40 protein-coding genes (1 of these 40 running past the window's edge) are annotated in these 57,671 nt (G+C 70.4%); 24 read left to right on the top strand and 16 right to left on the bottom strand.

The genetic code is table 11. From position 1 onward, the window contains the following. Nucleotides 1-175 carry the 3' portion of an HPF/RaiA family ribosome-associated protein gene (locus AB0E94_RS21040; protein ID WP_360328539.1) on the top strand. It extends 203 nt beyond the left edge of the window, so 175 of the gene's 378 nt are visible here — the last part of the coding sequence; its start codon lies off the left edge, out of view; its stop codon occupies nt 173-175. Nucleotides 176-525: 350 nt separating this feature from the next. Here AB0E94_RS21040 and AB0E94_RS21035 read toward each other — a convergent pair whose 3' ends face one another. The 6 genes from AB0E94_RS21035 to AB0E94_RS21010 all read right to left on the bottom strand — a co-directional run bounded on the left by AB0E94_RS21035 (nt 526) and on the right by AB0E94_RS21010 (nt 6,284). Further along, nucleotides 526-1,752, bottom strand: coding sequence for an AI-2E family transporter (locus AB0E94_RS21035; protein ID WP_360328535.1), 1,227 nt, complete (start codon nt 1,750-1,752; stop codon nt 526-528). Between the two features lie 63 nt (nt 1,753-1,815). Further along, nucleotides 1,816-2,088, bottom strand: coding sequence for a hypothetical protein (locus tag AB0E94_RS21030; protein WP_360328533.1), 273 nt, complete (start codon nt 2,086-2,088; stop codon nt 1,816-1,818). Beyond that, nucleotides 2,085-3,308 carry a polysaccharide biosynthesis protein gene (locus AB0E94_RS21025; RefSeq protein ID WP_360328531.1) on the bottom strand — a complete coding sequence of 408 codons (1,224 nt, stop codon included), beginning with the start codon at nt 3,306-3,308 and terminating at the stop codon, nt 2,085-2,087. The genes AB0E94_RS21030 and AB0E94_RS21025 overlap by 4 nt, the downstream gene beginning before the upstream one ends. Then, the gene (locus AB0E94_RS21020; protein ID WP_360328530.1) at nt 3,272-4,294 is read right to left on the bottom strand and encodes an NAD(P)-dependent oxidoreductase; all 1,023 of its coding nucleotides are present in this window, start codon (nt 4,292-4,294) and stop codon (nt 3,272-3,274) included. Before AB0E94_RS21020 ends, AB0E94_RS21025 begins: the two co-directional genes overlap by 37 nt. Further along, nucleotides 4,291-5,082: a glycosyltransferase family 2 protein gene (locus AB0E94_RS21015; protein ID WP_360328528.1), complete on the bottom strand. Its 792-nt coding sequence runs from the start codon at nt 5,080-5,082 to the stop codon at nt 4,291-4,293. The genes AB0E94_RS21020 and AB0E94_RS21015 overlap by 4 nt, the downstream gene beginning before the upstream one ends. Next, a complete protein-coding gene (locus tag AB0E94_RS21010) occupies nt 5,079-6,284 on the bottom strand; it encodes a nucleotide sugar dehydrogenase (protein WP_360328526.1) in 1,206 nt (401 codons plus the stop codon). Before AB0E94_RS21010 ends, AB0E94_RS21015 begins: the two co-directional genes overlap by 4 nt. Nucleotides 6,285-6,566: 282 nt before the next feature. Here AB0E94_RS21010 and AB0E94_RS21005 point away from each other — a divergent pair, with 282 nt between their 5' ends. Next, nucleotides 6,567-8,357, top strand: a complete 1,791-nt coding sequence (locus AB0E94_RS21005; protein WP_360328524.1) for a hypothetical protein — start codon at nt 6,567-6,569, stop codon at nt 8,355-8,357. After that, nucleotides 8,357-10,144: a hypothetical protein gene (locus tag AB0E94_RS21000; RefSeq protein WP_360328522.1), complete on the top strand. Its 1,788-nt coding sequence runs from the start codon at nt 8,357-8,359 to the stop codon at nt 10,142-10,144. Before AB0E94_RS21005 ends, AB0E94_RS21000 begins: the two co-directional genes overlap by 1 nt. Before the next feature lie 671 nt (nt 10,145-10,815). Here the strand turns inward: AB0E94_RS21000 and AB0E94_RS20995 are convergent. Next, nucleotides 10,816-12,000 (bottom strand): glycosyltransferase family 4 protein, encoded by a 1,185-nt coding sequence (locus AB0E94_RS20995; protein ID WP_360328520.1) that lies wholly within the window; start codon nt 11,998-12,000, stop codon nt 10,816-10,818. A gap of 104 nt (nt 12,001-12,104) precedes the next feature. Here AB0E94_RS20995 and AB0E94_RS20990 point away from each other — a divergent pair, with 104 nt between their 5' ends. The 5 genes from AB0E94_RS20990 to AB0E94_RS20970 all read left to right on the top strand — a co-directional run bounded on the left by AB0E94_RS20990 (nt 12,105) and on the right by AB0E94_RS20970 (nt 26,188). Then, nucleotides 12,105-13,841: a substrate-binding and VWA domain-containing protein gene (locus tag AB0E94_RS20990; RefSeq protein ID WP_360328518.1), complete on the top strand. Its 1,737-nt coding sequence runs from the start codon at nt 12,105-12,107 to the stop codon at nt 13,839-13,841. Further along, a complete protein-coding gene (locus AB0E94_RS20985) occupies nt 13,838-18,775 on the top strand; it encodes an alpha-(1->3)-arabinofuranosyltransferase family protein (protein WP_360328516.1) in 4,938 nt (1,645 codons plus the stop codon). The genes AB0E94_RS20990 and AB0E94_RS20985 overlap by 4 nt, the downstream gene beginning before the upstream one ends. A 67-nt stretch (nt 18,776-18,842) precedes the next feature. Next, the gene (locus tag AB0E94_RS20980; RefSeq protein ID WP_360328514.1) at nt 18,843-19,901 is read left to right on the top strand and encodes a DUF3068 domain-containing protein; all 1,059 of its coding nucleotides are present in this window, start codon (nt 18,843-18,845) and stop codon (nt 19,899-19,901) included. Nucleotides 19,902-20,080: 179 nt separating this feature from the next. Continuing rightward, nucleotides 20,081-24,256, top strand: a complete 4,176-nt coding sequence (locus tag AB0E94_RS20975) for a bifunctional nitrate reductase/sulfite reductase flavoprotein subunit alpha (protein ID WP_360328512.1) — start codon at nt 20,081-20,083, stop codon at nt 24,254-24,256. A 405-nt stretch (nt 24,257-24,661) separates the two neighbouring features. Further along, nucleotides 24,662-26,188 carry a transposase gene (locus AB0E94_RS20970; protein WP_360328511.1) on the top strand — a complete coding sequence of 509 codons (1,527 nt, stop codon included), beginning with the start codon at nt 24,662-24,664 and terminating at the stop codon, nt 26,186-26,188. A gap of 453 nt (nt 26,189-26,641) precedes the next feature. Here AB0E94_RS20970 and AB0E94_RS20965 read toward each other — a convergent pair whose 3' ends face one another. Continuing rightward, nucleotides 26,642-30,517, bottom strand: coding sequence for a hypothetical protein (locus AB0E94_RS20965; protein ID WP_360328509.1), 3,876 nt, complete (start codon nt 30,515-30,517; stop codon nt 26,642-26,644). 179 nt (nt 30,518-30,696) lie between these two features. Here AB0E94_RS20965 and AB0E94_RS20960 point away from each other — a divergent pair, with 179 nt between their 5' ends. The 7 genes from AB0E94_RS20960 to AB0E94_RS20930 all read left to right on the top strand — a co-directional run bounded on the left by AB0E94_RS20960 (nt 30,697) and on the right by AB0E94_RS20930 (nt 37,351). After that, nucleotides 30,697-31,089, top strand: coding sequence for a hypothetical protein (locus AB0E94_RS20960; RefSeq protein ID WP_360328507.1), 393 nt, complete (start codon nt 30,697-30,699; stop codon nt 31,087-31,089). Further along, the gene (locus tag AB0E94_RS20955; RefSeq protein ID WP_360328505.1) at nt 31,086-32,687 is read left to right on the top strand and encodes an amidohydrolase; all 1,602 of its coding nucleotides are present in this window, start codon (nt 31,086-31,088) and stop codon (nt 32,685-32,687) included. Before AB0E94_RS20960 ends, AB0E94_RS20955 begins: the two co-directional genes overlap by 4 nt. Before the next feature lie 90 nt (nt 32,688-32,777). Continuing rightward, nucleotides 32,778-33,383 carry a TetR/AcrR family transcriptional regulator gene (locus AB0E94_RS20950; RefSeq protein WP_360328504.1) on the top strand — a complete coding sequence of 202 codons (606 nt, stop codon included), beginning with the start codon at nt 32,778-32,780 and terminating at the stop codon, nt 33,381-33,383. An 81-nt stretch (nt 33,384-33,464) separates the two neighbouring features. After that, nucleotides 33,465-34,325 (top strand): hypothetical protein, encoded by an 861-nt coding sequence (locus AB0E94_RS20945; RefSeq protein WP_360328502.1) that lies wholly within the window; start codon nt 33,465-33,467, stop codon nt 34,323-34,325. Nucleotides 34,326-34,954: 629 nt separating this feature from the next. Further along, a complete protein-coding gene (locus AB0E94_RS20940) occupies nt 34,955-35,629 on the top strand; it encodes a discoidin domain-containing protein (protein WP_360328500.1) in 675 nt (224 codons plus the stop codon). 283 nt (nt 35,630-35,912) lie between these two features. Further along, complete coding sequence (locus AB0E94_RS20935) at nt 35,913-36,731, top strand: hypothetical protein (RefSeq protein WP_360328498.1); 819 nt, start codon at nt 35,913-35,915, stop codon at nt 36,729-36,731. Between the two features lie 104 nt (nt 36,732-36,835). Continuing rightward, complete coding sequence (locus AB0E94_RS20930; protein WP_360328496.1) at nt 36,836-37,351, top strand: GNAT family N-acetyltransferase; 516 nt, start codon at nt 36,836-36,838, stop codon at nt 37,349-37,351. 16 nt (nt 37,352-37,367) lie between these two features. Here AB0E94_RS20930 and AB0E94_RS20925 read toward each other — a convergent pair whose 3' ends face one another. Continuing rightward, the gene (locus tag AB0E94_RS20925) at nt 37,368-38,183 is read right to left on the bottom strand and encodes an SAM-dependent methyltransferase (protein WP_360328495.1); all 816 of its coding nucleotides are present in this window, start codon (nt 38,181-38,183) and stop codon (nt 37,368-37,370) included. A 183-nt stretch (nt 38,184-38,366) separates the two neighbouring features. On the opposite strand from AB0E94_RS20925, the gene AB0E94_RS20920 reads away from it, so the two are divergent. Then, complete coding sequence (locus AB0E94_RS20920; RefSeq protein ID WP_360328494.1) at nt 38,367-39,059, top strand: hypothetical protein; 693 nt, start codon at nt 38,367-38,369, stop codon at nt 39,057-39,059. Nucleotides 39,060-39,132: 73 nt separating this feature from the next. Beyond that, a complete protein-coding gene (locus AB0E94_RS20915) occupies nt 39,133-40,158 on the top strand; it encodes an intradiol ring-cleavage dioxygenase (RefSeq protein WP_360328492.1) in 1,026 nt (341 codons plus the stop codon). A gap of 303 nt (nt 40,159-40,461) precedes the next feature. On the opposite strand, the gene AB0E94_RS20910 is transcribed toward AB0E94_RS20915, so the two are convergent. After that, on the bottom strand, nt 40,462-41,340 hold the full coding sequence (locus AB0E94_RS20910; protein ID WP_360328490.1) for an alpha/beta hydrolase: 879 nt from the start codon (nt 41,338-41,340) through the stop codon (nt 40,462-40,464). A 237-nt stretch (nt 41,341-41,577) separates the two neighbouring features. On the opposite strand from AB0E94_RS20910, the gene AB0E94_RS20905 reads away from it, so the two are divergent. Continuing rightward, complete coding sequence (locus tag AB0E94_RS20905) at nt 41,578-41,940, top strand: PadR family transcriptional regulator (protein ID WP_360328489.1); 363 nt, start codon at nt 41,578-41,580, stop codon at nt 41,938-41,940. Then, on the top strand, nt 41,937-42,956 hold the full coding sequence (locus AB0E94_RS20900) for a hypothetical protein (RefSeq protein WP_360328487.1): 1,020 nt from the start codon (nt 41,937-41,939) through the stop codon (nt 42,954-42,956). The genes AB0E94_RS20905 and AB0E94_RS20900 overlap by 4 nt, the downstream gene beginning before the upstream one ends. Before the next feature lie 147 nt (nt 42,957-43,103). Here AB0E94_RS20900 and AB0E94_RS20895 read toward each other — a convergent pair whose 3' ends face one another. Then, nucleotides 43,104-43,607 (bottom strand): VOC family protein, encoded by a 504-nt coding sequence (locus AB0E94_RS20895; RefSeq protein WP_360328485.1) that lies wholly within the window; start codon nt 43,605-43,607, stop codon nt 43,104-43,106. A 293-nt stretch (nt 43,608-43,900) separates the two neighbouring features. Between AB0E94_RS20895 and AB0E94_RS20890 the strand changes: the two genes are divergently transcribed. The 5 genes from AB0E94_RS20890 (at nt 43,901) to AB0E94_RS20870 (ending at nt 53,045) form a co-directional block, all read left to right on the top strand. Next, nucleotides 43,901-46,687: an AbfB domain-containing protein gene (locus AB0E94_RS20890; protein ID WP_360328484.1), complete on the top strand. Its 2,787-nt coding sequence runs from the start codon at nt 43,901-43,903 to the stop codon at nt 46,685-46,687. A 485-nt stretch (nt 46,688-47,172) separates the two neighbouring features. Then, entirely contained in the window at nt 47,173-49,611 is a 2,439-nt protein-coding gene (locus tag AB0E94_RS20885) for a glycosyl transferase (protein ID WP_360328483.1), read from the top strand. Between the two features lie 134 nt (nt 49,612-49,745). Next, a complete protein-coding gene (locus AB0E94_RS20880; RefSeq protein ID WP_360328482.1) occupies nt 49,746-50,462 on the top strand; it encodes a hypothetical protein in 717 nt (238 codons plus the stop codon). A gap of 31 nt (nt 50,463-50,493) precedes the next feature. Then, the gene (locus AB0E94_RS20875) at nt 50,494-51,291 is read left to right on the top strand and encodes an NADPH-dependent oxidoreductase (RefSeq protein ID WP_360328481.1); all 798 of its coding nucleotides are present in this window, start codon (nt 50,494-50,496) and stop codon (nt 51,289-51,291) included. A 269-nt stretch (nt 51,292-51,560) separates the two neighbouring features. After that, nucleotides 51,561-53,045 (top strand): GGDEF domain-containing protein, encoded by a 1,485-nt coding sequence (locus AB0E94_RS20870; RefSeq protein WP_360328479.1) that lies wholly within the window; start codon nt 51,561-51,563, stop codon nt 53,043-53,045. Here the strand turns inward: AB0E94_RS20870 and AB0E94_RS20865 are convergent. From AB0E94_RS20865 to AB0E94_RS20845, 5 genes are all read right to left on the bottom strand, one after another. Then, the gene (locus AB0E94_RS20865; RefSeq protein WP_360328477.1) at nt 52,932-53,888 is read right to left on the bottom strand and encodes a TIGR03885 family FMN-dependent LLM class oxidoreductase; all 957 of its coding nucleotides are present in this window, start codon (nt 53,886-53,888) and stop codon (nt 52,932-52,934) included. The genes AB0E94_RS20870 and AB0E94_RS20865 overlap by 114 nt on opposite strands. Nucleotides 53,889-53,906: 18 nt before the next feature. Beyond that, nucleotides 53,907-55,070, bottom strand: coding sequence for a monooxygenase (locus tag AB0E94_RS20860; protein ID WP_360328476.1), 1,164 nt, complete (start codon nt 55,068-55,070; stop codon nt 53,907-53,909). A gap of 115 nt (nt 55,071-55,185) precedes the next feature. Then, nucleotides 55,186-55,644, bottom strand: coding sequence for a hypothetical protein (locus AB0E94_RS20855; RefSeq protein ID WP_360328474.1), 459 nt, complete (start codon nt 55,642-55,644; stop codon nt 55,186-55,188). A gap of 1 nt (nt 55,645) precedes the next feature. Beyond that, nucleotides 55,646-55,984, bottom strand: a complete 339-nt coding sequence (locus tag AB0E94_RS20850; protein ID WP_360328472.1) for a PadR family transcriptional regulator — start codon at nt 55,982-55,984, stop codon at nt 55,646-55,648. A gap of 71 nt (nt 55,985-56,055) precedes the next feature. Next, nucleotides 56,056-57,501 (bottom strand): glycoside hydrolase family 43 protein, encoded by a 1,446-nt coding sequence (locus tag AB0E94_RS20845; protein WP_360328470.1) that lies wholly within the window; start codon nt 57,499-57,501, stop codon nt 56,056-56,058. Between the last annotated feature and the right edge of the window lie 170 nt (nt 57,502-57,671).

Below are 57,671 nucleotides of genomic sequence, written 5' to 3'. Positions count from 1 at the left end.
GGTCAACGGGGGTGACAAGGTCGTCACCACGTCATCGGAGGAGGACCTGCACGCCGCGATCATGGACGTCCGGGACGACCTGCGCCGGCGGCTCAACGACGCCAAGACCAAGCAGGAGCCGCGCCACAACCGTCACCTGCGCGAGGTTCCGCAGCCGGCCGACATCGAGCTCTGACCCCGGACGGAGGAATGGTGGGCGAACGCGCCGCCCCGAATCGGCCGTGCGCCCACCATTCTGTTTCCCGCGAAATAGTTGAGCGGGAAAACAAATGGCACCCCGTCGATATCGGCCGCGGTGCGCGAAGGCGAATATAAGCGCTGTGCACCCCGAGCGAACTCCTCGGTGAGCAAGGCCACCTGCTTCGACGTTTCTTTACTTTCGCGAAGTGGTAGGCGATTCGCGCCACGGGACGAATCGGGCGCAAACGGTAAAGAAAACAAAATTTGCGGTACGCGCCGGGCGTACCGCATGAGGTTGAAAAATGATCTGCCCCCGCTCTCGGAAAGGCGGGGGCAGACCCGGTGTCACGGAGAAACCGGCGGCGGGGAAACCGGAGGCGGAGATGTGGGCGCGGCAGAAGAAGGCGCGGGGGCGGACGCCGCGGGAGAGGCGGAAGCAGGGGAAGGCGCGGGCGAAGCGGGCGCAGGAGAAGCGGGCGCGGGTGAATCGGGCGCGGGTGAAGGCGTGGGTGGTTCGGTGAGCTGTTCCCGCAGATAGATCCAGATCACCGCGACCATCGCCGCCACCGGCACCGCCAGCAACGCGCCCACGATCCCGTAGAGGCTGCTGCCGAGCGTCACCGCGAGCAGCACCACCCCGGCATGCAGCCCGAGCCCTCGGCTCTGGACCATGGGCTGGAAGACGTTCCCCTCCAGCTGCTGCACCACGATGATGATGGCCAGCACGATCAGCGCGTCGGTCCACCCGTCGGTGACGAACGTGATGACGACCGCGACGAAACCGGCGAAGAGCGCGCCCACGATCGGGATGAACGCGGTCACGAAGGTGAGCACCGCCAGCGGAAGCGCCAGGTCGACCCCGAGAATCACCAGACCGATCCCGATGAGTACGGCGTCCAGCAGCCCGACCAGTGCCTGCGACCGGACGAACGACCCGAGCACGTCCCAGCACCGGGTCGCGACGGCGGGGAGGTCGCCGGCGAGCCGCCCGGGAAGCTGACGGCCGAGCCAGGGCAGGAACCGCGGCCCGTCCTTGAGGAAGAAGAACATCAGGAACAGCGCGAGGATCGCGTTGACCAGCCCGTTGAACACCGAACTGACCCCGCTGAGGGTGGCCGTCGCGATACTGCCGACGCTGGCCTGGAGTTTGTCGATCGCGGTGTCGAGGTAGCCGGTGATGTCCTCGTTGCTGATGTTCAGCGGCGGGCCGGCGGCCCACGTCTGCAGCTCCTTGATCCCGGCGGTGACCTGGGCGGCCAGTTCCGGGCCCTTGGCGGCGACCGGCGCCACGATGCCGATCAGCGTGCCGATCGCGACCACCAGGAAGAGCAGGGTGACCAGGCCGGCGGCGAGGGCCGGCGGCCAGCTGTGCCGGCGCAGGAACCGGACCGGCGGCCAGGTCAGCGTGGTGAGCAGCAACGCGATGACGACCGGCCAGATCACCGACCAGGCGCCGCCGAGCATCCGCCACGCCACCCAGCCGGCCAGCAGGACCAGCAGCAGTTGAAGCGACACGCTCGCCGAGGTGCGCAGCGCGGTCCGCGTCTTTCTCGAATTCAAGCCGGTGCCCATGTGATCACCCTAGGGAACCGGGTCACGGGCCGCGCGCCGGGCCGCGCGGCCCGGGAATGCGACCTACCGCACGAACTTGATCAGGTCGCCGGTCCGGAACTGGCCGGGGAGCGGAGCGATCGGGACGGTCGGCCGCCAGAACGGGTTGACGCTGAGGTAGCTGGTCCGGTCCAGGTCGAGCAGGCTCAGGATGACCTCGGCGACGATCCGGCCGCCGACCGGGCCGAGACGCTGGCCGGCGTACGTGAGCTCGGCCTCCTTGAGGACAGGGCGCGCAGCAGGTTCTCCGGCGGCTGGAGGGCGGGGGCGTTCTTGAACATGACGCCGAGGGTTCAATCCGTCGCGGGAGCCACCCGAGTCCGGCGGTGCCGGGCGACGTTGGGAACGGCGGTGGCCACCAGAATGAGGAGGGCGGTGCCGGTGGCGCACCACATGATCGCCTCGAGGGTGTGCGGGACGACGAACTCGGCGACCACGACGAGCAGCCCGGTCCCGGCCCACAGCGGCGCCGACGGCCACTTCGCGCCGGCCGCGACCTGGGCGTTGATCAGCACGAACACCAGGGCGTAGAGGGCCCCGGTGGCGGCGAACACCGGCGCGTACCGGCCCAGCGCCACGTAGTTCTCGCCGCCGGCGAACCGGAACGCCAGCCCGCCGGCCACCGCGGACGCCGTCACCAGGATCGTCCCGGAGGCGGTGACCAGGCCCAGCGCGACGATCAGGGCGCGCCGGCTGCCCTTCGCGAGGCGGGGCAGCAGCAGCACGGTGACCACCTGCGGCGCCCAGATCGCGCCCTTGGTGAGAACGGTGCCGACCGCGTACGCCCCCGACTCGTGACCCGGCAGCAGGTGCCGGGCCAGCAGGAAGTCGGCGTAGGAGACGACCAGCATGGCGAGGGTGGCCGAGCAGGCGGTGAAGACCTGCCGGGCGGTGATGGTCATCCCGGCCCGGACCCCGCGGACGGCGCGGGCCAGCACCGGCAGCACCGCCGGGATGAGCAGGGCGGTGGCCGTGCCGATCAGCATCGACCCGGTCAGCCCGGCGTCCAGCAGCAGCCCGGCGCTGAGCCCGCCGTACCGGCCGGCGGCCAGCACCGACATGCCCAGCGCGAGGCGCAGGAACCGTTCGTCGCCCTGCAACTCGCCGAGCCAGCGCCCGGCCAGCACGATCGCCCCGGTGTAGACGGCCAGCAGCAGGATCACCGTGGCCGGCACGTCGAGCAGCGCGTCGGCCACCGGCGCGAGCATCGCGACCAGGGCGGCGCACGCGGCCGCGGTGAGCCAGCCGGCCCGCCGCGCCGTGGCGCCGGGCTGCCTGGCCCGGTGCACGGCGACGGCGATCTGGAGGCCCATGCTGGGCACGGCCACGATGCCGGCGATGGCCAGCACGGTGGCCAGGGCGCCGAGATCGGAGGGCCCGAGAGTACGGGCTCCGAGCACCGGCACCAGGTAACCGAAGGCGCTGGTCACCGCGCTGGCGACGGCGACCGCGGCGGCGCCGATCCCGAGGCGCGAGGTGGCTACAGCCGTCCCTCTTCCACCGCCTGCGTGATCCACGGGATCACCTCGTCCAGCATCGTGTCGAGGCTGGTCTCGGCGGTGAAGCCGAGCACCTCACGGGCCTTGGTCACGTCCGGCACGCGCATGGCGACGTCGTGCGCGAACGGTTCGTCACTGACCACCCGGAACGGCACGTCCGGGCCCTTGATCTTGCGCCAGATCACCTCGGCCAGCTGGAGCACCGTGGTGGACTCGGCGGTCGACAGGTTGAAGTCGTCGTTCAGGGCGGCGTCGTGCTCGATCGCGGTCGCGATGCCCCGCGCGAGATCCCCGCCGTACGTGTAGTGGCGCACCTGGTCGCCGGAGCCCAGCACGTGCAGCGGGTCCTGGCCCTTGAGCACCTTCTGCACCAGGTCCGGGACGACGTGCGACATGGCGAGCTTGACGTTGCCGGACATCACCTCGGCCGAACCGAGCGCCCGGCCCTCGCCGATGCCGACGCAGTTGAACGGCCGCACGATGGTGTACGGCAGCTTGTACTGGTCCCAGGCGGCGCGCGCGTAGTACTCCACGGCCAGCTTCTGGAAGCCGTACGACGAGATCGGCGGCGGCACCTCGAGCTGGTCGCCCTCCTTGCTGGGCCACCTGTCGGTCGACTCGAACACCATCGACGACGAGACGTAGGTGACCTTCTTCAGCGTCCCGTCCCGGTGCGCCGCGATCGCCGCGTCACACGACGACCCCATGATCCGCTCGTTGGTGGCGAGCAGGTCGTACGCGTACGCGTGGAAGTAGGAGATGCCACCGATCATCGCGGCGCCGGCGACGAAGTGGTCGCAGCCCGCCAGCAGCTTGGTGACCAGCTCGGTGTCCCGGGCGTCGCCCTCGGTGAACGAGTAGTTCGGGTGGTCGTCGTAGCTGTGCGACACCGGCCCGTACTTGGAGAAGTTGTCCAGGCCGACGACCTCGTGCCCGCGACCCAGCAGTTCCTCGACCAGATATCCGCCGATGAAACCGGCCGAGCCGGTGACCAGCACCTTCATGCGGGCGTGTCCTCCCTGTGTCGCCCACCGACAACCGGTGCCGGTGCGGGCCGTTTCTCCGCCCAGCGGGCGGCCATCTGAGCGTCCGACATCCGCCGGCCGAACGCGAAAAAGTACCAGCGCAGGTAACTCGGCATGAACCGGCCCACGTCGAAGTGTGACTCGCCGAGCTGCCGGTCGAGCCAGATCGTCGGGATCTCGGCCACCGGGCGGCGCAGCCGGGTCGCTTTCGCGGTCAGCTCGATGCCGATCTCGAAACCGGTGTCCGACTCGATGCCCACCTCACGGACGAACTCGGTGTCGTACGCCTTGAAGCTGTTCGTGGCGTCGCGGGTGCCGACCCGGGCGAACGTCTTGAGCGTCTTGCCCGCCCACCGCGACGCGATCCGCTTGAACCGGGGCCCGCCGACCTGCTGCCCGCCGGGCATGTAGCGGGACGCCGCCGCGACCACCACGCCCCGGTCGACGAGCCGGGCCAGCTCGTCGATCTGCTGCGGGTCGTCGCAGCCGTCGGCCATCGTCACGACCGCCACCGGGGCGCGCGCCGCGTCGATGCCGAACCGGATCGCGTTGGCCGGCCCGCGCCCGTAGGTGTTGAGCACCGCCCGCACCCGCGGATCGGTGCGCGCCAGCTCGTTCACGAACGGCACCGTGGTGTCCTCGGGCATGTCGTGCACGACCAGTATCTCGGCCGGCAGCAGCACCTCCCGCAGGATCCGCTCCAGGTGGCGGACCACCTCCGGTCCCTCGTTGTAGACCGGGATGACGACGGAGACCCGTGGCGTCATACCAGCACCCCCTGTCCGGTGAGGCCCCACATGTCGATGACCGGTTTCTCGGTGTCCAGCGTCCGGTAGTCCGGGTGCGGCGACGCGATGACCAGCAGGTCGGCGCGTTTGAGCACGTCATCGAGCGGCAGGAACCGGTCGTCCCGGACATACGGATCGGTGCAGAGCGTTTCCCGCGCCTTCAAGGTCAAGATCTTGCGCAGCTTGTACGCGAGACTGTCGCGTGAGTCGTCGGAGCCACCCTTGAACGCCATCCCGAGGATGCCCACGCTCAGTTCGCCCAGGTCGAACCGGTCCTCCAGCCGCGACACCAGGTAGAGCGGCAGGCCCTCGTTGATCAGCATCGCGGAGTGGCCGAGCACGAAGTTGTTCCGGTTGAACGCGGCCAGCTGCATGGTGTCCTTGAGCAGGCACGGCCCGGCCGCGAACCCGGGCATCGGCAGGTCGGCGGCACGCGGGTAGTCGTAGGAGACGGCGTGCCGGATCCGCGCGAAGTCGAGGCCGAAGTCGTTGGCCATCATCCAGAACTGGTTGGCCGCGGCGAACTTCAGATAACGCCAGGTGTTGGTGAACAGCTTCGCCAGCTCGGCCTCCTCGGGCTCGAGCGTGACGATCGAGTCGGTCAGGTGCCGGAACAGCTTCTCGGCCCGGTCGAGCGCCTGCGGGGTACGCGCGGCGACGATCTGCGGCAGCGTGAACAGCTCGGTCATCGCCTTGCCTTCGGCGATCCGTTCCGGGCAGAACGCCACGTCCACATGCAGGCCACGGCTGTTCAGCAGCTTCTCGGTCAGCGCCGTGACACCCGGGTAGACGGTGCTGCGCAGCACGATCAGCTGGCCGTCGTGCAGGTACTCGACGCAGCGCTCGATCGCCCGCGGCACCGCGCCCAGATCCGGGTTGAGGTGCTCGTCGACCGGGGTGCCGACCACCACGACCAGCGCCTCGGCCCGCCCGACGCTCTCCGGGGCGGTGCTGGCCCGCAGCCGGCCGGCGGCGAGCGCCTCGGCCAGCGGGGCGGCCGCGCCCTCCTCGTCGAACGGCATGACACCCGAGTTGACCCGGTCCACCGCGGCCGCGTCGATGTCGTACAGCAGCACGGACAAGCCGCGTGAGGCGAGGGCGATGCCCAGCGGCAGGCCCACCCGGCCACATCCTCCGACCACGCAGACGTCCACGCCGGGAACGTCCAGGGAATCGGTCATCTCGCCTCGCAATCGCCTCGGTGCCACCGATCTGTGTCGGCTCTGTATCGGCTTGGTGTCGGCTCGTGCAGGTTACTGGTGAGTCAATCTCGGGTCTAGTGGCTACTTTGAACGCTGATTCAGCGGGTCGGACCAGGCCGGTTCGACCTGTTGATCGGCCCCGACCTGTCCAAAGGAGGGAGCCTGTGGCAACCTGCTGACGTGTCCTTGGCTCCGCAACCCGAGCGCAGTTCACCGCCTTCACTACCGAGCGGTAACCCGATTCCCGGGATCACTCTGTCCGTGACCGCCGTCGCCGCCGTGCTGATCACGATCAGCGTGGCCGCGCGAGCGATGATCGCGCACCGGGGATACCTGACATACGACGACTTCCCGCTCGTCTCGATGGCGGAGAAGAACGGGCTGAGCCCCGACTACCTCTTCGGTCTCTTCAACAACCACCTGATGCCGGCCGGTCAGTTGGTCACCTGGATGACGAACCAGGTCGGCGGGTTCAGCTACACGCCGTACCTGACCCTGCTGGTGGCCGCACAGTTCGCGGTGAGCATCGCGCTCTACCGGCTGCTGCACCTGATGCTGGAGCCCGGCTGGGCGGTGCTGGTGCCGCTGTCGATCTTCCTCTTCAGCCCGCTGACGCTGGAGGCCACCTCGTGGTGGGCGGTCGGGATCAACATGCTGCCGATGCAGCTGGCGATGATCCTGGCCGTCGGCGCACAGGTGAAATACATCCGGACCCGCCGGCCGAAACACCTGGTCACGCTGGGCCTGTCGATCGTGCTCGGGCTGGTCTTCTTCGAGAAGGCGCTGCTCGCGGTCGCCCTGGTCTTCCTGACCACGCTCTGCCTCTACACCCGGGGCGGGCCGTTCCGGTCGCTGTGGACCACGATCCGCCGCTGGTGGCCGTCCTGGGCGGTGCTGACCAACATCTCGGTGCTGTTCCTCCTCTTCTACCTGCTCCGGTCGACCTCCTCGCTGCGCCGGCCCTCCTCGGTGCAGGAGGTGATCACGTTCGTCACCCAGATGTTCGGCAACACGCTCTTCCCGGGCATGGTGGGCGGGCCGTGGCAGTGGATGGCGGCCGGCGACGGCGCCCCGGTCACCGCGCCGGTGGAGAGCATCCGCTGGGCCGCGACCGCGGTGGTGGTGCTGCTCATGGTGTTCACCGTGTGGCTGCGCGGCGCCGAGGCGGGGCGGGCGTGGCTGCTGATGTTCCTGTACACGGCGCTGGTGGCGGGCCTGCTCGGGGCCACCCGGCTCGGCTCGATCTACAGCGGGGTGGCCGGCGCGGTGCCCCGCTACATCGCCGACGTGATGGTGGTGGTGGCGATTGCGGCCGGCGCCGCGTTCTGCGGGGTGCGGCGCGAGGGGATCGAGGAGGCGGCCGCTCCGGCCCGGCCACGGGCCCGGTTGCTCACCGGCCCGCGGGCGCTGCCGGTGCTCGCCGTCGTGGTCGTGCTGCTGGGGGCCAGCGCCGGCCTGACGTCGATCCGGTTCGGCGACGAGTGGGCGATCAAGAAGGGCCGCGACTACCTGCTCACCGCGAAAGCGGAGCTGGCCGCCGCGCCGGCCGGCACCGTCTTCATGGACGGGACGGTCCCCGAGGACGTGGTGGGGCGGCTGTCCGCGCCGTACAACAAGCAGTCGGAGTTCTTCTCGCCGCTCGGCAAGGACGGCCCGATCTTCGTGATCCAGTCCCGTCAGCTGTCCGCCTTCGACGAGAGCGGGCACATCCGCCGGGCCTGGGTGAACGGGGTCTCCGCGCAACCCGGGCCGGTGCAGGGCTGCGGTTACCGGCTCACCGGGCCGCCGGTCACCATCCCGCTGAAGTCGAGCGTCTTCGACTACTGGTGGGTGGTCCGGATCGCCTACCTGAGCGACAAGAACGCCTCGGCGACGCTGCGGATCGGTTCCGGCGAGCTCATCCCGTTCGACGTGCACCAGGGCCTGAACGAGGTGTTCGCGCTGGCCTCCGGCGGCGGGAACACGATCGAGGTCGACCTGCTCGGCGACGGGGCCGGGGTGTGCACCGACGAGATCACCGTGGGCCAGGTCGTACCGGCCCCGGCGGGGTAGTGCGCGCGGGGCCGGTCCTCCACACGATCGCGGGCGCCGTCACGGCGGTCGTGCTCGCGCCGCTCGCTCTGCCCGGGTACGTGCTGCGCTACGACATGACGTTCGTGCCACGGCAGCCGATGACCTGGGAGATGGTGGCCCCGGCGGACGCGCTGCCGCGGGCCGTGCCCCTGGACGCCGTGGTGTCGGCCGCGAACGTGGTCGTGCCGGGCTGGCTGCTCCAGCGGATCGCGCTGGTGGCGATCGTCTACCTGGCGGCGCTCGGCGCGGCCCGGCTGCTGCCGACCGGACGGCTGCTGCCCCGGGTGGTGGCGGCGCTGGCCTTCGCGTGGACCCCGTTCCTGGCCGAGCGCCTCCTGCTCGGCCAGTGGGCGCTGCTTCTCGCGTACGCCTGCCTGCCCTGGCTGATCATCGCGGCGCGGGACGTGCGGGACGGCCGCAAGGGTGGCCTGCCCCGCCTGATCGTCGCGGCCGGGCCGGCCGCGCTGACTCCGACCGGCGGCCTGATCGCGCTGGTGACCGTGGCCGTGCTGCTGCCGCTGCGCCGGCGGGTGACCGCCGCCGCGCTGGCCGCGGTGACCGCCCTGAACGCGCCCTGGCTGGTGGCCGCGCTGACCAGCCCGGCCGGGGGAGCGTCCGACCCGGAGGGGGTGGCCCAGTTCGCGGCCCGCGCCGAGAACTGGGCGGGCACCCTCGTGGCCCTGCTCGGGACCGGCGGCATCTGGAACGCGCAGACCGTCCCGGCCAGCCGCGAGTCGGTGCTGGCCCCGCTGGTGACCCTGGTGCTGCTGGCGGTCGCGCTACCGGGCCTGCGGGAGCTGCGCCGCCGCCTGCCGGACGTCGCGGACCGGCTGTTCGTGCTGGCCGCCGGCGGGTTCGTGCTGGCGCTGGCCGGGATCACGCCGGCCGCCGGGCTGCTGGAGTGGGCGGTCGTGCACGTGCCGGGCGGCGGGCTGCTGCGCGACGGGCAGAAGTTCCTCATCCCGTACACCCTGGTCCTGGCCCTTGGGTTTGCTCTCGGCGCCGAGCTGATCGCCGCACGTCTCGCCCGCCGGTGGGATCCGGCCTCCGGCCGGGCCCTGCTCGCCGCGGCCGCGCTGCTGCCCGTCATGCTGCTGCCGGACCTCGCGTTCGGTGCGATGGGACAGCTCAAGCCGGTGCGGTATCCGGCCGATTGGGAGGCGGTGGCCAGACTGGTGTCGGCGGGTCCGGGCGAGGTGCTGTCCCTGCCGTTCGAGGGCTATCAGCGGTACGGCTGGGCCGGCGGCGTGGTGATCAGGGATCCGGCGCCCCGTTTCCTGGACGTGCCGGTGCTGATGAACGACGCCCTGCGGGTCGGTCCGGTGACCGTCGACGGCGAGAGCCCACGGGCCGGGGCGGTCGGCGCGCTGCTCGCCTCCGGCCGTCCCGCCAGCGCCGCCGGAACCCGCTGGGTGCTGGTGGCCGAGGGTGGCCAGAAGCTGGACAATTCCGTACTTTCGGGTCTGCGCCTGGTTTACGACGGTCGCTATCTTCAACTGTGGGAGAACCCGTCGGCGCCCGCAGTCCTCAAGGTGGCCGATTCCGGTCGCCGTGCTGCGGCCCTGGTCGCGCACCTGCTGGCGGCTTCGGTCGTGATCAGCGGGATTCTCTCCCTACTGCTACTGGGCAGTAGATCGTGGTACCGTCCGCGCACCTACCGAACCGGGGAGGAAAGATCATGGCCAAACTGGCCACGTTCATTGTTGCGACGTTCGCCGGGGGCATCCTCGGGGTCGTCGGAGTGTTCGCGGCGGCCAGCGCCCTGAACCCCTCCGCCGACCACGTCGCCAGCGTGAGCAAAGTCGACCCGCAGCAGGGTGCGGCGGCCTACGGCTCTCGCTGAGTAACAGAAAACAGCCGGTCAGCGCGTTGCGCTGGCCGGCTGTTTCCATTTCCGTCGTTCGAGCCGTCGAGCCGTCGAGCCGTCGAGCCGTCGAGCCGTCGAGCCGTCGAGCCGTCGAGCCGTCGAGCCGTCGAGCCGTCGAGCCGTCGAGCCGATCTTGCACGATTGTCCCCGCTTTGGGCGATCTTGCACGGTTTTTCACGTGGGGGCATGTATTTCCGTGCAAGAACCACTTTGCGGTGCGGACCTTGCACGCTTTTCCGCGCTGGGGGCGGTATTCGCGTGCAAGATCGGCTCTGGGGTGGACTTTCGTGCAAGATCCGCGCGGGTCCGAGTGGTCGGCGAGTGGAAGGCGCCCCGTGGCTGAGGGACTGCTGCTGCGGCGGGGCACCTAGGGTGGTGACCACCGCATTCAGCCCGGCGGGCGCGTTTCGGCCTGGAGCCGAACGGGGCTTGCGTGGGCAGCCACGGTTCTGGAGTAGCCGTACCAAAGCGGGTTTGTGAAAGACGCGGTCCTGCGGCTCGCTGGGCTCGTCTTGGGCGGCTGAGCGGGAGGGGCTGAGCGGGGGAGGGCTGAGCGGGAGGGGCGGGAGGCTAGTTGCGGACCGGTTCGTCGGCCGGGATCTGCTGGCCGCCGCCCAGCTGGCGGGCCACCACCTCGGAGAAGCCCTGGCCGGCCTTCTCCCAGGTGAAAGCGCTCGCGTGCACGGCCGCGGCCAGGCCCATCCCGGTCCGCCGGGAGGCGTCCAGGAGCAGCGCCCGCACCTGGAGGTAGAAGTCGTACTCGTTCTCCACGAGCACGCCGGTCTCCCCGTCGGCCATCGCGTCGGCCACCCCGCCCGCCGAGCGGAACGCCACCGACGGCGTGCCGCGGACGCCCGCCTCGACGATGGTCAGGCCCCAGCCCTCCTTGAGCGACGGCATCAGCAGCAGCCACGACCGGCACAGCAGCTCGTGCTTGTGCTCCTCGGTGACGAAGCCGGTGAACCGCACCCGGTCCTCGATCCCCAGGTCGGCGGTGAGCTGGAGCAGCGGCTCGTCCCACCAGCCCTGCCCGGCCACCACGAGTTCGATGCCGGGCAGTTCGGCGGCGAGCAGCGCGGTGGCTCGCAGAGCGAACTCGACCCGCTTGTGCGGCACCAGCCGGCCCAGCACCATCAGGCTCGGGTTGGCGCTGCGCGGATGCGGGGGACCGGTCACCTCGGGCGTCCCGTTGTGCACCACCGAGATCCGGTGCCGGTCCACTCCCAGCCCGACCAGCTCCTCGCGGGTCGACTCGGAGACCGTCACGTAGGCGCAGCGCCGGTAGACCCGGACCGCCAGCACCGACTCGATCCACCAGCCGATCCGGGCGATCCGCGGCCCGAACACCACCGGCCACTGCTCCCGGTGCACGTGGTGGACCAGCACGATCACCGGTTTACGAACATAGAGGCGGCTGAGGAACGGCATGCCGTTGCCCACGTCTATGATCAGGTCCGGTCGGCCGAGGCGACGTCGGGACAGTGGTCCGATGCCGAGGAAGCCGAGCAGGTAGGTGATGGCGGCCAGCAGGTAGACGGTGTGCCGTCCACCTCGGCGGACGATCCGCACCCCCTCCGGGGTGCTCTCCTCCGCCGGGGCGGTCCCGTGTGCCTGACAGAGCAGGGTCACGCGGTAACCGTGGCGCACCAGCTCGGTGGCCACCCGGTCCAGGTAGAGCTCTGAGCCCCCGCCCTCGGGGTGCTTGGTGTCGCGCCAGTTCATGAACAGGACGTGACCGCCGCAGGCATCCGTCATGGTCTACTCTGCCACCCCTACTAGCGAGTACGATTCGCGGTCGCGTCACACTAGGTCAGCTCTGGGAACGTACGCAACGGGCGCGTTACATCGGAAGGAGCCGCGTGAGCGAAGGGAGCCTCCGCTCGCGACCGGAGTTCTGGCCGGTCACGATGCTGAGCATCACGCTGATCGCGGTTCTCGCGGGATGGTCTGGATATACGTATATCGATCGAACCCGGAGCGATCCGCCGTGCTCGCAGCGGACCACGCTGCGGGTCGCCGCCGCACCGAGCATCGCCCCGCCGATCCGGGAGATCGCCTCCCGGCTCACCGCGCGCGACGAATGCCTCGACCTGATCGTCGAGGAGCGCGAGTCGGCGGATGTGCTGCGCGCGGTCGCGCGTACCGCCCCGGATTCGGCTGTCACGGTCTCCGGATCGGCTTCCGCGAGCCCGGCTGGAGGAAAGTCGGCCAGCGCGAGTGCCAGCGCGCCGACCGAATCGGCCGAACCGGCCCCCGACGTGTGGGTGCCCGAGTCGACCCTGTGGCTGCGCCGGGCCCGGTCGGCCGGCGCCTTCGGGGTGCCGGCCGAGGGCATCTCGGTGGCCACCTCCCCGGTCGTGCTGGCGCTCGACCAGACCACCGCCACCCGTCTGGCCGCCAAGAAACAGCTCACCTGGCCGAAACTGGTCGGCGCCGCGAAACTCCCGGTCCCGGTCGCCCTGCCCGACCCGGCGACCAGCCCGCTCGGCTTCGGCGCCCTGGTCGGCATCCGCAACATCGCCAAGGGCGACGCCCCCGGCACGGCGGGGATCATGCGGCGGCTCTCGCCGTACACCGTCTCCGTCGCCGGTGAGGCCGCCCCCGACCCGGTCGGGCCCGGCAAGGCCGAGACCGCGGTGATCAGCACCGAGCAGCAGGTCCTGTTCGCCGCCGACGGCGGGAAGAAGCAGGTCGCCGTCTACCCGGGGACCGCGGTGCCCGGGCCGGACTACCCGTACGCGGTGATCACCGCCGAGGACGAGCCGCGCGAGTACGCGGCCACCCTGCTGCGCGCCATGCTCGCCGGCAACGGGGCCTCGGTGATGACCGCCTACGGCCTGCGCACCCCGTCCGGCGCCGCGCCGGACGGCGTCGTCAGCGCCACGAAGATCCGCACCGGGACGTACGCGCCGGCCGCCCTGCCCTCCGAGACCGACGCCGAGGCGCTGCTCAACGCCTGGGGCGGGGTGCACATCAGCGCCCGCATGCTGGCCGTCTTCGACATCTCCGGCTCGATGGCCGCGGTGGTCCCCGGCTCGTCCGAGACCCGCATGCAGGCCACCGTCAAAGCCGCCCAGGACGGCGTGAAACTGCTGCTGCCCACCACCGAGCTGGGCATCTGGGAGTTCTCCACCGACCTGGACGGCAAACGCGACTACCGCGAGGTGGTCCCGGTCGGCCCGATCGGCCCGCGCCGCGAGGAGCTGATCCGCAAGGTCGGCCGGATGGAGGTCGAGCCGAACGGGCACACCGGCCTCTACGACACCGCGCTCGCCGCGTACCGGGACGCCACCCGCAACTGGACACCCGGCCGGATCAACATGGTGCTGATCCTGACCGACGGCACCGACGACAACGCGAGCGGCATCAAGCGCCCCGAACTCCTCCGTGAGCTGGGCGAACTCGTCGACCGCAAGCGCCCGCTGCCGATCCTGTTCATCGGTGTCGGCCCGGAGATCGACGCCGGCGAGCTCAACCAGATCGCCAAGGCGACCGGCGGTCAGGTCGCCCTCACCGAGAAGCCCTCGGGTATCCGACAGATCTTCTACACTGCGCTGGCCGAGTTCAGCTGCCTGCCTCCGAGGTGCCGCCGATGACCGCGACCCTGGAGCGGCCGACCCCTGTGACCAGCACACGGCCCCCGGTTCCGCCGGCCGGTCCCAGCCGGCACGTCCTCGCCGGCCTCGGCGCCGTGGTCCTGATCGTTCTCGCGTTCATCCAGCGGCCCGGCCGGATCACCTTCGACACCAAGCTCGACATGGCCGAGAACCCGATCGGCTTCATGGAACGGGCCCTGCACCTGTGGAACCCCTGGTCCGCCTCCGGCGAACTGCAGCAGCAGGCGTACGGCTACCTGTTCCCGATGGGCCCGTTCTTCGCCGCCGGTGACCTGCTCGGCGTGCCGCCCTGGATCACCCAGCGGGTCTGGTGCGCGCTGCTGCTCTGCGCCGCCTACTTCGGCACCCTGCTGCTGGCCCGCGCCCTGCGGATCGGCAACGACGCCGGCCGGATCGTCGGCGCGCTGGCGTACGCGCTGGCCCCGCGCATGCTCACCGAGATCGGCCCGCTCTCCTCGGAGATGCTGCCGGTCGTCTTTCTGCCCTGGGTGATGCTGCCGCTGGTCCGGGCCCGTCAGTTCGGTTCGCCGCGCCGGGCCGCCGCGCTGTCCGCGCTGGCCGCGCTCTTCATGGGCGGCATCAACGCGGCCGCCGTGGTGATGGCCCTGGTGCTGCCGGGCCTGTGGCTGATCACCCGCCGCTGGGACCGGCGCCTGTTCGCGCTGATGTTCTGGTGGGTGGTGTGCATCGTCGGGACCACCCTGTGGTGGATCGTCCCGCTGCTGCTCTTCGGCCAGTACAGCCTGCCGTTCCTGGACTTCATCGAGTCGTCCGGCACCACCACCGCGGTCACCTCGCAGTACCAGGCGCTGCGTGGCACCAACCAGTGGGTCGGCTACATCGTGCAGGGCGACCCGTGGTGGCCGGCCGGCTGGACGCTCGTCGACAACCCGGCCCTGATGGCCGCGACCGCCCTGGTCGCCGTGCTCGGACTGTGCGGCCTGGCGATGCGCGGCATGCCGGAGCGCCGCTTCCTGATCATCGCGGCGCTCACCGGCCTCGGCCTGCTGACCGTCGGCTACGTCGGCACCCTGGACAGCCCGTTCGCCCCGCTCGTGCGGGAGCTGCTGGACGGCCCGCTCGCCCCGCTGCGCAACGTGCACAAGTGGGAGCCGGTGCTGCGCCTGCCCGTCGTGCTCGGCCTCGCCTACCTGGCGAGCAAGGCGCTGCGCTGGCGCCGGGTGCCGCTGCGGGTGCCGGCCAGTCCGCTGGTCGCGCTGCTACTGGTCGTGGCGGCCGCCCCGGCCGGGATGATGCTGCTGCGCCCCGGGCCGGGCTGGTCCGAGATGCCGTCCTACTGGCGCGAGGCCACCGGCTGGCTCACCGACCAGAACGCACAGGCCCGCACCCTTGTGGTGCCCGGCTCCGGGTTCGCCCAGCACACCTGGGGCCGGACCGTCGACGAGCCGATCCAGCCGCTGGCCGGGGCGCCCTGGTCGACCCGTAACCAGATCCCGCTCAGCTCCGAGGGCAACATCCGGGTGATGGACACCGTCGAGGCGGTGCTCGAACAGGGCCGCGGCTCACCGGCGCTGGCCGAGTTCCTGGCCCGCTCCGGCTACAAGTACCTGCTGGTCCGCAACGACCTGGACCGGGCCGCGTCCGGGGCGCCACCGATCACCGTGGTGCGCGCCGCGATCGCCGGCTCACCCGGCCTCGACCTGGCCGCCGGCTTCGGCCCGCAGGTGGGCGCCGGTGGCGCCGGCCCGAGCCCGGTCGACGCCGGGGTGTCCGTTCCGGCCATCGAGATCTACCAGGTCACCACGGACGTCCCGCAGGTGTCGGCGACCACGCTGGCCGACGTCCCGGTGGTCAGCGGCGGCCCCGAGTCGCTGCTCGGCGTTCTCGAACAGGGCCTGATCGACGGGAGCCAGCCGGCCGTGCTGGCCGGCGACTCCACCGGCAAGCTCGGCCTGACCACGGGCGAGTCGTCGGCCCGCCCGATCGTCTCGGACGGCCTGCGCCGCCGCGAGGTCAACATCGGCCGGGTCCGGGACAACATCAGCCAGACCCTGACCCGCTCGGAGAAGACCAGGCAGGGCCGCCTGCGCGCGGACTTCCTGCCGTTCCAGGGCAAGGTGCACCAGACCGTCGCCGAATACCAGGGCATCCGCTCGGTGCAGGCGTCCAGCAGCGTCGGGTACGCCGACTCGATCAGCGCCACCGACCCGTCCGGGATGCCGTTCGCGGCCCTCGACGGCGATCCGGGAACGGCGTGGCGCTCCGACCCGTTCCAGTCCGGCGCCGGCCAGTGGATCGACGTCGAGCTGGGCACCGCCAAGCGGGTCACCGCGGTCACCGTCGACTTCTCCGAGGACCTGCGGGTCGCCGCCCCGGTCGCGGTGGTCCGGCTCACCACCGACCAGGGCATCGTGGACCGGCTCGTGCCGGAGACCCCGGGGCCGCACACGCTCTCCACGCTGCCCGGCCTCACCACCGCCGTACGCGTCACGGTCCTCGCCCTGCGCAGCGGCTACCAGGGCGCGGTCGCGCTGCGCGAGCTGGGCATCCCCGGGCTGGACGCGGAACGTGGCCTGCGCGCCCCGGACGACCTGGAGAGCACCGCCACCCCGTCGTACGTCTTCGCCCGTGACTCCCAGGAGCGCGGCGCGTGCTGGAACTCCCGCTGTGACCAGTTCCTGGCCCGCAACGGCGAGGAGCCGCTCGGGCTGGACCGCTACTTCACCACCCCGGCCGACGCCGCGTACGACCTGCGCCTCACCGCGCAGATCCGGCCGGGCGCGACCGTCCCGCTGAAGCTGCCGGTCCGTGCCTCCGCGTCGTCGACGCTGGCCGGTGACGTGAACGCCGGCGCCCAGGCGGCCGTCGACGGCGACCCGGCCACCGCGTGGCTGGCCGAGCCCACCGACGACGACGCCACGCTCACCCTGGCCTGGACCGGGAAACGCCGGATCGACCGGATCACGGTGACCGCGCCGGAGGCGCCGGCCGCGGCCCGGCCCACGAAGGTGTCGGTCCGGGTCAACGACAAGGTCACGGTCGCCGACATCGGGCCGGGTGGGCTCGTCACGTTCCCGGCGGCGAACACCGAGCGGATCGACGTCACCGTCGTCAACGCCGACCGGGTCATCTCCGACCCGCGCGGGCAGGGCTGGCCGGCCCCGGACGGGATCGCCGAGCTGACCGTCCCCGGTCTGACCGGGCTGCTCACCCCGGCCTCCGGCAGCACCCCGCTGGCCGCCGCGTGCGGCACCGGGCCGGCCGTGGAGATCGGCGGGGTCACCTACCCGACGTCGGTCTCCGGCACGCTCGGCGACGTCCGGTCCGGCCGGGATCTGCCGGTGACGATCTGCGACGACTTCGCGGTGGACGCGGTCCAGCTCCCGGCCGGTGACCAGCACCTGCGGACCAGGGCGTCGGCGGCGTTCGTGATCGACACGGCCACGATCGTCCCGGACGGCTCACCCGTCGCGGCGGCCCCGGCGGCCACCCACCGGGCGGTCACGGTCGAGAAGTGGGACGCCACCGCGCGGACCGTCACGGTCGCCGCCGGCGAGGCGTCGCTGCTGGTCGTGCCGGAGAACCACAACGCCGGCTGGGCCGCCACGCTGAACGGGCAGGAGCTGCGCCCGGTCCGGGTGGACGGCTGGCAGCAGGCGTTCGTCGTCCCGGCCGGCGAGGGCGGCTCGGTGATCTTGCGCTTCACCCCGGACGAGCCGTACCGTACCGGCCTTGCGGCTGGTGCGGGATGCATCCTGCTGGTCGTGATCCTGGCGTTGCTTCCGGTCCGCCGGCGTGCCGTCGCGGCGGGTCCGCCGCCGGCCCGCGGCTCCGGCCGGGCCTGGTGGATGTTCGTGCCGCTGATGATCCTCGCGGTCGTCCTCGGCGGCCCGGCGGGCGCGGCGCTGCTGCTGGCGGCGCTCATCGTGCGGCAGGTGCGGCCACGCTGGCTGCCACCGCTCGCCTTCACGGCCGCCGCGGCGGGCATCGGGATTGCGGTCGGTGGACGGCTGCTGGGACACGGTCAGGAATGGGCGTACGGCGCCGCGGTGCAGCTGGCGATGCTGGCGGCCGCGTGCGCGGTCGCGGCCGCCGCGGCACCGTCCGCGGGTAGGCCGGAGAGGGAGATATCCGTGGACGACCAGCCGATCGTCGAGCACCGGGCCACACTGGGCCGGTCGGTGCGGCTGTTCCGCACGTTCCTGGTCGAGCAGAGCGACCCGGACCGGTTCTACTCGCTGCTCGCCGAGGACTCGGTACGCCAACTCGGCGCCTATGTCGACCTGAACCGGGCCCGGGTGCTCGACGTCGGCGGGGGGCCCGGATATTTCGCCTCCGAGTTCGAGAAGGCCGGCGCTTCGTACCACGGTCTCGACCCGGCTGTCGGTGACTTCGCCGACGCCGGGGCCAAGGTCGCCGGTATGGTCCGGGGCAGTGGCACCAATCTGCCGATCCGGACCGGCTCGCTGGACGTCTGCTACTCGTCGAACGTCCTGGAGCACGTCTCCGAACCGGAGAAGATGCTCGACGAGATGGTCCGGGTGACCCGCCCGGGCGGCACCGTCTTCGTGTCTTTCACACCGTGGTGGTCACCGCACGGCGGACACGAGACGGGACCCTGGCACCTGCTCGGCGGAGAGCGCGCTCGACGCCGTTACCTGCGGAAATTCGGTCGCGAGCCGAAGAACCGTTACATGGAGACGCTCTTCCCGGTCAGCGCGGCGCGAATGATGCGCTGGGCCCGGGCTGCCCGCCGTGCCGGCGCTGTCACGGTGGTCGATGTGATTCCGCGGTACCACCCCTGGTGGGCCCAGTGGGTGGCCTCGGTGCCGGTGCTCCGGGAGGTCGCGACGTGGAATTTCACGGTCGTGTTCCGGCGCGAAGGCGAGTCGGTTTCAACAATCGTTCAGGAAGATGTGGCAAGGGTCTCGCTTCCTGATGTGACTCAGTAGTAACCTCCTGCAAGCTCGGCATACATCTCACCTGCCGCAATTTCGTTTCCATCCTCGTGGAGGACATATGAAGTCCCGCGTCATCGGCACCGTGCTGTTCGGTTTCGGCGTCTTGGCGCTGGTGTTCGCCGGCGGCCTTGCTTTCGTCGTGGCGCCGTCAGCAGCTCAGCTCCCGTACGACATGGAGCTGACCCAGTCGGTGGCCGAGGCGTCGAACGCCCGGTTCATGCAGATCACCAATGGCCAGGTCGTCGTCAACAGCGGCACCCTGCGCTCGACGGTCACCGTTCAGCCCGACGCCGGCTCGACCGCCAAGCTCAGCGGTGACCTGGACGGCACCGCGCTGGTCTGGGTGGCCGGCCAGCAGGTCCAGCGCACCGACACCTCCGACCTGGTCAGCGCGTACAGCACGTCGCTCGCGGTGGACCGGAAGTCGGGCGCCGCGCAGGACTGGACCGGCCAGTGGCTGGACACCGGCGGCGAGCGCGAGGCCGTCAAGTACTCGGGCCAGGTCTACAAGTTCCCGTTCGGCACCGAGAAGAAGACCTACCAGATCTTCGACCGGGACATCCTCGCCGCCAAGGACGCGGTCTTCGTGAAGACCGAGGAGATCCAGGGCCTGGAGACCTACCAGTTCCAGCAGACCCTCACCGACGAGACCCAGAACGTTCCGGCCGACCGCCTCTCGGTGATCCTCGGCGCGCTGCTGCCCGGCGCCACCGACGGCTCGGTCAAGTACAGCAACGTCCGTACCGTCTGGGTGGAGCCGAAGACCGGCGCCTACATCAAGGTGCAGGAGCAGCAGAAGAAGCAGCTCGTCTCCACCGACGGCCGCTCGGTCGACATCCTCGACGCGAACTTCGCCTACACCGACGAGACCGTCAAGAAGTCCGCTGACACGGCCAAGGCGAACGTCAGCAAGCTGAACCTGGCCGGCGTCTGGGGCCCGATCGGCCTCGCCGTGCTCGGCCTGGTGCTGGCGATCATCGGCGGCATCCTGGTGACGCGCTCCGGCAAGCCGGAGACCGTCGCGGTTCCGGGCCAGTGGGCCGGCACCCCGCGGCACGCCGCCAAGGAGGACGACGACGAGGCGGAGACCACCCAGGTCACCTCGGACAAGGCCTGACCCTTCGACGAAAGCCCGCACCGTCGTCGCTCCTGACGACGGTGCGGGCTTCTTCGTGTCTCACAACGCCCGGCCCGGTGACGTGACCTTCGGGTAATCGGCGACGCACTTTCAAGTGACCACATGGAAACCGGGGCTTTCTAGGTTGGTGAGTAGGTCAAACGTCTGAAGGGGTGTCCGTGGCTGCCGATGTCACCCAGGTGCGAACCGTGTGCGGGTACTGCGGCGTCGGCTGTGGGATGGTGCTCGACGTAGCGCGCCAGGACGACGGCCCGCTGAAGGTGATCAAGGCGAGCGGCGACCGGAACCACCCGGCGAACGCGGGACGCCTCTGCACCAAGGGCGCGACCAGCGCCGACCTGCTCGCCGCGACCGGCCGGCTGGACACCGCCCTGGTCCGCGCCGACCGGGGCGCCACCCCGGCGCCGCTCGGCGTGGACGCCGCGATCAGCGAGACCGCCCGCCGGCTGCGCGCCATCGTCGACGAGCACGGCCCGGACGCCTTCGCCATGTACGTCTCCGGCCAGATGACCCTGGAGGCCCAGTACCTGGCGAACAAGCTGGTCAAGGGCTACCTCGGGACGAACAACATCGAGTCCAACTCGCGGCTGTGCATGGCCAGCGCGGGCACCGGCTACAAGCTGTCGCTCGGCGCGGACGGGCCGCCCGGCTCGTACGACGACCTCGACCACGCCGACGTGTTCCTGGTGATCGGCTCGAACATGGCCGACTGCCACCCGATCCTCTTCCTGCGGATGATGGAGCGGGTCAAGGCCGGCGCCAAGCTGATCGTCGTCGACCCGCGGCGTACCGCCACCGCCGAGAAGGCCGACCTGTTCCTCCAGATCCGGCCCGGCGCCGACCTGGCGCTGCTCAACGGCCTGCTGGCGCTGATCACACCGGACCTGGACTTCATCGAGGCGTGGACCGAGGGCTGGGCGGCGATGCCCGAGTTCCTGGCCGACTACCCGCCGGACCGGGTCGCCGAGCTGACCGGGCTCGCCGAGGACGACCTCCGGACCGCCGCGCGGTGGATCGGCACCGCCGGGAACTGGGTCAGCCTGTGGACCATGGGCCTCAACCAGAGCACCCACGGGACCTGGAACACCAACGCCCTGATCAACCTGCACCTGGCGACCGGCGCGATCTGCCGTACCGGCAGCGGCCCGTTCTCGCTCACCGGCCAGCCCAACGCGATGGGCGGCCGCGAGATGGGCTACATGGGCCCGGGGCTGCCCGGCCAGCGGTCGGTGCTGGTGCCGGCCGACCGCGAGTTCACCGAGACGGTCTGGGGCGTGCCGGCCGGCACCCTGCGCACCGAGGTCGGCAAGGGCACCGTCGACATGTTCGAGCAGATGGCCGCCGGAAAGATCAAGGCCTGCTGGGTCGTCTGCACCAACCCGGTCGCCTCGGTCGGCAACCGGAAGACGGTCATCGCCGGGCTCGAGGCCGCCGAACTGGTGATCACCCAGGACGCGTTCGCCGAGACCGAGACGAACGCCTACGCCGACATCGCGCTGCCCGCGGCCATGTGGTCCGAGGCCGACGGCATCATGATCAATTCGGAGCGGTGTCTCACCCTCGTGCATCCGGTGGTCCCGGCGCCGGGCGAGGCGCTGCCCGACTGGCAGATCATCGCCCGCGTCGCGGCCGAGATGGGCTACCGCGAGGCCTTCACCTACGGTTCAGCCGCCGAGATCCTCGAGGAGATCAAAAGCTTCGCAAACCCGCAGACTGGGTACGATCTCCGCGGCGTCACCTACGAACGTCTGGCACAGGGCCCGGTCCAGTGGCCCGCTGCCCCCGGTGGCCCGGACCGGAACCCGATCCGCTACCGCACCGCCGACGGTGGCCTGCGTTTCGCCACCCCCAGTGGTAAGGCGGTATTCCACGCCCGCCCGCACACCGACCCGGCCGAGCTGCCCGACGACGACTACCCGTTCGTCCTCAACACCGGCCGCCTCCAGCACCAGTGGCACACCATGACCAAGACCGGAAAGATCGCGAAGCTGAACCGGCTCAACCCGAAGCCGTTCCTGGAGATCAACGCGGTCGACGCCGAGTGGTACGAGATCGCCGCCGGCGACCTGGTGGAGATCGCGTCCCGCCGCGGACGGGCCGTGCTGCCGGCCGTGGTCACCGACCGGGTGCTGCCCGGCGCCGTCTTCGCGCCCATCCACTGGAACGACCTGTTCGGTGAGTACGTCAGCGTCAACGCCGTCACCAGCGACGCCGTCGACCCGATCTCGTTCCAGCCGGAGCTCAAGGTGTGCGCGGTCTCGCTGACCCGGGTCGCCGCCGCCCCGCCGCCCGATCCGGCTGGTTCTGGTGCTCCGGCCGGGTTCGCTCAGCCCACCGGGCACTCCATCGCCGAGGCGGCGCTGTCCGTGGAGGCCAACGCGGTGCTCGCCCGGCTCGGGCTCGACCCGGCCCCGCCCGTGCTCGACGAAGGGCAGCGACGGTACCTCGCCGGGTTCCTGGCCGGAGCCACGTCACGGCCGGTCCCGGCGGCGCTGCCGGCCAACGCTCCGTTCGATCCGGCCACCGCCATGTGGGTCAACGGGCTGCTCGCGGGGGTGCTGTCAGCCGTACCGCAGCCGGGTGTTGATCTTGCCGTTGATGGGCCGGCCACGGCTCGTCTGCAGGTGCTGTGGGCCTCGCAGACCGGCAACGCCGAGGATTTCGCGCGGACCGTGGCCGGGCGTCTCGCCGAGACCGGGCGGCAGGTGAGCGTGATCGGCATGGACGGGCCGGCCGCCGACCTGCTCGATCCCGGCGCTGACGTGCTCGTGGTGACCAGCACGTTCGGCGACGGCGACGCGCCCGACAACGGGAGCACCTTCTGGGATTCGCTCGCCGGTGACGGGGCGCCGCGGCTCGACGGGCAGCGTTACGCGGTGCTGGCCTTCGGCGACTCCAACTACGACGACTTCTGCGGACACGGGCGGCGTCTCGACGAACGGCTCGCCGAACTCGGCGCGGTCCGGCTGGCCCCGCGCGCCGACTGCGAACCGGACTTCGAGGAGACAGCGGACGGCTGGCTCGCCTCCGTCCTGACCGCCCTGACCTCCTCCCCGGCCGTTCCTGCCGCCCCTTCAGCCGCGCCTGTTCCTGCCGCCCCTTCGGTCGAGCCCGGTTTGGCCGCTCCTTTGGTCGAGCCTGGTTCGGCTGCCCCTTTGGTCGAGCCTGGTTCGGCTGCTCCTTTGGTTGCGCCTGTTTCGGCCGCCCCCGCTGTTGCGCGCTTGAAGGTGGCGCCGGTGACGGCGTCGCTCGTCGGCAACCGGCTGCTCAGCCGGCCCGGGTCGGCCAAGGAGGTCCGGCAGTTCACCTTCGACACCGGCGGGATGCTCGACTACCGGGCCGGTGACGCGCTCGGCGTCTGGCCGGTCAACTGCGGCGACCTGGTCACCGAATGGCTCGACGTGACAGGCCTGCCCGCCGGCACCGTGATCGCCCTCGACCGGATCGGCGACGTGACCCTCGGCGACGCGCTGACCAGACACCTCGACATCACCCGGATCACCACCGACCTGCTGCGGTTCGTCGCCGAGCGCAGCGGCTCCGGCCACCTCAAGACCCTGCTGCGCGCCGACAACAAGGGCGAGCTCGCAAAATGGACCTGGGGCCGGCAGGCCGTCGACGTGCTCGCCGAACACCCGATCGACGTCACCGCCCAGGAGCTGGCCGGCGTCCTCAAGAAGCTCCAGCCACGCCACTACTCGATCAGCTCGACCCCGGTCACCGACCCCAACCTGGTCAGCCTCACCGTCTCGGTGGTCCGCTTCGACAACCACCGGGGCCGCTCCCGCAAGGGCGTCTGCTCCACTCACCTGGCCGACGCCCCGGCCGGCGCCGACGTGCCGGTCTTCGTGCAGAAGGCGCCCCACTTCCGGATCCCGGCCGACCCGAACACGCCGATGATCATGGTCGGCCCCGGCACGGGCGTCGCCCCGTTCCTCGGCTTCCTGCACGAACGGCAGGCCACCGGCGCGCCCGGCGGCAACTGGCTGTTCTTCGGCGAACAGCGCAGCGCCACCGACTTCTACTACGCCGCCGAACTGGAGGCCCTCCGCGCCGACGGCATCCTGAGCCGCTTCGACGTGGCGTTCTCCCGCGACCAGCGATCCAAGATCTACGTCCAGGACCGGATGCGCGAGAAGGGCGCCATGCTGTGGGCCTGGCTACAGGCGGGCGCCCACTTCTACGTGTGCGGCGACGCCAGCCGGATGGCCCGCGACGTCGACCAGGCCCTGCACGACATCGCCGTCAACCACGGCCGCCTCGACGCGGACGCCGCCACCGCCTACGTGAAGCAGCTGACCACCGAAAAGCGCTACGTCCGAGACGTCTACTGACCCCGCCGCCCGCCGCCCGCCGCCCGCCGCCCGTCGCCCGTCGCCCGTCGCCCGTCGCCCGTCGCCCGTCGCCCGCCGCCGGCTGTCCGCTGTCCGTCGCCCGCCGCCGGTCGCCGGTCGCCCGTCGCCGGCTGTCCGCTGTCCGTCGCCCGTCGCCGGCTGTCCGTCGCCCGTCGCCCGTCGCCGCCCGTCGCGGCCCGCCGCTGTCCGTCGCTCGCTGCCCGCCGTCCGCCGTCCGCCGCCTCGTGGATCTTGCACGATTCTCCACGTCGGCGGCGATCTTGCACGATTCTTCTTGCCCCGGAGTCTTGTTCGTGAGCATGGATGCGGCGCTCGACAACGCTCGATGGGGTGATTCGTGCGTACGGGATACCGCCGCAAGGTTCGATCAGCAAATACTGATGAATGCCGCTGCACTTCCTGGGCCCGGATGGGCCGTTGCCGGCCCCGATGGAGCGAACCGCCGCTGACGACCCGTTGTTGTGGTTGCTGATGGACGTGGTGGACGACTGTGACCTGTCAATATTCGAGGGCTCCTACCGTGCCGACGGCTCCGGCGGCCGGCCCTACGATCCACGATTGCTGCTGGTCAGCATGCTCTGGTGCTACCAAAATCAGATCCGGTCACCATCCGCGATCGCCGGCGCCTGCCGGACGCATATCGCGTTGCGGGTGTTGTGGGGAGGCGCACGGACACCGTCACGATCCACGATCGAACGGTTCCTGCACCGTCATCACGACGGCTGGGCTCAGTTCAACATCGACGTCCTGAAACTCTGTGACCGGGCGGGACTGCTCGACGTGTCCACCACCGCCACCGACAGCACCCCCGTCGCGGCACCGGCGGCACGGACCGCCAACCAGAGCCGGGCCCGTATCCGGCTGAAGATCAGCGAGACCGAACACGCCCTCGACCAGATCATCGCGCGGGTCGCCGCGCAGGGCGCCGCCGCCGAAGCCGGCCAGACCGGCACCTTCATCGACGAAAGCTGCGGAGACCTGCTACGCCAGGAACAACAACTGCGACGCCGCCTGACCCGACTGCGCGCCGCTGAGACCAGCGCGGACCAGAACGACCCGGACCGCTCCCGCTCACCACCCCGGCAAGCCCTGCTCGATCGCATCGAACACCACCGCCAGGGCCTGCACACCATGACCACCGCCCAGCAACAAGCCTGCGACATCTACCAGGCAAAAGCCGCCACCGGCCGCAAACCCCGCGGCCCCGCACCCCGGCTACCAGCTGACCACCCGAACATCCGCAGGAAGCAAGCCACCCTCGACAAGGCCATCGCCAAGCTCGCCACCCTCACTGAGCAGCAACCACCCACCAAACCCACCCGCGCCAACCTCACCGTCCCCGCCAGCAGAATCCTCAAAGGCAAGAACATGACCAGGTGGGTCCAAGGCGACCTGCTCACCATCACCACCGGCAGCAACCAGATCATCCTCGCCGCCCAGCTACCAGACACCGGCAACGACCACCGAACCCTGCACCCCCACCTCGCCGTCGTCGCCGACAACTGCCGCCGAGCCGGGATCACCACACCCATGACCCGCCACCTCGCCGACGCCGGCTACGCCTCCGAAGCAGTCTTCACCACTCCCACCCCTACCGGCGGCACCCTCTACATCGCCGTCACCAACGAGTACGACCAGACCAGCGCCAACCCACCCACCCCCGACGACAGCAACACCCCCGGCCGCCGGGAGATGACCGAACGCCTCGCCACCACCGAAGGCAAAGCCGTCTACCGCCGCCGCACCCCGATGATCGAGCCGGTCTTCGCTCATCTCCTCCGCAACGACCGCCGCCTGCACACCCGCGGCCCCACCAGACACACCGAAGTCATCGTCCTCGCAGCCGCACACAACACCAAGAAATACATACGAGCGAAACAACCCTCACGAGTGATGACAAAAGCTCACTAACACTCAAGAACAAGACTCCCCGAGGCGCATTAACGTGCAAGAACAACTTCGCGGCGTGAACCTTGCAAGGATCTTCCCGCCGGGGCACGAAATTGCCTGCAAGATCGGCCCGTGGGTGCAGATTCGTGCAAGATCCACGAAGCCCGGTGAGCTGCCGCGATCAACGAAGCGCGGAAGATCGTGCAAGATCTTCAAAGCACGACAATCATGCAAGATCCACGAAGCGCCACAATCGCGCAGAAAATACGCAGTACAGACAAATCGTGCAAGATCTACGAAGCATGGGCAATCTTCCAAGATCAATTAAGCGCGGACAACCGTGCAAGATCTTCGAAGCGTAGCGAATCTTGCAAGATCTACGAGGCGTGGCGGATTTGCAAGATCTACTAAGGCGGCCGTGCCCCCGCCGGCCGCCTCGACCGTGATCGCGACAGCGGTGAGGGCCGGCCCGGCTCAGGCCATGCCGCTGATCGCCGACCGGAGGCGGGCCAGATCCCGGCGGCGCTGTTCCATGGTGGTGGCGATACCGACGAGCAGCAGACCGCCGACTGCGAGCGGCACCCACCGAGGCACCAGATCCCAGAACTGGATGAGCTCGTGCAGCGCGACGAGCAGCAACGTCCCGCCGCCGGTGACGACGGGGGCTTGGAGGCGGGCCCGGGCGCCGACGACCAGCACCGCCAGCGCGCCCATGCCGAGGAGCAGCCGCCGCAGGTAGTGCGGTTCGTCGGCGGTGCTGTTCGCGATGACGGCAAGGGTGGGCAGGAACGCCGCCGCCAGCGAGGCGCCGTAGGCGTTCCAGGACGACAGTTCGGGCCGGCCCCGGCGGGCGAACCAGCCGGCGGCGAGGGCCAGCAGCGCGGCCGGCAGGGTGTAGATCTCGGTGGTCTCGACGTCCCGTGAGGTGAGCAACAGCCACCAGCCGGCGAGCGCCACCGAGCCCGCGGCGATCCCATACCCGAATCGCCGGGTCTCGCCGGGCCGCAGCGCACGAACCGTGAGTACCAGCGCCCACAGTTTGCACACCACCGCCGCCCACAGCAGGCTTTCTGTGAGGAGCACCGCCACCAGCGCGGACGCGTGCCCGACGACGAGCGGCGCCCAGGCTTCCGCGGGCCGCCGGCCGGCCAGAACCCATTCGAGACCCACGACCGCGGCCGCTGCGGCGAGGACGAACAGCGGCGGTTCGACGAGGGCGAGATCAGCCAGGGTGTACGCGACGACGACCACCGAAACGGACCCGGCCGCCCAGCCGGCGACCCGATCGAGTTCCACCCGCCCGAAGGCGCCGGTGACCAGCCCCGCCACCAGGACGAGTGTGAACGCCGCGATGGTCGCCCCGTGCCCCGCGGCCGACCCGGCCACCCCGGCCGCGGCCAGCGCCCCGAACAGCACCGTGAGCAGATTCCCGGCGGTGTGCCGGGCGGGCGTCAGGGCGACCGCGAGCAGCCCGCTCAGCCCGGTGACCAGCCCGGCGATCGGAACCGCCGGCCAGGCCGCCCCGCTCGCCGCGAAGACCAGAGGCACGAGCACCGCGACGAACGGCACAGCCGCGCAGGCAGCCACCACCCGAGCCCGAGCCGGCTCGTCCCAGCCCCGGGCACGCCCGACGGCCGGGGAGAGCATCCCAGCGGCCGGGGACGCCGTGCCGGTGAGTGGCTCGCCAGGTCCGGAGTGGGTGGTCGCGGAGTCCGAAGTGGCCGTCCCGGCCGACGCGGAGGCCATGACGAGCGAACCGGTCCGGGCGAGCAGCCAGCCACCGCCCGAGGCCGCGAGCCCGGCGCCGGCAAGGGCGGCGACGCTGGACCAGGCGACCGCCGACTGCTGCGGCGGAAGACCGGACCAGATGTCGCGGAGGGCGGTCCAGGGTTCGAGGAGCACGACGGCCAGGTCCATGGCGGTGAACGCGAGCAGCGCCAGCCCGGGCAGCATCGCGGCGATGGCGCCGGCCACGGTACGGGCGGCGGGGATCGGCAGCAGCGTGACGATCAGCAGGAGTGCCGCCGCCGAGTAGAGCACCGCGGGGTCCGAGCCCGCCGACGCCCAGACCGGCGCGAAGCCCACCACCACGAGCGCGACGCCGAGCGTCTGCTGGCCGTAGACCGGAAGCCGCCGGTGCACCACATGCGCGACGAGGCAGAGCAGCACCGCCACGCCGAGCGTGACCCGGACCCGCCAGGTGACCGGAACCTCCGCCGCGAACAGCACCAGCCACACCGTCGCCGGGACGGTCAGGAGGCCGGCAACCATCGCCCCGGCTCCCACGTCGGCGTTCCGGGCCGAGTTGCGCAGAGCGAGGGCGGCGCCGACGCCGAGCACCGTGACGACCCCGGACACCGCCGCGATGACGTCCACGTTCCCGAACCCGGTGATCACCGCATGCATCACGCCGGCCAGGCAGAACATCACCCGGTATCCGACGTCGTCCAGTGTGCGGGCCCGGGCGGCGAGCCCCAGCGCGACCGCGGCGACGACCAGACCGGCCACCGTGGCCGCCCACCAGACCAGCCCGAACGCCGGCGGAACAAGCAACCCCACCGCAGCGAGAGCGGTCAGGCCCAGGTTCGCGAGGGTCCGGCGGGGCAGCATCAGCGCGTACGCGAAAGCGGTCACCACAGCCGCAACCACGAGATCCGCCCCGGGCCCGTCGACGCCCCGGCCGAGTGGCGCCCCGAACACCGGCCGCGCCGCCTCGACGCTGCGAACAGCGCCCGCAACCGCAGCGACGAGCACCGTGCCGGCCGGCGCCACCGCAACGATCAGCGCCCCGATCCACGCCCCGAACCCGACCTCACCCCGTACCCACCCAGCCGCACCCGATCCCCCCAAATAGGCCGAAATGGGAGAGGGGGGTGGGGCCGAGGCGGAAGAGGGCGTTGCGGAGGAGGGCACGGCGGAAGAGGGCGTTGCGGAGGAGGGCACGGCGGAAGAGGGCGTTGCGGAGGAGGGCACGGCGGAAGAGGGCGTTGCGGAGGAGGGCGCGGTGGAGGAGGGCGTGGTGGAGGAGGGCGTGGTGGAGGAGGGCGTGGTGGAGGAGGGCGTGGCGGTGGAGGAGGGGGCGGGTGTGGTGGTGGAGGAGGGCGTGGCGGAAGAGGGCGCGGCGGAAGAGGGCGCGGCGGAGGAGGGCGGCAGGTCGGCGGTGGAAGGGGCCGTGGATGCCGCCGGGGCGATGAACGGCCGGGTCCGGGGGAGCAGTGCGGTTGCCGCGGCCAGGATCAGGGCGACCACCGCGAGCCGGCTGGCCTGCCATTCCGAGCCCTGGAAGTCGATCGGAAGTGTCCACGCCCAGCGCGCGCCGGCGAACCCCGCCACCACGACCACGAGACCGGCCGCGAACGCCTGCGCGAGCGGCTTCCGGGCCGTCGACGCCCAGACCAGCAGCAGGATGAACGGCAGGAGCAGCGCCATCCCGGCGGCCGCGGCCGGGCCGGGCCGGTCGGTGAGGGCGAGATCGCGAAGGGCGACGAGCGCGCCGGCCCCGCCGGCGACAGAGGCGCAGAGGGCGGCGATCCCGGTGAGCTCCGCGGCCCGGAACCGTAGGACCGCCAGATCCAGCGCGGCCGTGCCGGTGAACGCCAGCGACCACCAGACGAGATCGGCGTCTGCCGCCGTGGCCACCAGCGGAAGCACCGGCTGCCCCATGAGCAGGGCTGCGATGCGCGGTCCACGGAGCTTCGTCAGATACGCGTATCCGGCCGCGACCGCCGCCGTGAACGTGAGGACCGCGGCCGCGTACCCCCAAGGGTCGAGGAGCCGCACCCACAGGAAGTCGACCGCCCACGCCGCATAACCGTCGAGAAGGATCATGAGCAGGCCGACGGCCGCGAGGGTTTCCGCGGCGGCGGTGAGGCCGCGCCGGACCGCGAAGGGTGGCACCGCGAGCACCGCGACGGTGGCCCCGGCGAGCAGCAGCGCCCGGCCGGTGACGCCGACCTGCGCCCAGGCGACGGCGGTGAACACGGCGGCCGCCACGATGAGCAGCAGCCCGCCGATGGTGAACAGGACGTTCTGCACGGTGAGCGTGCTGAGGCGGGGTTCGGCCGGGGGCGCGGGCCGGACCGGCGTGAGCGGGGGTGGGGGAGTGGGCGTCCGGGCGGCGACGACCCGGGCGGCGGTCTGGTTGCGGACGGCCCGGGTGTCGTGGAACCTGCGCTCGAGGGCGGCGACCTGAGCCCGTGCGTCGTGCAGTTGCCGGGTCAGGTCGGCGAGCTCCGTGTCGAGCCGGACGACCTCGGCGGCGTCGTCGTCCGGGCCGGCGCCGCAACCGGGGCATCCGGTGTCGAGGGAGGCGGTGGCGCCGCATCGTGGGCAGGGATACGAGGTGGTCACGGCCGTCCCGAACGGAAGAGCGAGCAGGGAACGTCAGCTTTGCTCATCGATGCAAGTCCGGGTAGGAGGTTTCCCGGCCGTAAACAATGTTGCTCCAGGTCTTCACTAACCGAATGGCATTCGGTTAACGTGGCGCCACTTCGGATGACGAGGACCCGTAACTTCAGCTGCTGCTCCTGGTGAACACGCCGGGCGCGATAGGTGTGGTCACCCTCCAGGCGCTCACCTCGGCCGCCGTCCTGGCGTACTTCCTGCGCCGCCGCGGCGTCTCCGGCGCCCGGGTCGCGATTGCCGCCGGCGGGCTCGCGCTGATCCTGCTGAGCATCGTGCTCTACCTGCTCATCGACAACGTCGCCCTGCTCACCGGCGCCGCCTTCGGCACCAACGCGGCGCTGGTGGCGGTGGTCCCGGTGGTCCTCGCGGCGGGCGTCGCCTGGGCTTTCAAGATCAAGATCAAGAGCCCGTCATCGTACGGGCGAATCGGCGGCGAAGAGGTCCGGGCGATGAACCCCGTCCCGTCCACAGCGGTACTCGACAACGAGAACCGTCGCACGGAGGAGAGCCACGCGTGAGCGCCGCCGATCTGATCCTGATGGCCGACCGGATCCACACCATGTCCGGTGACTCCGCCCCCACCGCGATCGCCATGGCCGGAGGTGTGATCACCGCGCTCGGCGACCGCACCGATGCCCGCGACTGGCGCGCCCCGCACACCGAGGTCGTCGACCTGGGCGGCGCCACCATCACCCCGGGCCTGGTCGACGGGCACTTCCACCCGGTGATGGGGATCGGCCTCACCCGTGGCGTGGACCTGTCGTCCGTACGTACCGTCGCAGGTTTGAAAGCCGCCTTGCGCACCGCGGACGTGGCGCCGGGCGGATGGCTGGAAGGCTGGGGTCTCGATCCGAACGCCTTCGAAGGCGGCCCGATCACCCACGCGCCGCTGGTCGAGGCGGTCGGCCCGGACGTCCCGGTGTTCCTGCTGCTCTTCGACGCGCATTCGGCCCTGGTCAGCCCGAAGGCGCTGGCCATGGCCGGGGTCGACGGGCCGCGCGGGTTCGCCTCCGGCGCGAGCGTGGTCTGCGACGCCGACCGGGTCCCGACCGGGCACCTGCTCGAACTGGAAGCCCTCGGCCTGGTCCGCGCCCTGCTGCCGGACGATGCCCCGGCCGAACGCCGGGCCCGCCTCAGCGATCTGCTGCGGCGGATGGCGGCGTGCGGGCTGACCGCGGCGAACGCGATGGACTTCGAAGCCGACTCGCTCGACCTGTTCCGGGCCCTGGAGGACGACGGTGAGCTGCCGGTCCGCTGGCGGTGCGCGCCGTTCGTGATGCCCGGAACCGGCCGCGACGGGCTCGACGCGGTGCTCGCCCAGCAGCGCCTGTCCGGCCGTCGCTGGCAGGTGCAGGGCGCCAAGTTCATGATCGACGGCACGATCGACGGCGGCACCGCCTGGCTCGACGAACCCGACACCCACGGCGAGTCGACCGCCTGCTTCTGGCCCGATCCGCGCGACTACACGGCGGCCGCGTCCGTCCTGGCCGCCCACGGTGTCCCGCTGGTCACGCACGCCATCGGCGACGCCGGCATCCGCTACGTGCTGGACACCTACGCCGAGGTCGCCTCGACCGGGGTCCCGCACCGGATCGAACATCTGGAGACCATGCCGTCCGAGCTGATCGGCCGGTTCGCCGAACTGAACGTGACCGCCAGCATGCAGCCCACCCACTGCACCAGCTACACCCGGGCCGACCACAGCGACAACTGGTCCAGCCGCCTCGGCAAACGCCGGGCCGACCGTGCCTTCCGGGCCCGCGACCTGCGCGAACGCGGCGCCCGCCTGGCACTCGGCTCGGACTGGCCGATCGCGCCGTTCGACCCGCGAGCGATCCTGGCCGCGGCCCGCCTGCGCCGCCCGGCGGGGGACCCGGATGTCGAGCCGGTGCTGCCGGAACAGGCGCTGACCGCCCGGATGGCCCTGGAGGGCTACACCACCGCGGCGGCCGCGGCGGCCGGCCTGGCCCAGTCGTCGGGCCGGCTCCGGCCGGGCTACCGGGCCGACCTGACGGCCTTCACCCTCGACCCCCTGACCACCAATCCCGACGAACTGGCCGCCTCCCCGATCCCGATGACCGTCGTAGCCGGATCCATCGCCCACCGAACCCTCTGACCCGCCCCGCCGCGCTTCCCCGGGCCGTTCCGGGTTCGCCCCGGTGGGCGGGCGGCGGCTTCGGACTCCTCGGGCAGTAGGTTCGACACCGTGCCCCGACCTGTCGCCCCGCTGCTCTCCCGGGAGCAGATCGCATCGGCCGCCCTCGAACTGATCGACGAGACCGGCACGTTCACCCTGCCCGGCCTGGCCCGGCGGCTCGGCGTGAGCGCCTCCTCGATCTACTACCACTTCCCGGGCGGCCGGGAGGCGATCATCGAGGCGATCCGCGGTTTCCTCACGACCGGTCCGGCGCCCACGACCGGCACCGACTGGCAGACGTACGCCCAGGAGTGGGCCCGCGAATACCGCCGGGCCTTCGCCCGTCACCCGAAGGTCGTGCCGATGCTCACCGCGCAGACCGTCAGCGACCCACGAACCCTGGCGACCTACGAGGCCCTGGCCCGGGTGCTCCGGGACGCCGGTTTCCACGAGGAGGAGCTCCTCCACGCGGTGACGATCCTGGACTGCTTCATCCTGGGTTCGGCTCTGGACGCAGCCGCCCCGCTGGACGTCTGGGCGGCCTCCGACGACCCGGAGTCAGCCCTCGGCGCCGCGATCCGCACCGTCGGCCCCGAGCCGGAGAAGCGTTCCGAACGCTCCTTCGAAATAGGCCTCCGCCTGCTGCTGACCGGCCTGGCCGAACTCCGAACCTGACCCACCCGGAACCCTTCACCCGCCGTCTTTGAAATCCTCGCTATTCCGACCTAGTGGACAAATGATCTCTAGCCTGTAAGAATGGCTCTCTTTATCAGCAGAAAGCTCACGTTCCCCGTCGTTCTCGCCGTCTCCGCCGGGCTCGGCCTGACCTCGATCGGCGGTCTGCCCGCCCCGGCCCTCGCCGCGACAACTGTGATCGCGGGCGTGCCGAAACCGCCTGACCGGCAGAAACAGCTGGAGAAGGCACTGATCACCGAGAAGGACGTGCCGGCCGGTTACATCAAGCAGGACGACGGCGGTTTCGGCGAGATCGTGGCGTCGATGCTTCTCGAACAGGATCCCGAAGCCGATCCCTGTGACGCCGCCGGCAGCGTGTCGTCCCTGTCGGCGACCGGCCCGGCCATCGGCGCGGGCGAGCCGGTGCCGACGATCCCGCCCGGGACCACGACGGCCCCGTCCGCCCCTTCGGCTCCGGAGCCGGTCAAGGCCAGTCCGCCTCCGCCGCCCGTGGCCCAGCCGGAGGTCGTCCCGCCGAGTGCCACCGCCCTCTTCGTCCACGACAAGACCGGCGCAGTCGCGCTGGAGGTCCTGTCGGCGGTCGGTGAGGACGCAGCCGTGGCGGCGGTCGACCAGGTCCACGCCATCCTGGCGGAGTGCCCGCAGATCGAGGTCGAGAGCTTCAAGATCACGACAAAGCCGCTGAGCTGGAACCCGTCACTCGGCGACGAGTCGATCACCGCCACCCTGGACCTCCAGGCCCGCTTCTTCGGCATCGACATCTCGGCCCACCTCAAGTTCGCGCAGATCGCCTACCGCGACGTGTCCCTGGCCGTGGCCCTGATCGGCGCCGACGATCCGAAGGACCGTGAACTCAAGAAGATCACCCGGGCAGCGGTACGGAAGCTGGTGACCACCTCAGGCATCCACACGGCGGGCTGAACCCGGAATCGCCACGGCATCCCGATGGGGGTGCCTCAAAACCCGGTGGGGCTCTCACCGCTGTCTCGAACCTCCTGAGACGGCGGCGAGGGCCCCACCGGCTTTCGTGCGCCGGCTTTCTGGAAGGTAGCCGTACTAAAACCCTCTGTGACCTGCGCTGATGCGGGTCGCGACACGCGAATGTGATCGCTCTCACTTCCACTGTGCTGAATGCCTGCACCGCGCCCTGTCGACTCGGGACGGTCATCCGGGCGGCATCGTTCGGCGTCAGTTTTGCGCCAAGATACTGCGCGGCGGTCGATGGGCCGCCGGTGAATCGAGCGGGAGGAATCCGCGTGGAGGGGCGTGACGGCGGGCTGCCTGTGGATCCGGTTTCCGGGGAACAGCTTTCCGGAGAGCAGCTTTCCGGAGCGCAGCTTTCCGGGGAGCAGCGCAGGCCCTCGCGGGCGGACAGTCTGCGGCTCACCCGCATGCCCCAGATCCCGCGGACCACACCGTTCCCGGGCCAGGGCGGTGGCCCGGCCGATCAGCCGTCTCCCGCTCAGCCCGTTCCGCAGCCCGGGGCAGGACGTCCGAAGCCACCCGGGACGCGGCGGCCGAGCCGGCCGTGGGGATGGATCGCGGCTGGCGTGGTCGTCCTGCTGGCGGTGCCGATCGTCCTGGTCAGCGTGTACCGCACCGGGGACCGGACACCCGCCGCGGCGGCGGTGCCGTCCGGACCGGTCGGGTCGACTCCCGACGCGTCGGAGCCGAACACCCTCCCGTCGGCGCCGATCGTCGACCCCGCGGCCACGAGCATCGTGCCGTCTGCGTCCGCCGAACCGTCGGCCACCGGCTCGTCGGCTGTCGCGCCGTCGGCCGGCGTATCGGCGTCTGCCACTGCCGCCCCGAAGCCGAGCGTGACCGGCAGGCCGAACCCGTCCGGCGCGAACCTGGCGCTACAGGGCACGGCGACCGCCTCGGCGTCCGAGGGCGCCCCGTGGCAGCCGGCGAACGCCATCGACGGCGACCCGTCCAGCCGCTGGTCGAGTGGTTTCTCCGACGACCAGTGGATCCGGGTCGACCTGGGCCGCAACTGGCAGATCTCGGAGATCGTCCTGGTCTGGGAACACGCCTACGGAACCGCGTACCAGGTGGAGACGTCACGCGACGGCAAGGCCTGGACCCGCGCTTACGCGACCACCACGGGCACCGGTGGCACCGTGCGGATCGCCGATGAGTCGGTCGCTCGTTACGTGCGTATGCATGGCACGAAACGGGTCAGCTCCTACGGATACTCCCTCCTGGAGTTCGAGATCCGCTGAGCCACCCTAGCTCGCCGAACGCCTGTCGACACCTGTCACCGTCCGTAGTGGAGCGCTGTCAGGCCGACGTTCCCACCCTGCGTGACCATCGATGGGCACCCCTTCGAGGGTAGTGCGGAATATTTTTTCGGGCACTTTTCACACGTACTCTGAGCTGCGGTTTTGACCCTTCTCGGTGGGGCGATTCGGGATGCTTCCGGACGAGAGCGTTGAACCCCTCGGCGCCTGCCGCCCGTATGGCCCCCCAACCGACGGCATGGATGTCCAACGACGAGGAGTGATTATGAGGGCGCGCTCGTACCGACGTAACAACCCGGACAACCGGCGGAAGACGATCGGCGCGGTGGTGGTCGCCGGAGTTCTCGTGGTCAGCGGTGTGGCAGGTGTCCAGCTCGCCAACGCCAGCACCGAGGCGAACAAGGGCGCCCAGGCGAAGGCCGCCGACGTGATCACGGTGAACGGCCAGCAGTTCGACGTCGCCCAGTGCACCGAGCTCCAGATCGACGGCGCGAACGTGATCTGCAACGGCGAGGAACTCGCCCCGGTCGAGCAGCAGGCTCCCGGGGAAGCGGCCGCGGAGGCGGCGGTCGCTCTCGAGGCGGCGTGTGACACGTTCGCCGCCGATGTGGCCGCAGCCGCCGGTGAGGCCGGGGCCGAGGACGCCGCCGGCGCCGCCGAGGAGGCCGCGGAGGACCCGGCTGCCGCCAAGGCCGCGAACCGGGCGCTCGCCAAGAAGTACGTCAAGATCCTGAAGGCCGCCAAGAAGGAGAAGAAGGGCAAGGGCAAGAAGGAGGAGGCAGCTGAGCAGGGCGCCGCCGAAGAGGGCGCGGCCGGAGCTGACGAGGCGGCCGACGCGGCTGCCGCTGTCACCGCTGCCCAGCAGGCGTTCCTCCAGTCCTGCCTGACCCTGGCCGACGCCAAGGCGGTCGCCGCGGCGGCCGGCGCCGAGGACGCGGGCGCCGAGGATGCGGGCGCTGCTGAGGAAGGCGCGGCCGAGGAGGGCGCCGCTGAGGAAGGCGCCGCCGAGGAGCAGGGCGCCGCTGAGGAGCAGGGTGCGGCCGAGGAGGCCGCCGGCCAGACGGCCAGCACCAAGCGCGGCTGACCTGGTAGTACCCCACATTCCGTGACGGTGGTCCGGGCGACGAGGCGGCGCCCGAACCACCGTCACGCTTTTGTCGGGCTGTCCCGCGTCGTTATCTTTGCCGGATGCCGGTTCGTCATGCGGTTCCCGGGGATGCCGTCGCGCTTGCGAAGGTGCATGTCCGCACGTGGCAGGCGGCCTATGCCGGGCTGATCCCGCAGGGCTATCTGGATTCGCTCGATCCCGCGCAGCGTGAACCGGGCTGGCGGCAGTGGCTGGACGGGCTCCGGCCGCCGGCCGCCGTCCTGGTCTGGGCCGAGGGCACGGCGCCGCCGGTCGGGTTCGTGGCGATCCAGCCGAGCCGTGACCCGGGCACGGACGCCGGGGAGATCACCGCGATCTACCTGCTGCCGTCCCATCAGGGGACCGGCGCCGGCCGGGAGCTCATGGCGGCGGCGGTCGATCATCTGACGACGGCCGGGTTCCGGCGGGCGACCCTGTGGGTGCTGGAGTCCAATGCCGTGGCCAGGCGGTTCTACGAGGCCGCGGGCTGGGTCGCCGACGGCGCGTCGAAGGTGGACTCGTCGCGGGGGTTTCCGCTGGACGAGGTGCGCTACGGCCGTACCCTAGCCGGATCTTGATCTTCGAATTGGCCGGTCAGGGCTTGCGGCCGACCGCGCCGTAGATCGCGACCTGCTCGGCCGGTGGCCGCTGGTGGGCCGGGACCTCGGGCAGCCACTCGGAGACCGGGACGATGCCGGGGCCGATCAGGCCCAGGCCGGTGAAGAACTCGGCGAACTCGGCGCGGGTGCGCGGGTGCGCGTCGGACCGGCCCTGGACGATCATCTGGCGGGCCACCGCGGCCGTCTCCGGGCTGCTGTAGTCGAGCGTGAAGTTCGACGCGGCCAGATAACTGCCGGACGGCAGGGCGGCCAGCAGCTCACGGACCACGTCGCGGGCCTGCGCGTGATCGGCGATGAAATGCAGCACCGCGATCAGGACCAGCGCGACCGGCCGGCCCAGGTCGAGCGTCTCCTTGAGCTGCGGGTGGCCGAGGATCGTGCGCGGATCACGCAGATCGGCCTCCAGATAGCGGGTGACGCCCTCCGGGCTGCTGGTGAGCAGCGCACGGGCGTGCACGCCGACCATCGGATCGTTGTCGACGTAGACGATCCGGGCGTGCGGGACCCGGCGCTGGGCGACCTCGTGTGTGTTGTCCGCGGTCGGCAGGCCGGTCCCGATGTCGAGGAACTGGTCGACCCGCGCCTCCTCGGCCAGGAACCGCACCGCACGCTGCAGGAACGAGCGATTCTCCCGGGCCGAGAGCCGGACCGTGGGGTGGGCCCGCTCGATCATGTCGCCGGACTCGCGGTCGGCGGCGAAGTTGTCCTTGCCGCCCAGCCAGTAGTTGTAGCGGCGGGCCGGATGCGCCGTCGACGTGTCCAGCCCGGCCGGCACCGTCTCGTCCACCACAGGTGCCCCCTGATCCGTGTCGATGTCCCGCGACTTTACCGTAGATCCACTTTGGATCGGAGGTTTCTTTCTCGTTGCACGCTGATGACTTCCGGCCTACTGTGCCGGTATCCCCTATCTTCGACGGTCATCGATTCCCCCGATCGATTGTCGAAGCGCTTCGACATCCCCGAAGGAGCACCCGTGCGCAGACTCCGTCTCGCCCTCTCCCTGCTGCTCGCCGGCGTTCTGCTGGTTCTCGGGCAGGCCCCCGCCCAGGCCGCCGTCTGGTGGTCCTCCGACCAGTGGGGCAACTGGACCAGTGGCGGCTACACGCTCTACAACAACATCTGGGGCAGCGGCGCCGGGCCGCAGACCATCTGGGCCAACTCGACCAGCAACTGGGGCGTCTGGGCCAACCACCCGAACACCGGCGGCATCAAGTCGTACCCCAACGCCAGCCGTAGCGTCGGCATCAAGCTCAGCGCCCTGCGCAGCGCCACCAGCACCTTCAACGTGACCGTGCCGACCAGCGGCGTCGCGTTCACCACGGCCTACGACATCTGGGCCAACGGAACCAGCTACGAGATCATGCTCTGGATGAACAAGTACGGGGCCGTCGGGCCGCTCGGCACCTTCCAGACCGCCGTCACGGTCGGTGGCCACACCTGGAACGTGTACTCCGGGTCCAACGGCGCCAACCAGGTGTTCTCCTTCGTGCGGACCAGCAACACCAACGCCGGCACCGTCGACATCCGCGCGGTCCTCAACTGGATCCGGACCCGTGGCTGGTATGGCGACGTCACCCTCAGCACGATCCAGTTCGGCTACGAGATCACCTCGTCGAGCGGCGGCAAGGACTTCGTGACCAACAGTTACTCGGCCTCGGCTAGCTGACGCACAGTTCATCCATAGCCTCCGGTGTTTGCATGGTGGCGTAACACCCACCGAGCGGCATATCGGAGGAAACGTGAGTTCAAAGCATCATCCGACCTATCAGGGGCGTCCACTCCCCAACCCGGACGAGGAGGTCTTCGACCAGGGCCTCGGTTTCGACCTGGACACCCTGATGGGCCGGCGACAGCTCCTGCGAGCCTTCGGCATCGGCGCGGCGACCCTGGGTCTGGCCGCCTGCACCTCCCCGTCGTCCACGTCGACATCCACGTCGTCGACGGCCGCCACGTCCACCGTGTCGGCGGGCGAGATCCCCGACGAGACGGCCGGGCCCTACCCCGGCGACGGTTCCAACGGCCCCGACGTCCTGGAGCAGAGCGGAATCGTCCGCAGCGACATCCGCACCAGTTTCGGCGACGCGTCCGGAACCGCCGAGGGCGTCCCGATGACCCTCGAACTGACGATCAAAGACCTGGCCAACGGCGGCGCCGCCTTCGCCGGGGTGGCCGTCTACGTCTGGCACTGCGACCGGGCCGGCCTCTACTCGATGTACTCCGAGGGCGTCACCGAGGAGAACTACCTGCGTGGCGTGCAGATCGCCGACGCCGACGGGAAGGTGAAGTTCACGAGCATCTTCCCGGCCTGCTACACGGGGCGGTGGCCGCACATCCACTTCGAGGTCTACCCCGACGAGGCCAGCATCACCGACTCCACGAAGGCCATCGCGACCTCGCAGGTCGCCATCCCGCAGGAGTACTGCGACACCGTCTACAAGGAGAAGGGCTACGAGTCGTCGATCACGAACCTGGCCCAGCTGACCCTCGCCACCGACAACGTCTTCGGTGACGACTCCGGCGCCAAGCAACTCGCCACCGTCACCGGGGACGTGGCCAGCGGGTACGCGGTCGCCCTCAACGTCGGCGTGGACACCGGAACCACCCCGGGCGCCGGCGCCGCCCCGCCTGGTGGTGGCGGCCAGCCTGGTGGTGCTCCGCCCAGCGGCGCTCCTGGCGGTGGTGGTCCCGGTGGAGGCGGGCCGGGAGGGGCTCCGCCCAGTGGGGGGCCTGGTGGTACCCCGCCTTCGGGTGCGCCGCCTGCCTGATCTCTCGGCCGGCCCGGGCTTTCGCCCGGGCCGGTCCCGCGTTGCGTCTCCGTCCGGCGCGGCCGTTGCACCCGTCTCGGTCTTCCTTCAGTCTCGGTCTTTCCTTCGGTCTCCGGTCCCGGTCTCGGTCTCCGGTCCCGGTCTCCGGTCCCGGTCCCAACCTCGGTCCCGGTCCCAACCTCGGTCCCGGTCCCAACCTCGGTCCCGGTCCCGGCCTCGGCCCCAGGTTCGGTTTCGGTCCGCTCCGGCTTTGGTTCCGGTCCGGCCTCGGCTCTGTGCCGTTCAACGATCATGGGCCGCCCGCTACCTGGTGAAGTCCGACAGCCATTGCCGTCCGGCGTTCACGAAATCGCGGCTGATCGTCGTGTTCGGCGCCCACGCCTCGAAGCCGTGCGGCGCTCCCGGAACCGCATGAAATGCCGCCGCCACGCCGGCGGCGCGCAGCCGATCGGCATATGCCAGATCCTCCTCATGGAACAGGTCCACGTCTCCGACACCGATCCACGCCGGCGGTAGCCCGGTCAGGTCGTCGCGACGTGCCGGCACCGCATGACGCGGTGGACTCTCCAAGGCGCCTGGCTCATTCTCGTCTGGCCGGGACCCGAGATAAGCACCCCACCCATACCTGTTGTTCTTGTTGTTCCAGACTCGATGACCGATTTCGTCCAGCTCGCGACGTGCCGCGGTGCGGTCGTCGAGCATCGGGCAGAACAACCACTGCGCGATCGGCTGAACCCCGTCCTCGTCATACAACCGCTGGGCCAGCGCTGCTGCCAGGCCACCGCCGGCGCTCTGGCCGCCGACGATCACCCGGCCCGGGTCGACGCCCAGCCGTGCCGCATTGCGCAGCAGCCAGGTCCAAGCCAGATGACAGTCGTCCAGCGGGGTCGGGAACGGGAACTCGGGCGCCAGCCGATAGTCGGCCGCCACCACGACGATTCCCAGCTCGGCCGCGGTGGCGCCACAGAGCCGGTCATCCTGCTTGGCGGCGCCCATCACCAGCCCGCCGCCGTGAATCCAGAGCAGCGCGGCCCGTGACCGAATCTGCTCCGGCCGGTGGACCCGGACTCCCGGGGCTCCGGGAATGGCCTGCTCGATGACCACACCTGGCGAGGCGGCCGAGCGGATCAGTGGCAGGGCGAGTCGGCTCAGCTGCCGGAACCATGGCGATGCCACCGGCATGGCCGGAAACCGCCGTACAGGCTTCCGCAACTCAGGCGCGATCCGCGACAGCTCCATCCTCGCCTCACTCTCCGATCGGGTGGCCCACGAGCCCTTCCGTCCAGCGTGGCCTGTCGAGCCGGCCCCGGGGAAGGAACGGCTCCGGCCGGTCGCCCGCCGTGTAGACAAGGATGCCACTTATTCGGACTGGCGACTAGCCGAATTTCCGACTAGTCTCATCCGCAACAAGGAGGTGCCATGGGAGCCGAGAAGCCAGGCATGCCGCCCGAGCCTGAGGCGGGGTGGGTGCGCGCGACCCTTGAGATGGCCGTGCTGGCCGCTCTGACCGAGGGCGACCAGCACGGATATGCCCTGGTCCAGCGCCTCGCGGAGGAGGGGCTGGGCAAGGTCCGCGGTGGCGTTCTCTATCCGGTGCTCAACCGGATGGAGGCCGACGGCGTCGTCGTGTCCAGTTGGCACGCGGGTCAGGGTGGCCCCGGGCGCAAGGTCTACGCGCTCACTGATCCGGGCCGTCAACGTCTGGCTGACCAGCGTGCGGCATGGAGCCGGTTCGCGGGCACCCTGAGCCGCTTTCTCGAGCAGACGACGGAGGCGAGATGACAGCGTTCGACAGGTGGGAGGCCTCGGCCCGGCTTGCGCTCAGCGAGCGGGGGATCGGCTACCACGAGGCGACACCGTTGATCGACGAGGCGCGTCAGCACTGTGCCGAGAGCTGCGAGAGCCCCTGGCGGGCCATCGGTGCGCCAGCTGATTTCGCGGCGGATGTCGCCGGCTCGCGCCCGGCCGAGCAGGCGTTGCGCGACACCAGAGGCAAGACCCCACGTGACTACCTGGGCGATGCGTTGTTCGGGCTTGCCGCGCTGGGCATCCCGGTGGCTGTCGTGGGCGCGATCGGCGCCGGCAGCCTGACGATTCCGGTGACGGTCGCCGGCCTGGCCGGTTCGCTGGTGGCGTGCCTCGCCGCCGTGGTCGCCTGGGCTGGTCCGGGCGCCTTGCGGGCGTCCGGGCATCCCCGGCTCGCGCCTTGGTCGTTCGCCCTTTGTGCGGTTCTGGGCGGGCTTGCCGGCGTGGCGTTCATCGAGCTTCCGCGGGAGCGGGTGGGTGGTCTGCCCGCGGTTGTCCTGCTGGCTGTCAGCGTCGGGGCGTGCTGGCTGCTGACCCGTCCCAGCCGGGCGGTCGTGCCCACAGACGGCGACAGCGAGGATGGTCCGGAGGAGGCCGAGGCCTGGTTCGCCCGTCTGGATGCGCTGTTGGTGGGCCGGTTCGATGTGGCGCCTGCCCGCGCCTCCGAGTTGGTCGCCGAGACCCGTGCCCACGTGCTGGCCACCGGCGGGCGGCCGCGCGACGAATTCCCGTCGCTTGCCGGTTACGCACGTGACCTGGCCGAGGGCGAGCCGGTGCGCCCCGGCCCGTGGTGGCGCAGCTCCAATGCGGGTCTGCTGGCGACGCTCGGTGTGGGGTTCGTGTTCGGCGTGCAGACCGTGGAGGCAGCGTTGAACGGCCCCTGGTGGCTGATGGTCTGCGGGGTCCTGGCCATGGTCATGATCATCAATGACGTGCGAGGCCGGCTGCGCTCCCGTCGATCCCGACGAAGCCGAGCGGTGGCCTCGTCCTGAGCAGCGCGGAGCGGGCCTACGGCCCATTCCCTCCGTGGCGTGGTCCGCATCCCCGTGATCGGGTGGAGACGGCGATGCGCAGGCCGTCGGCCCATTCGTGCAGCAGCCGCCGGTCCAGCGCCGGGGAGATCGCTCGTCGGGCCGTGGTCAGAGCACCTTGGTGCCGTACATCTCGCCGAGTGGGTCGGCGATCAGTTCGATGCGGGCGCCGTCCGGATCCTGGAAGTAGACGGAGACATCGCTGTGGACCGCATGTTCTACGGATGCGTCGGTGAGCCGCTGGACTATCTCGGCCCAGCGGCTGGGCTCCACCGAGATGGCCAGGTGGTGCAGGCCGCCGAGGACCTCGGCGTAGGGGCCCAGATCCAGGCCGGGCAGGTCGAAGAAGGCGAGCAGATTGCCGTTGCCGATGTCGAAGAAGAAGTGCGACGAGCCGGGGTAATCGCGGTTCTCGATCAGTTCGGTGAGCGGGAAGCCGAGCAGGCCCTGGTAGAAGAGGACGGTCCTCTCCACGTCGCTACTGATCAACGCGGTGTGATGGAGGCCCCGGGCGGTGGACTCCGGTCGTTGGCCCGGCGGCCGCAGGTGCTCCTCGCGGATGCGGTGGCGCGTGGCTTCAAGCGCGGCGAGGTCGGTCTGAGTGTCACTCATCCCTGGATCTTGCCTCGTCGGGCGTCAGCACTTCCCGGCGACGCGCGACTTGCGCGGCACCCGGCAAATACGACCAGTGCACTGGTTCCGGGAATCGTTCAGAACCTTGACAGAGGATCGGCGTCGGTGGATGAATGTGTTCGACCCTGTGTGAGCCCGTTCGGTCTTGCGGGGTTCCGGTTGTCCTCCCGGTCCTATTCGTCCGCTCTCAGCCTCCGTTGTCCGGCATGCCCGCCGTGACCAGGCGGTTCATGTTCGTGGAACTCGGTGTGCCCGTTCCCCTGAGGAGTCCGATGCGCCGATTCGTCGCCCGTACCTCCGTGTTGCTTGCCATGGCCGCCACCGGCCTGGTCGGCTTCGCCGCCCCCGCGGCGGCGGTGGTTCCGAAGACGCCGCCGCTCACCACGCCCTGGACCAGCCAGGTTTCCACCACCAATCCCCTTCCCGAGTACCCCCGGCCGCAGATGACCCGTCCCGACTGGCAGTCGCTGAACGGCGAGTGGCAGTTCCTCAACCCGGCGACCGACTCCGCCGGCAACGTCAACCGCAACGCGGCGCCGCCGATCGGGCAGACCCTGCCGGAGCGGATCCTCGTGCCCTACCCGGTCGAGTCGGCGCTGTCCGGGATCATGCGCAACGACAACCGTGACCTGATGTTCTACCGGCGGACGTTCACCGTGCCGTCCGGCTGGGCGGGCCGCCGGGTGCAACTGCACTTCGGCGCGGTCGACTACGAGGCCACGGTGTGGGTCAACGGTTCGCAGGTGACCACGCACAAGGGCGGTTACGACAGGTTCGAGGTGGACATCACGCCGCAGCTCAACGGCGGGACCAACGAGATCGTCGTCCGTGTCTACGACCCCACCAACGGCCGCGGTGAGGAGCAGCCGTCCGGTAAACAGGTCAACAACCCGAGCGGGATCTTCTACACGCCGACGTCGGGCATCTGGCAGACCGTCTGGCTGGAACCGACTCCGGTCTCGTCGATCTACTCGGTCGACATCTATCCGAACATCACCGCGAACACGGTTCGGGTGCGGGTGTTCACTCGTGGGAACGTCACCGGGCACAGCGTGTTCGCCGAGTCCATGGCCGGCGCCACCGTCGTGGGCAGCGCGACCGGCGGATTCACTGACTTCACCGTTCCGGTGCCGAACGCGCGGCGGTGGTCGCCCGACGATCCATACCTGTACAACCTGCGGGTCTCGCTCCGTGACTCCAGCGGGGCCGGCGTCGACCAGGTGACCAGCTACTTCGGCATGCGCGAGGTCGGCACCAAACTGGTCAACGGAGTGCTGCGGCCCACCCTGAACGGCGAGTTCGTCTTCCAGGCCGGCACCCTCGACCAGGGTTTCTGGCCGGACGGGCTGTACACCGCTCCGACCGACGCCGCGCTCGCCTTCGACCTGCAGAAACACAAGGACCTGGGCTTCAACATGGTGCGCAAGCACATCAAGGTGGAGCCCGCCCGCTGGTACTACCACGCCGACCGGCTGGGCCTGCTCGTCTGGCAGGACATCCCGTCCGGAGGTGACGACACCAAGTCGGCCGCGCAGATCGCGGAGTTCGAGACCGAGGCCAGGGAGATTGTCGACGAGCACCGCTTCTCGCCGGCGGTCATCACCTACGTGCCGTTCAACGAGGGCTGGGGCGAGTGGAACCTCGCCGAGACCCAGCGGGTCACCCGCGATCTGAAGAACTACGACCCGACCCGGCTGATGAACGCGCACTCCGGGTTCAACTGCTGTGCCTCCAAGGGTGACCCCGGGACCGGCGACATCATCGACTGGCACGTCTACACCGGGCCGGACGCGCCGGTGCCGTCGTCGACCCGGGTGTCGATCCTCGGGGAGTTCGGCGGGCTGGGTCTGCGCACCCCGGGGCACGAGTACAGCCCGAACGGGCAGTTCTTCGCCTACGAGCAGATGTCGAGCAACGCGCAGCTCAACGACCGGTTCACCGGGATGATCCGAGACTCGGAACGCCTGATGACCAGCAAGGGGCTCTCCGGTTTCGTCTACACCGAGATCACCGACGTCGAAGGGGAGTACAACGGGCTGCTCACCTACGACCGTCAGGTGCAGAAGGTGGACACCGGCCAGGTGCGCGCCGCGATGACGAGCCTGATCCGGGCGTCACGCAACCAGAACTCGGCGGCGCCGCTGGCGCTCGGGCACGTGCGGTCGTTCCAGGTGACCACGCCCGGATACACCGATCGTCATCTGCGGCACGCCGACTCGGTGGCCCGGACCGATGTGATCAGTGGGGACGGGGCTCGGCAGGACGCGTCGTTCCGTACCGTCGCCGGGTTGTCCGATCCACGCTGCTACTCGTTCGAGTCGGTCAACTTCCCGGGCCGCTACCTGCGGCACGCCAACAGCCTGGTGCGGGTCGACGCCGACACTGGCGGGTCGTTCGCCGCTGACGCCACGTGGTGCTCCCGGCCGGGCCTGGCGGCCGGCGGGGTCTCCTTCGAGGCGGCCAACCAGCCCGGTCAGTATCTGCGGCACGCCAGCGAGCAGGTGCGGATCGATCCCAACACGGGTGGCAGCTTCGCGGCCGACGCGACCTGGAACGTGTCGAATCCGGCGTTGTGGCGCAGCTCGGTGGTGCTTCCGTTCGATGTGCGGCGGTCGTTGCAGGTGACCACGTGGGGATACACCGACCGGTATCTGCGGCACGCCGACAGCCTGGGCTGGACCGAGGCGGTGAACTCGGGCAGCAGCGCGCTGCTCAAGGCCGATGCCACGTTCACCCTGCGCCGCGGTCTGGCTGACAACTCGTGCTACACGTTCGAGTCGGTCAACTATCCCGGGCAGTACCTGCGGCATTCCGCCAGCCGGATTCGGCTGGCGGCCAACGACGGGTCGGCGTTGTTCGCGGCTGACGCCACGTTCTGTGCACGGCCGGGGCTCGGTGGGGTCGGCGTGACCTTCGAGTCGCTCAACTTCCCCGGCCGGTATCTCAGGCACTTCGACGCCCAGGCCTGGATCGCGTCCGGCACCGGATCCGGATTCGACCGGCCGCTGACCCTGAGCGCCGACAGCAGCTGGACCGTCGCCGCTCCCTGGACCCCATAACCGCCCATACCTGATGAACGGCCGCTCGCGCGGGGTCGCGGGCGGCCGTTCGGCGTTCACCAGGGTGATCGGTGACGAGGGCGGTGGCCTTCAGGCGGGGTGATCGGTGACGAGGGCGGTGGCCTTCAGGCGGGGTGATCGGTGACGAGGGGCGGCGGCCTTCAAGCAGGGTGACCGGTGACGAGGGGCGGGGTTCATGCGGGGCGGTTGGTGGGGAGGGACGGCGGCGTTCACTCGAGGCGGCGGTGGGGAGAGGCGGCGGCCTTCACCTGAGGCGGTCGGTGGGGTGGGGCGGGGCGGGCACGCGGCGAGGACGCGGGCCGGGAAACCGTGCGGCGGGGAGAGAAAAGGAAGAGTCTTTTCGGACTGGTCCCATTGCGGTGTCGAAGCGGTAAAATGGGCGACCATGGGAGCGCTCCCAAACTTGCTCCCATGCCGGCCGGCGACTCCGCCGGGTGGCTCCGACTGCGACGGGGGAGGACCTGTTGCGCTACGGGCAATTCGACGATGAGCAGCGCGAGTACGTCATCGAGAGGCCGGACACACCGCTGCCGTGGATCAACTATCTCGGCACGGACGCCTACTTCGGGATCGTGTCCAACACCGCGGGTGGCTACTCGTTCTACCGTGACGCCCGTCTGCGGCGGCTCACCCGTTACCGCTACAACAACGCGCCGCTCGATGTGGGCGGCCGCTACGTCTACGTGCGCGACGACGTCAGTGGCGACTACTGGTCACCGTCCTGGCAGCCGACCCCGGAACGCGAGCTGGACGACTACGAGTGCCGGCACGGGCTCTCGTACACCAAGATCGGCTCTTCTCGGCGAGGGATCCGGGCCGAGACGCTCTATTTCGCACCGCTCGGGGAGACGTTGGAGGTCTGGCGGGTCCGGGTCACCAACGAGCGCACCGACAACGCGGAGCTGTCGCTGTTCTCGTCCGTCGAGTTCTGTCTGTGGGATGCGCAGGACGACGCCACGAACTACCAGCGGAACTTCAACACCGGCCAGGTCGAGGTCGTCGACGGGGTCATCTACCACAAGACCGAGTACCGCGAACGCCGTGACCACTTCGCCTATTTCGCCTGCTCCGAGCCGCTCGCCGGGTTCGACACGCAGCGAGAGGCGTTCCTCGGCGCGTACCGGGGCTGGGATCGGCCGGTCGCCGTAGAGAGCGGTCTCTCGAAGAATTCGGTCGCACACGGATGGCAGCCGATCGGCAGCCATCACGTCCGGCTGCGGCTCGCGCCCGGCGAGACGCGCGAGGTCGTCTTCGTCCTCGGCTACGCCGAGAATCCGAAGGACGACAAGTTCGACCCGCCGGGCTCGCAGACGATCAACAAAACCCGGGTCAAACCGGTCATCTCCCGGTGGCTGCGGCCCGAGGTCGTCGATCAGGGGTACGCCGACCTGCGCGCCTACTGGGATCGGCTGCTGAACACGCTGCACGTGACCACACCGGACGGCGACACGAACCGCATGGTCAACGTGTGGAACGCCTACCAGTGCCTGGTCACGTTCAACATGAGCCGGTCGACGTCGCTCTACGAGACGGGCATCGGCCGTGGCATGGGCTTCCGCGACTCGAACCAGGATCTGCTCGGTTTCGTGCACATGATCCCGGAGCGGGCCCGGGAGCGGATCCTGGACATCGCCGCCACGCAGAAGGAGGACGGCGGCGCCTACCACCAGTACCAGCCGCTGACGAAACGCGGCAACAACGACATCGGCGACGGCTTCAACGACGACCCGTTGTGGCTGATCCTGGGCGTGGCGGCGTACCTGAAGGAGACCGGCGACCACACGTTCCTGGACGAGCCGGTGCCGTTCGACAACGTGCCGGGCAGCGAGGTGCCGCTCTACGAGCACCTGCGCCGTTCGCTGAAGTACACGCTGGACCGGCTGGGCCCGCACGGCCTGCCGCTGATCGGCCGCGCCGACTGGAACGACTGCCTGAATCTGAACTGTTTCTCCGACACTCCGGGGGAGCCGTTCCAGACGACCGAGAACGCGTCCGGTGGCGTCGCCGAGTCGGTGTTCATCGCCGGCCTGTTCGTGCTGGCCGCCAAGGAGCTCGCGGTGATCGCCGGGCTGCGCGGTCAGGACGGTGAGGAGGTCGTCTACCGGGCGGCCGCCGAGAAGATGGCCGGCACGATCACCGAGCACGGCTGGGACGGGGCCTGGTTCCGGCGGGCGTACGACTTCTACGGCAACGTGCTCGGTTCGGGGGAGAACGACGAGGGTCAGATCTTCATCGAGCCGCAGGGCATCTGCGTGCTCGGTGGGGTGGGTCTGGAGGACGGGCTCGCGGTGAAGGCGCTGAACAGCGTCGCCGACCGGCTGGCCACCCCGCACGGGATCGTGCTCCAGCAGCCGGCCTTCTCCAGCTACCGGATCGAGCTGGGCGAGATCTCCTCGTACCCGCCCGGGTACAAGGAGAACGCCGGGATCTTCTGCCACACCAACCCGTGGATCATGATCGCCGAGACGATGGTCGGCAACGGGGACCGGGCGTTCGACTACTACCGGCGGATCAACCCGTCGGCCCGGGAGGAGATCAGCGAGACGCACCGCACCGAGCCGTACGTCTACGCCCAGATGATCGCCGGCCGGGACGCGCCCACCCACGGCGAAGCCAAGAACTCGTGGCTGACCGGCACCGCGGCCTGGAACTTCGTGGCGATCAGCCAGTGGATCCTGGGCATCCGGCCGGACTTCGGCGGCCTGCGGATCGACCCGGTGCTGCCGGCCGGCTGGCCCGGTTTCACGGCGACCCGCGGGTTCCGGGGCGCCACCTACGAGATCAGCGTGACAGGTAGTGGCCGGGTCACCCACCTGCTCGTCGATGGGGTACGGGTGGACGGCAACCTGGTTCCGCCGGCCGAGCCGGGCGCGGTGGTCCGGGTGGAGGCGGTCCTGGGCTGATTCCATTCACGCCGGACCGTTATCTACCCCGCGGTCGAACGGCGTGTCGCGAGCCGGATGCGCACCGTACCGTGTGGAGGGTCGGACAGTGCCGTCGGCGGGTATGGAGGGGCACCCGGCTCGCGGAGGAACCAGTGAACGAATGGACCAGATTCGGTGCGAACAGCCCGATCCCAGCCCGGTTGCGCAGTCGCCGCCGGCCGGTGATCTGGCTGTTCGTGGGTGTGCTGTTGATGGTGGGCGCGCTGCGGCTGATCGGTGAGCACAAGCCCGGCGCCGCGGGTGTGATCGGGTTCGCCGGCGGGGTGACGATCCTGGTCCAGACCGGCAAGCTGATCTCCCGGACTAGGACGCTGCGCGGGCGCCCCCGCCTGGCCGCGCGCCGCGGCTGGACGTACCGTTCCGAGGACGCCGCATTGCCCGCCTCGACCCGGTTGGAGCAGTTCCTGCGGGACGCGCCGCCCGCGTTCGCGGTGCTCACCGGCACTGAGAACGGGGTGCCGTTCGTGGTCTTCGACCAGACCCGCGACATCGGTGGCCATGACACCTTCTACCTGGCCAGGCTGCCCCGGCCGCTGCCGGTGGGCCGGGTGTCGATCGCGGACGGGCAGCTGATCGGTGGTGACATCGGCACGCCCGAGGTGGCCGCCCTGTTCACCCGTGAGCTGTTGCAGCGGATCGAAGAGGCGCTGCCCGGCTGCGGTTACGTGGTCACCGGCGAGTGGGTGAACACGCCTGTCACCGCCCTGCTGAGCCCCCGGCCCCGGGAGATCGAGCAGCGGATCGACGCGATGACCCGGGTCGCCGCCCTGCTGTCCGACGCCGCAGACGAGCTGACCTCGGCGGGGTGACTATCTCCTACATTGCAGATAGGTTTTAGGGGTGCCTCTCACTGCTCGCTACGGCGACCCCGATGCCGCCGTCTCCGTCGCCAACGACGTGCTCGCCGTACAGTTCGCGCACCGCTCGGTCCGCCGTTTCGGTCCCCGGGACGTCACCGCCGACGAGCTGACCGCCCTGGTCGCGGCCGCCCAGTCGGCGCCCACCTCGTCCAACCTCCAGCCCTGGAGCGTCGTCGCGGTCCGTGACCCGGAACGCAAGAAGCGACTGTCCGCCCTCGCCGGGAACCAGGCCTTCATCGCGCAGGCGCCGCTCTTCCTGGTCTGGATCGCCGACCTGGGCCGGGCCCGGCGGCTGGCCGACCGGGCCGGGGTGGCGGCCGACGCCGCCGACTACCTGGAGACCACGCTGATCGGGTTCATCGACACCGCGCTGGCCGCGCAGAACGCGGTGGTCGCCGCCCGATCGCTCGGCCTCGGTACGGTTTTCGTCGGCGCGATCCGCAACCATCCCGAGGAGGTCGCCGCCGAGCTCGGCCTCCCGCCACACGCGGTCGCGGCCTTCGGCCTCGCCGTCGGCGAGCCCGACCCGTCCGAGCCGGCCGGCATCAAACCCCGTCTACCGCAGGCGGCGGTGCTGCATCAGGAGACATACGACGCGGTCGCCGCCGACAAACACATCGAGTTGTACGACGAGCGCCTCACCACCTACAACAGCACGTACGGCCTCCCCGGCGCATGGAGCGACCGGGTGCTGGCCCGCCTGCGCGGCCCCGAGTCGCTGGCCGGACGCCACGTGCTGCGCGCCGTCCTCGAGCGCCTGGGCCTACCGTCCCGCTAAACCCGCCAGCCGTCGCTCAGCGCTGGTATGGCGGCTCGTTGGGGACGCTGAGCGACGGCTGGCGGTCTCGGCCGTCGCTCAGCGCTGGAATGGCGGTCTTTGGGGACGGTGAGCGACGGCTGGCGGTACGGAGGTTGGCCCCGTGAAACCTCAAGACGGGCGTGCGGTCGTCGAAGAACACCTGTGTGCGCCGGGCCCGGAACCTTCTGACCGGCCGGGGCGGCCATGTGCCCCGGCCGGTGGCGGGGCGCGCCGGGCGTACCGTATCGGTGGCCTTCGGGGTTGTGGCGGCGATCTTCGCGGCCGGGTACGTGTACGGCGGGGCGCCGGTCCGCACCGGTCTGATGTTGCTCTCCGGCATGGTCGCCGCGGTGGCCATCGCGGTCGGCCTGCGCCGGCACCGGGTGATCGACCAGCGGCCGTGGGTTCTGGTGATCATCGCGTTGCTGCTGCTCACGATGGCGAACGCGGCCTGGTTCATCGCCGCTCTGCAGGGTGTCGCCAAACCGCCGGATCTGCTGGTCGTGCCGCCGCAACTGGGCGGTTACGTGTTCATGCTCGCGGCCAGTCTGCTGATCGTGCTCCGGCACGCGCCCCGCGACGCGAGCGGCACCATCGACGCCGCGGTGTGGGGGATCGCCCTGGCCGCGCCGTTGTGGGAGTTCGCGTTCCGGCCGCGCATGCTGAGCATCGGCATGGGCACGGCCGGGCTGTTCCTGGTGCTCACCCAGCTGCTGGTGCTGCTCGGCATCTGCGGCGCGCTGCTGCGGGTGGCCCGGACCAGCGAGGCCGGCCGGACCTGCCTGAACTACCTGTTCGCGTCGCTGGGCTGCACGATCCTCGGCATCGCGCTGGTCAACATGGGGCCGGTCTCCGGTGAGAACGCGTCGTTGCCGGCCCTGTGCTTCGCGGTCGGGTATCTCGCCCTCGGCGCGGCCGGGCTGCACCCGAGCGTCAAGCAGCTGAGCGAGCCGGCCGCGAACCTGGCGCCGCCCACCCCGAAACTCCAGCTCGGCCTGCTCGGCACGGCGCTGCTGCTGATCCCGCTGTGCGGCGGCCTCGGTCAGCTCCTGGGCCAGCCCGCCGACGGGCTCCTGCTGACCATCGCGCCGCTGCTGAGCATCCCGCTCGTGCTGGTCCGGATCAGCCGGCTCAAACACGCCCTGCTCTACCAGGCCACCCACGACGAGCTGACCGGACTGGTGAACAGGCGGCACCTGTTCACCGAGATGCAGAAGGCGATCGCCGCGCACGCCGGTGGGGCGCCGGGCGACCTGGCGCTGATCTACTGCGACCTGAACGGGTTCAAGCCGATCAACGACGAGCACGGGCACGAGGCGGGCGACGCGATCCTGCGGGCCACCGCCGGCCGGATCACCGACGCGGTCCGGGCCGGGGACGTGGTGGCCCGGATCGGCGGCGACGAGTTTCTCATCTTCTGTGCCGAGGCGGACGATGCCACGGCCCGTGCGCTCGGGGACCGGATCGCCAGGTCGATCGCGGCGCCCGTGGCCTGGGGCGGCCGCGACCTGGGAGTCACCGCCGCGGTCGGCACCGTCACCTGGACCGAACGCCGGATCGTCGCGCCGGACGAACTGCTCGCGGCCGCCGACGAGCAGATGTACGCCGACAAACGCGGCTCAGCGCAGCGCCGGCAGCACCTTCGCCCCGAACGCCTCGACGAACGGGCCCAGGTCCTGCCCCACGTGGTGCAGGTAGATCCGGTCGAAGCCGAGGGCCGCGTAGCCTCGTAGCCACTCGACGTGCCGTTCCAGGTCGGCCGAGATGTTCACAACCTTCGCCACCTGCTCGACCGTGACGTGCTCGGACACCACGTCGAACTCCTCGGCGGTGGCCAGGTCCCAGCAGACCGGCGGTACGAAGATGTTGCCGCGCCACTGGTCGTGGGCGATCGTCTCGGCCTCCTGCTGCGAGCCGGCCCAGCTCAGGTGCACCTGAAGGCAGACCGGTCCGCGGCCGCCGGCGCCGCGGTAGGCGGCGATCATCGCGCGCAGGTGTTCCTCGGGCGCGTTGACGGTGACCAGCCCGTCGGCCCACTCGGCGCACCAGGCGGCGGTGGCCGTGCTGATCGCGGCGCCGATCAGTGGCGGGGTGACCTCCGGGCGGGTCCAGAGCCGGGCCCGGTCGACGGTGATCAGCCCGTCGCGGGACACCTCCTGCCCGTCGAGCAGGTCACGGATGACGTCGACGGACTCGCGCAGGCGGGCGTTGCGGACCTCCTTGCGCGGCCACTTCGCCCCGGTGATGTGCTCGTTGCTGAACTCGCCGGACCCCAGAGCCGCCCAGAACCGGCCCGGGAACATGCTGGCCAGGGTGCCGATCGCCTGCGCGACGATCGCCGGGTGGTAGCGCTGGCCGGGCGCGTTGACCACGCCGAACGACAGGTTTGTGGCCTGTAACGCGGCCCCCAGCCAGGACCAGGCGAAACCCGACTGGCCCTGACGGGAGCTCCACGGCGAGAAGTGGTCGGAACACATGGCGGCGTCGAACCCGGCGCGCTCGGCCGCGATCATCGCGTCCAGGAGCGCGCCGGGCGGGATCTGCTCGTGCGAGGCGTGGATGCCGTACTCGGTCATGGACCGGCTACATACCCACTACTCGGGCGCCATGACCAGGATTCCCAGGCACATCTCGTCGCTCGTGCCCTCGCCCCACACCACATACCGTGCGGGCAGTTTCTGGAGCTGGGGCAGCTGCTTGCGCAGCGTCGCGTCGTGGGTGCAGGTCACCCGTACGTTATCGCCCTTGTTGATTTTGATCGGCTTCGCGAGTGGGACGAGCGCCTGATCGTCGAAGTTGTACTGCGGGGTGTCCAGCAGGGTCTGCGCCTTGGCCGTCCCCGGGTTGAGCTCCACCTTGATCGCCCGGCCCAGCAGGTGCATGTGCCCGGCCGCCATGTAGACCGTGCCGCCCTGCTCGACCGGCTGGTCACAGCTCTGGGTGTTGCCCGATTTCGGCGGCGCGCCCTTGTTGCACCACTGGTTGAGCTGCTTGACCTGCTCCGCCGAGTCGGCGCCGAAACGCTTGCCGACATCGGTGACAGCGGTGTCCCGGTCGCAGAGCTCCCCGCTCTCGCCCGGGGCGCACGGCAGCTCGATCGGGGCCATCACCAGCCCGGTCTCCAGTGGCTTGAGCCCGGTCGCCGAGGAGAGGCGCATCTGCATGCCCGACGCGTCCGAGCCGGGGCCGCCGTCGCCGGCGCCGAGCAGGTTGTAGTGCACCTGCATGACCAGCTTGCTGCCGGGCGGCATGGTGAACCCGAACCCGGACGGCATCAGCGTCTCGCCGGCGCCCGGCGCCCAGTGCGCCACCCAGGCGGTCTGGCCGTCGACACCGCTGTCGCCGAAGCAGGTCCAGCCCTCACCGGCTGTCCCGGCGTCCACCTGCTCGGCGGCTTTCGCCTGCTCGGGGCTGAGCCGGTAGAAGATCGCGTGGTGCACGATCGCCGCGTTCTGCGGGCGGAACTGGCTGCCGGTCAGGTAGGCCGCCTCGGTCAGGCCCGGGTCGACCAGGAAGCACCGGTACTCATCGGTGCCGCCGTTCGGCGCGGCCGGAGTGTACGGCGTCTTCAGCCCCACCTCGACGAAGCGCTCGCCCTCGCGCAGCGGGCTGGCCGGTGGAGCGGAGCCGGAGGCGCTGTGCCCGGTGTGCGGGCTGGCCGGTGGCGCGACCGCGGCCGGCTCCGGCTCCTTGGCACACGCGGCCAGGAACAACGCGGTGGCGAGAACGGCGGCGGTGGCGGGACGGGCGAACCTCATTGCGGGCCTCCCCAGGGCCGGACGACGGGTCCGCCTCATCCTTTCAACCACCAGTCACGCCCGTATATCGGTGGTAACCCGGACGAGACCCTGCGAATGGATCATCAGGGTGGTTTCAGGGTCCTACACTCGGCCGCGTCTCCTCTGTCTGGACCGGCGCGATCTGCGGCTCGGCCGGGCCGCTGTCGCTGCGAGCCAGCGTGAATGCGGCGCCGCAGAAGAGAATCACCACCAGGGCGATCACCACGCTGATCCCCACCCAGAGCGCGGTCCGCGAGACCGGCCGGGGTGGCGCCGGAGGGAAGGCCGGCGCCGCCGGGTACGGTGCGGGCGCGGTGACCCGGGGCAGGTCGGTCTGGGTGTCCGCGGCGGCCACGATGCTCTCCGGGTCGCCCAGGCGCTCCAGGATCGTGCGGACCTCGGCCTCCGACTCCGCGCCCGACTCGGCCCGCGCGATCTCGATGTGCTCGCGCAGGTCGCCGAGCAGTTCCTCACGGCGCCCGGCGGGCAGACGGCTTGCGGCCCGCTCCACCCGTGCCAGGTAGGCGGCGACCAATTCGTCGGTCTGGGTCATCTCAACTCTCCGTTCCCAGGATGCGGTCCACACCGCTGCGGAAGGTGACCCACTCGGTGCGGAAGTGGGTGAGAGCCGCTTCGCCGTCCGACGTGAGGGTGTAGTAGCGCCGTGGCGGGCCGGCCGGGGCCTCCCGCCAGGTGGTCGCGATCCGCCCGTTGCGCCGCAGGCGCGACAGCAGCGGATACATCGTCCCCTCGCTGGTGGTCATGCCCAGACCGTGGCTGAGCTGCTGAACCAGCTCGACGCCGTAGAGCTCGCGCTTGTCGAGAAGCGCGAGCACGCAGTACTCGATGGTGCCCCGGCGCAGGGCCGTGGTCAGTGCCGCTTCGTCTGTCACGTTCACAAGGTACCTTGCGCCGCAAGGTACTAGCAACAATGAGAGGGCCGCCGCAGCGGCCCCCTCGACGATCAGCTCGTGATACGGAACGTGGCGTCGGCCTTCTCCGTGGTGGTGCTGATCGGGTCGATGCGCAGCAGGTAGTTGTAGTGCCGCAGGTAGCGGGTCGGGTAGTTGTACGACTGGAACGACGACCAGGTGCTGTCGGCCAGCCCGGCCACCTGCTTGAACGTGGCGTCCGCGGCGAACGTCGCGGTGCCGTCGTTGGCGGCGAGCTGCCCGTCGTACGAGTAGTGCCGCAGGTAGTAGCCCGGGTAGTTGACCGACTCGAACGACACGTAGCCCGAGCTGTTCGCCAGGCCGGGGACGATCCGGAACTGCGAGTCGCGCAGCGGGCTCACGTCCGCGTCGATCCGTACGTCGAAGTTGGCGTGCCGGACATAGCGGGTCTGGTTGTTGTAGGACTGGATCCGCTTGAGCGTCGTCGTGCTCGCGCCCCACTTGGCCAGCACCCGGGTCTCCTCGGCGGCGGTCAGGTTCAGGATCGAGCCGTGCCGCTTCTTGGTGGTGCCGAGGCTGTAGTCGGTACGGGTGGCGAAGTTCGCGGTGCTGCCCAGGTTGGTCGACCGCACCGGCATGTACCCACGGCCGGTGGCGTACTGGTCGACCCAGAGGTGCCACTCGTTCACGCCGTTGGTCTGCGCCCACATCGGGCCCTCGACGACGTTGCCGCCGGTGGCGCCGTTGGAGATGCCGAGGTGCTGGAGGTCGCCGATCTTCGTCCACGTGCCGAGGATCGAGTTGCTGCCCTCGACGGTGATCTGCCCGTCGGCCGACGCCCGGTAGTAGCGGTACCCGCCCAGGCTGTTCGCCACCTCGACGATCTGGGTGTCGATGATGCCCTGGCCGGATCCCCTGTCGATGTAGAGCGTCGGGGCGGTCACGGTGCGGAAGTCGCTGGTCCGGACGTACCAGATGCGGTGCTTGGTGACGCCGTTGAGCAGTGAGTTGGTGGCCCAGTAGATGACGTAGTCGTTGGTGGCCGGATTCCAGATGGCCTCCGGCGCCCACGCGTCACCGGCGCCGGAGATGCCGCCGGCCACGTTGATCAGCCGGGGCACCGACCAGTTGACCAGGTCGGTGGACTCCCAGACGACCAGGTTCTTGCTGCCTTTGCTGGACGCGTCACCCCACGAGGTGCCGCTGGCGATCCGCAGGTCGGTCGCGATGATCCAGTACTTGTCGCCGTTGGGGGACCGGACGATCGCTGGGTCGCGGACACCCTTGGTGCCGACCGTGGACAGCAGGACCGGGCCGCCGGCGTTGAGGTCGGTCCAGTTGCGACCGTCCTTGCTGTGGGCGAGATAGATCTGCTCACCCTGCGCCGACTCGCCGATGAAGTGGGCCATCAGATAGCCGGTGAACGGGTCGAGGGCGCTGGCGGGGGCGGCCAGGCCGGTGAGGACGAGGACGAAGGTGGCCAGTAACGCGCTGATGCGACTGAGGACTCGGGGCATCGAAACTCCGATTGTTAGCGCTAACGCACGGGGGAATGTTTCGAAGTGTTGATGCCCGTAACTTTCTTGTCAAGAACTCGGCCGGGGGGGGGCGCGCGGGGAAGGGGGTGGAGTCGGGGGGGGGCTGACGGCGCGTGGTCCGCGGGACCAAGTTGGGGTTTTTTGCGAGG

It is taken from the genome of Actinoplanes sp. NPDC026670 (assembly GCF_040638175.1).
GTDB lineage: Bacteria > Actinomycetota > Actinomycetes > Mycobacteriales > Micromonosporaceae > Actinoplanes.
The sequence above is the reverse complement of the archived record's forward strand: the minus strand, read 5'-3'. Positions and strand labels throughout refer to the sequence as shown.

Coding starts and splice junctions, on each gene's coding strand:
- AB0E94_RS21035 (WP_360328535.1), bottom strand. CDS start 1,752: ATGGGCACCGGCTTGAATTCGAGAAAGACGCGGACCGCGCTGCGCACC.
- AB0E94_RS21020 (WP_360328530.1), bottom strand. CDS start 4,294: ATGAAGGTGCTGGTCACCGGCTCGGCCGGTTTCATCGGCGGATATCTG.
- AB0E94_RS21015 (WP_360328528.1), bottom strand. CDS start 5,082: ATGACGCCACGGGTCTCCGTCGTCATCCCGGTCTACAACGAGGGACCG.
- AB0E94_RS21010 (WP_360328526.1), bottom strand. CDS start 6,284: ATGACCGATTCCCTGGACGTTCCCGGCGTGGACGTCTGCGTGGTCGGA.
- AB0E94_RS20995 (WP_360328520.1), bottom strand. CDS start 12,000: ATGACGGATGCCTGCGGCGGTCACGTCCTGTTCATGAACTGGCGCGAC.
- AB0E94_RS20985 (WP_360328516.1), top strand. CDS start 13,838: ATGACCGCGACCCTGGAGCGGCCGACCCCTGTGACCAGCACACGGCCC.
- AB0E94_RS20980 (WP_360328514.1), top strand. CDS start 18,843: ATGAAGTCCCGCGTCATCGGCACCGTGCTGTTCGGTTTCGGCGTCTTG.
- AB0E94_RS20970 (WP_360328511.1), top strand. CDS start 24,662: ATGCCGCTGCACTTCCTGGGCCCGGATGGGCCGTTGCCGGCCCCGATG.
- AB0E94_RS20945 (WP_360328502.1), top strand. CDS start 33,465: ATGGCTCTCTTTATCAGCAGAAAGCTCACGTTCCCCGTCGTTCTCGCC.
- AB0E94_RS20935 (WP_360328498.1), top strand. CDS start 35,913: ATGAGGGCGCGCTCGTACCGACGTAACAACCCGGACAACCGGCGGAAG.
- AB0E94_RS20930 (WP_360328496.1), top strand. CDS start 36,836: ATGCCGGTTCGTCATGCGGTTCCCGGGGATGCCGTCGCGCTTGCGAAG.
- AB0E94_RS20910 (WP_360328490.1), bottom strand. CDS start 41,340: ATGCCGGTGGCATCGCCATGGTTCCGGCAGCTGAGCCGACTCGCCCTG.
- AB0E94_RS20905 (WP_360328489.1), top strand. CDS start 41,578: ATGGGAGCCGAGAAGCCAGGCATGCCGCCCGAGCCTGAGGCGGGGTGG.
- AB0E94_RS20900 (WP_360328487.1), top strand. CDS start 41,937: ATGACAGCGTTCGACAGGTGGGAGGCCTCGGCCCGGCTTGCGCTCAGC.
- AB0E94_RS20895 (WP_360328485.1), bottom strand. CDS start 43,607: ATGAGTGACACTCAGACCGACCTCGCCGCGCTTGAAGCCACGCGCCAC.
- AB0E94_RS20890 (WP_360328484.1), top strand. CDS start 43,901: ATGCGCCGATTCGTCGCCCGTACCTCCGTGTTGCTTGCCATGGCCGCC.
- AB0E94_RS20865 (WP_360328477.1), bottom strand. CDS start 53,888: ATGACCGAGTACGGCATCCACGCCTCGCACGAGCAGATCCCGCCCGGC.
- AB0E94_RS20860 (WP_360328476.1), bottom strand. CDS start 55,070: ATGAGGTTCGCCCGTCCCGCCACCGCCGCCGTTCTCGCCACCGCGTTG.
- AB0E94_RS20855 (WP_360328474.1), bottom strand. CDS start 55,644: ATGACCCAGACCGACGAATTGGTCGCCGCCTACCTGGCACGGGTGGAG.
- AB0E94_RS20845 (WP_360328470.1), bottom strand. CDS start 57,501: ATGCCCCGAGTCCTCAGTCGCATCAGCGCGTTACTGGCCACCTTCGTC.